General features: G+C 55.5%; 53 protein-coding genes, 3 CRISPR repeat arrays and 1 riboswitch (1 of these 57 running past the window's edge). Of the genes, 9 read left to right on the plus strand and 44 right to left on the minus strand.

Features of this window, described 5'->3' with window-relative positions; all coding sequences use genetic code 11:
- Positions 1–56 precede the first annotated feature (56 nt).
- Positions 57–1,108: a CRISPR direct-repeat array (repeat unit 33 nt).
- 242 nt (positions 1,109–1,350) lie between these two features.
- The 4 genes from hepT to AAFN83_RS13595 form a co-directional block, all read right to left on the minus strand.
- On the minus strand, positions 1,351–1,764 hold the full coding sequence (gene hepT / locus AAFN83_RS13580; protein WP_347770228.1) for a type VII toxin-antitoxin system HepT family RNase toxin: 414 nt from the start codon (positions 1,762–1,764) through the stop codon (positions 1,351–1,353).
- Positions 1,761–2,207 (minus strand): type VII toxin-antitoxin system MntA family adenylyltransferase antitoxin, encoded by a 447-nt coding sequence (gene mntA / locus AAFN83_RS13585; RefSeq protein WP_347770230.1) that lies wholly within the window; start codon positions 2,205–2,207, stop codon positions 1,761–1,763. The genes hepT and mntA overlap by 4 nt, the downstream gene beginning before the upstream one ends.
- A gap of 171 nt (positions 2,208–2,378) precedes the next feature.
- Positions 2,379–3,218: a CRISPR direct-repeat array (repeat unit 33 nt; unit sequence ATTTCAATCCACGCACTCCATACGGAGTGCGAC).
- Positions 3,219–3,516: 298 nt separating this feature from the next.
- Positions 3,517–4,568: direct repeats of the CRISPR family, unit length 33 nt; unit sequence ATTTCAATCCACGCACTCCATACGGAGTGCGAC.
- A gap of 308 nt (positions 4,569–4,876) precedes the next feature.
- Complete coding sequence (locus AAFN83_RS13590; protein ID WP_347770232.1) at positions 4,877–5,329, minus strand: chemotaxis protein CheX; 453 nt, start codon at positions 5,327–5,329, stop codon at positions 4,877–4,879.
- 73 nt (positions 5,330–5,402) lie between these two features.
- A riboswitch (cyclic di-GMP riboswitch) is annotated at positions 5,403–5,486 on the minus strand.
- A 174-nt stretch (positions 5,487–5,660) separates the two neighbouring features.
- Positions 5,661–6,536: an inositol monophosphatase family protein gene (locus tag AAFN83_RS13595; protein ID WP_481810510.1), complete on the minus strand. Its 876-nt coding sequence runs from the start codon at positions 6,534–6,536 to the stop codon at positions 5,661–5,663.
- A gap of 242 nt (positions 6,537–6,778) precedes the next feature.
- Here AAFN83_RS13595 and AAFN83_RS13600 point away from each other — a divergent pair, with 242 nt between their 5' ends.
- Positions 6,779–7,405, plus strand: coding sequence for a hypothetical protein (locus AAFN83_RS13600; RefSeq protein WP_347770236.1), 627 nt, complete (start codon positions 6,779–6,781; stop codon positions 7,403–7,405).
- A gap of 62 nt (positions 7,406–7,467) precedes the next feature.
- Here AAFN83_RS13600 and uvsE read toward each other — a convergent pair whose 3' ends face one another.
- The 4 genes from uvsE to AAFN83_RS13620 all read right to left on the minus strand — a co-directional run bounded on the left by uvsE (position 7,468) and on the right by AAFN83_RS13620 (position 11,073).
- Complete coding sequence (gene uvsE / locus AAFN83_RS13605) at positions 7,468–8,436, minus strand: UV DNA damage repair endonuclease UvsE (RefSeq protein WP_347770238.1); 969 nt, start codon at positions 8,434–8,436, stop codon at positions 7,468–7,470.
- Positions 8,437–8,503: 67 nt separating this feature from the next.
- A complete protein-coding gene (locus AAFN83_RS13610; protein ID WP_347770240.1) occupies positions 8,504–8,827 on the minus strand; it encodes a hypothetical protein in 324 nt (107 codons plus the stop codon).
- Between the two features lie 5 nt (positions 8,828–8,832).
- On the minus strand, positions 8,833–10,002 hold the full coding sequence (locus AAFN83_RS13615; RefSeq protein ID WP_347770242.1) for a D-alanine--D-alanine ligase: 1,170 nt from the start codon (positions 10,000–10,002) through the stop codon (positions 8,833–8,835).
- A 24-nt stretch (positions 10,003–10,026) separates the two neighbouring features.
- Complete coding sequence (locus tag AAFN83_RS13620) at positions 10,027–11,073, minus strand: amidase domain-containing protein (RefSeq protein ID WP_347770244.1); 1,047 nt, start codon at positions 11,071–11,073, stop codon at positions 10,027–10,029.
- A gap of 269 nt (positions 11,074–11,342) precedes the next feature.
- Here AAFN83_RS13620 and acnA point away from each other — a divergent pair, with 269 nt between their 5' ends.
- Entirely contained in the window at positions 11,343–14,057 is a 2,715-nt protein-coding gene (gene acnA / locus AAFN83_RS13625; RefSeq protein ID WP_347770246.1) for an aconitate hydratase AcnA, read from the plus strand.
- Positions 14,058–14,160: 103 nt separating this feature from the next.
- Here acnA and AAFN83_RS13630 read toward each other — a convergent pair whose 3' ends face one another.
- The 7 genes from AAFN83_RS13630 to AAFN83_RS13660 form a co-directional block, all read right to left on the minus strand.
- Entirely contained in the window at positions 14,161–14,358 is a 198-nt protein-coding gene (locus tag AAFN83_RS13630; protein WP_347770248.1) for a heavy-metal-associated domain-containing protein, read from the minus strand.
- A gap of 61 nt (positions 14,359–14,419) precedes the next feature.
- Positions 14,420–16,828 carry a heavy metal translocating P-type ATPase gene (locus tag AAFN83_RS13635; RefSeq protein ID WP_347770250.1) on the minus strand — a complete coding sequence of 803 codons (2,409 nt, stop codon included), beginning with the start codon at positions 16,826–16,828 and terminating at the stop codon, positions 14,420–14,422.
- 143 nt (positions 16,829–16,971) lie between these two features.
- Entirely contained in the window at positions 16,972–21,141 is a 4,170-nt protein-coding gene (locus AAFN83_RS13640; RefSeq protein WP_347770252.1) for an S-layer homology domain-containing protein, read from the minus strand.
- Positions 21,142–21,337: 196 nt separating this feature from the next.
- Entirely contained in the window at positions 21,338–22,060 is a 723-nt protein-coding gene (locus AAFN83_RS13645; RefSeq protein ID WP_347770742.1) for an amino acid ABC transporter ATP-binding protein, read from the minus strand.
- Between the two features lie 11 nt (positions 22,061–22,071).
- The gene (locus tag AAFN83_RS13650) at positions 22,072–22,725 is read right to left on the minus strand and encodes an amino acid ABC transporter permease (protein ID WP_347770255.1); all 654 of its coding nucleotides are present in this window, start codon (positions 22,723–22,725) and stop codon (positions 22,072–22,074) included.
- Positions 22,726–22,822: 97 nt separating this feature from the next.
- A complete protein-coding gene (locus AAFN83_RS13655) occupies positions 22,823–23,590 on the minus strand; it encodes a basic amino acid ABC transporter substrate-binding protein (protein ID WP_347770744.1) in 768 nt (255 codons plus the stop codon).
- 321 nt (positions 23,591–23,911) lie between these two features.
- Entirely contained in the window at positions 23,912–24,664 is a 753-nt protein-coding gene (locus AAFN83_RS13660; protein WP_347770257.1) for an IclR family transcriptional regulator, read from the minus strand.
- Between the two features lie 195 nt (positions 24,665–24,859).
- Between AAFN83_RS13660 and AAFN83_RS13665 the strand changes: the two genes are divergently transcribed.
- A complete protein-coding gene (locus tag AAFN83_RS13665) occupies positions 24,860–26,053 on the plus strand; it encodes a superoxide dismutase (protein ID WP_347770259.1) in 1,194 nt (397 codons plus the stop codon).
- A gap of 93 nt (positions 26,054–26,146) precedes the next feature.
- On the opposite strand, the gene AAFN83_RS13670 is transcribed toward AAFN83_RS13665, so the two are convergent.
- The 12 genes from AAFN83_RS13670 to AAFN83_RS13725 form a co-directional block, all read right to left on the minus strand.
- On the minus strand, positions 26,147–28,423 hold the full coding sequence (locus AAFN83_RS13670; protein WP_347770261.1) for an ABC transporter permease: 2,277 nt from the start codon (positions 28,421–28,423) through the stop codon (positions 26,147–26,149).
- Complete coding sequence (locus AAFN83_RS13675; protein WP_347770263.1) at positions 28,423–29,127, minus strand: ABC transporter ATP-binding protein; 705 nt, start codon at positions 29,125–29,127, stop codon at positions 28,423–28,425. The genes AAFN83_RS13670 and AAFN83_RS13675 overlap by 1 nt, the downstream gene beginning before the upstream one ends.
- Positions 29,128–29,343: 216 nt before the next feature.
- A complete protein-coding gene (gene folE / locus AAFN83_RS13680) occupies positions 29,344–29,934 on the minus strand; it encodes a GTP cyclohydrolase I FolE (protein WP_347770746.1) in 591 nt (196 codons plus the stop codon).
- 40 nt (positions 29,935–29,974) lie between these two features.
- Entirely contained in the window at positions 29,975–30,235 is a 261-nt protein-coding gene (locus AAFN83_RS13685) for a YneF family protein (RefSeq protein ID WP_347770265.1), read from the minus strand.
- 99 nt (positions 30,236–30,334) lie between these two features.
- Complete coding sequence (locus AAFN83_RS13690; RefSeq protein ID WP_347770267.1) at positions 30,335–31,363, minus strand: HD-GYP domain-containing protein; 1,029 nt, start codon at positions 31,361–31,363, stop codon at positions 30,335–30,337.
- Positions 31,364–31,458: 95 nt separating this feature from the next.
- On the minus strand, positions 31,459–32,646 hold the full coding sequence (gene queG, locus AAFN83_RS13695; RefSeq protein ID WP_347770269.1) for a tRNA epoxyqueuosine(34) reductase QueG: 1,188 nt from the start codon (positions 32,644–32,646) through the stop codon (positions 31,459–31,461).
- A 32-nt stretch (positions 32,647–32,678) separates the two neighbouring features.
- Positions 32,679–33,122, minus strand: a complete 444-nt coding sequence (rnhA, locus tag AAFN83_RS13700; protein ID WP_347770271.1) for a ribonuclease HI — start codon at positions 33,120–33,122, stop codon at positions 32,679–32,681.
- Entirely contained in the window at positions 33,119–33,673 is a 555-nt protein-coding gene (locus tag AAFN83_RS13705; protein WP_347770273.1) for a DUF402 domain-containing protein, read from the minus strand. The genes rnhA and AAFN83_RS13705 overlap by 4 nt, the downstream gene beginning before the upstream one ends.
- 98 nt (positions 33,674–33,771) lie before the next feature.
- Entirely contained in the window at positions 33,772–34,200 is a 429-nt protein-coding gene (locus AAFN83_RS13710) for a GNAT family N-acetyltransferase (RefSeq protein ID WP_347770275.1), read from the minus strand.
- 366 nt (positions 34,201–34,566) lie between these two features.
- The gene (locus tag AAFN83_RS13715) at positions 34,567–35,262 is read right to left on the minus strand and encodes a DUF4097 family beta strand repeat-containing protein (protein WP_347770277.1); all 696 of its coding nucleotides are present in this window, start codon (positions 35,260–35,262) and stop codon (positions 34,567–34,569) included.
- Between the two features lie 20 nt (positions 35,263–35,282).
- Positions 35,283–36,215 (minus strand): ABC transporter permease, encoded by a 933-nt coding sequence (locus AAFN83_RS13720; RefSeq protein WP_347770279.1) that lies wholly within the window; start codon positions 36,213–36,215, stop codon positions 35,283–35,285.
- Positions 36,212–37,120, minus strand: coding sequence for an ABC transporter ATP-binding protein (locus tag AAFN83_RS13725; RefSeq protein ID WP_347770281.1), 909 nt, complete (start codon positions 37,118–37,120; stop codon positions 36,212–36,214). Before AAFN83_RS13725 ends, AAFN83_RS13720 begins: the two co-directional genes overlap by 4 nt.
- Before the next feature lie 162 nt (positions 37,121–37,282).
- Between AAFN83_RS13725 and AAFN83_RS13730 the strand changes: the two genes are divergently transcribed.
- Positions 37,283–39,061 carry a response regulator gene (locus AAFN83_RS13730; RefSeq protein WP_347770283.1) on the plus strand — a complete coding sequence of 593 codons (1,779 nt, stop codon included), beginning with the start codon at positions 37,283–37,285 and terminating at the stop codon, positions 39,059–39,061.
- Between the two features lie 105 nt (positions 39,062–39,166).
- Positions 39,167–39,778, plus strand: a complete 612-nt coding sequence (locus tag AAFN83_RS13735) for a superoxide dismutase (RefSeq protein ID WP_347770285.1) — start codon at positions 39,167–39,169, stop codon at positions 39,776–39,778.
- 84 nt (positions 39,779–39,862) lie between these two features.
- On the opposite strand, the gene AAFN83_RS13740 is transcribed toward AAFN83_RS13735, so the two are convergent.
- Both AAFN83_RS13740 and AAFN83_RS13745 read right to left on the minus strand, forming a co-directional pair.
- Entirely contained in the window at positions 39,863–40,576 is a 714-nt protein-coding gene (locus tag AAFN83_RS13740; protein WP_347770287.1) for a hypothetical protein, read from the minus strand.
- 302 nt (positions 40,577–40,878) lie between these two features.
- A complete protein-coding gene (locus AAFN83_RS13745) occupies positions 40,879–41,376 on the minus strand; it encodes a DoxX family protein (protein WP_347770289.1) in 498 nt (165 codons plus the stop codon).
- A 375-nt stretch (positions 41,377–41,751) separates the two neighbouring features.
- Here AAFN83_RS13745 and AAFN83_RS13750 point away from each other — a divergent pair, with 375 nt between their 5' ends.
- Entirely contained in the window at positions 41,752–42,168 is a 417-nt protein-coding gene (locus tag AAFN83_RS13750; RefSeq protein WP_347770291.1) for a MarR family winged helix-turn-helix transcriptional regulator, read from the plus strand.
- A 79-nt stretch (positions 42,169–42,247) separates the two neighbouring features.
- On the opposite strand, the gene AAFN83_RS13755 is transcribed toward AAFN83_RS13750, so the two are convergent.
- Complete coding sequence (locus AAFN83_RS13755) at positions 42,248–42,934, minus strand: hypothetical protein (protein ID WP_347770293.1); 687 nt, start codon at positions 42,932–42,934, stop codon at positions 42,248–42,250.
- Between the two features lie 127 nt (positions 42,935–43,061).
- On the minus strand, positions 43,062–44,222 hold the full coding sequence (gene mutY / locus AAFN83_RS13760; RefSeq protein ID WP_347770295.1) for an A/G-specific adenine glycosylase: 1,161 nt from the start codon (positions 44,220–44,222) through the stop codon (positions 43,062–43,064).
- Positions 44,223–44,419: 197 nt separating this feature from the next.
- Between mutY and AAFN83_RS13765 the strand changes: the two genes are divergently transcribed.
- Entirely contained in the window at positions 44,420–45,151 is a 732-nt protein-coding gene (locus tag AAFN83_RS13765; RefSeq protein ID WP_347770297.1) for a hypothetical protein, read from the plus strand.
- Between the two features lie 97 nt (positions 45,152–45,248).
- Here the strand turns inward: AAFN83_RS13765 and AAFN83_RS13770 are convergent, their stop codons facing one another.
- The 10 genes from AAFN83_RS13770 to AAFN83_RS13815 form a co-directional block, all read right to left on the minus strand.
- Positions 45,249–46,019, minus strand: coding sequence for an IucA/IucC family C-terminal-domain containing protein (locus tag AAFN83_RS13770; RefSeq protein WP_347770299.1), 771 nt, complete (start codon positions 46,017–46,019; stop codon positions 45,249–45,251).
- Entirely contained in the window at positions 45,994–46,812 is an 819-nt protein-coding gene (locus AAFN83_RS13775) for an ABC transporter ATP-binding protein (RefSeq protein ID WP_347770301.1), read from the minus strand. Before AAFN83_RS13775 ends, AAFN83_RS13770 begins: the two co-directional genes overlap by 26 nt.
- Positions 46,813–46,833: 21 nt before the next feature.
- A complete protein-coding gene (locus AAFN83_RS13780) occupies positions 46,834–47,874 on the minus strand; it encodes a FecCD family ABC transporter permease (RefSeq protein WP_347770303.1) in 1,041 nt (346 codons plus the stop codon).
- Positions 47,871–48,884, minus strand: a complete 1,014-nt coding sequence (locus AAFN83_RS13785; RefSeq protein ID WP_347770305.1) for a FecCD family ABC transporter permease — start codon at positions 48,882–48,884, stop codon at positions 47,871–47,873. Before AAFN83_RS13785 ends, AAFN83_RS13780 begins: the two co-directional genes overlap by 4 nt.
- Positions 48,881–49,921: an ABC transporter substrate-binding protein gene (locus AAFN83_RS13790; protein ID WP_347770307.1), complete on the minus strand. Its 1,041-nt coding sequence runs from the start codon at positions 49,919–49,921 to the stop codon at positions 48,881–48,883. Before AAFN83_RS13790 ends, AAFN83_RS13785 begins: the two co-directional genes overlap by 4 nt.
- A gap of 319 nt (positions 49,922–50,240) precedes the next feature.
- A complete protein-coding gene (glpK, locus tag AAFN83_RS13795) occupies positions 50,241–51,719 on the minus strand; it encodes a glycerol kinase GlpK (protein WP_347770748.1) in 1,479 nt (492 codons plus the stop codon).
- 10 nt (positions 51,720–51,729) lie between these two features.
- Positions 51,730–52,185 carry a holo-ACP synthase gene (gene acpS / locus AAFN83_RS13800; protein WP_347770309.1) on the minus strand — a complete coding sequence of 152 codons (456 nt, stop codon included), beginning with the start codon at positions 52,183–52,185 and terminating at the stop codon, positions 51,730–51,732.
- Positions 52,186–52,392: 207 nt separating this feature from the next.
- Positions 52,393–52,830, minus strand: coding sequence for a BrxA/BrxB family bacilliredoxin (locus AAFN83_RS13805; RefSeq protein ID WP_347770311.1), 438 nt, complete (start codon positions 52,828–52,830; stop codon positions 52,393–52,395).
- An 83-nt stretch (positions 52,831–52,913) separates the two neighbouring features.
- The gene (locus tag AAFN83_RS13810; protein WP_347770313.1) at positions 52,914–53,138 is read right to left on the minus strand and encodes a helix-turn-helix domain-containing protein; all 225 of its coding nucleotides are present in this window, start codon (positions 53,136–53,138) and stop codon (positions 52,914–52,916) included.
- A gap of 10 nt (positions 53,139–53,148) precedes the next feature.
- Entirely contained in the window at positions 53,149–53,628 is a 480-nt protein-coding gene (locus AAFN83_RS13815) for a DUF2975 domain-containing protein (RefSeq protein WP_347770315.1), read from the minus strand.
- Between the two features lie 410 nt (positions 53,629–54,038).
- On the opposite strand from AAFN83_RS13815, the gene AAFN83_RS13820 reads away from it, so the two are divergent.
- Together AAFN83_RS13820 and AAFN83_RS13825 are read left to right on the plus strand one after the other, a co-directional pair.
- The gene (locus tag AAFN83_RS13820; protein ID WP_347770317.1) at positions 54,039–55,307 is read left to right on the plus strand and encodes a BaiN/RdsA family NAD(P)/FAD-dependent oxidoreductase; all 1,269 of its coding nucleotides are present in this window, start codon (positions 54,039–54,041) and stop codon (positions 55,305–55,307) included.
- A 61-nt stretch (positions 55,308–55,368) separates the two neighbouring features.
- Complete coding sequence (locus AAFN83_RS13825; RefSeq protein ID WP_347770319.1) at positions 55,369–55,908, plus strand: hypothetical protein; 540 nt, start codon at positions 55,369–55,371, stop codon at positions 55,906–55,908.
- Here the strand turns inward: AAFN83_RS13825 and AAFN83_RS13830 are convergent.
- From AAFN83_RS13830 to AAFN83_RS13840, 3 genes are all read right to left on the minus strand, one after another.
- The gene (locus AAFN83_RS13830; RefSeq protein WP_347770321.1) at positions 55,899–56,357 is read right to left on the minus strand and encodes a hypothetical protein; all 459 of its coding nucleotides are present in this window, start codon (positions 56,355–56,357) and stop codon (positions 55,899–55,901) included. The two genes, AAFN83_RS13825 and AAFN83_RS13830, sit on opposite strands and share 10 nt — an antisense overlap.
- Before the next feature lie 166 nt (positions 56,358–56,523).
- Entirely contained in the window at positions 56,524–56,967 is a 444-nt protein-coding gene (locus AAFN83_RS13835; protein WP_347770323.1) for an HIT family protein, read from the minus strand.
- Positions 56,968–57,063: 96 nt separating this feature from the next.
- Positions 57,064–57,419 carry the 3' portion of an ABC transporter permease gene (locus AAFN83_RS13840; protein WP_347770751.1) on the minus strand. The gene runs 910 nt beyond the window's last position, so 356 of the gene's 1,266 nt are visible here — the last part of the coding sequence; its start codon lies beyond the right edge, outside the window; its stop codon occupies positions 57,064–57,066.

The raw sequence follows: 57,419 nt of genomic DNA on the forward strand, positions 1-57,419 counted from the left end.
GCACTCCGTACGGAGTGCGACGCTGGGGAAATAAGGTGCTCGGCGGGTGGGCTATCATTTCAATCCACGCACTCCGTACGGAGTGCGACCTCGCAACTACGAGAGCAATGACTAGAGCAACGACATTTCAATCCACGCACTCCGTACGGAGTGCGACGACGTGTATGCCCATCTGAGGCGTTCCATCGTACAATTTCAATCCACGCACTCCGTACGGAGTGCGACTCCGGTCACGGCGTTTGAGCCCGAAATCGTCGACACATTTCAATCCACGCACTCCGTACGGAGTGCGACTGATCTTCATATCATACACTGGCTTCTCCATTTTTATTTCAATCCACGCACTCCGTACGGAGTGCGACGCTGGTGCTGGTTTCGGGATTTGTGGCTACGTACATTTCAATCCACGCACTCCGTACGGAGTGCGACCCGGACATTGGCTGTTTACGCATATGTGGCCCGTATTTCAATCCACGCACTCCGTACGGAGTGCGACAACCGGGGTCAAGGAACCTCGAATGGGTGTAATTATTTCAATCCACGCACTCCGTACGGAGTGCGACAATTCTCATTGTGGTTTATGATTTTCTTATAAATATTTCAATCCACGCACTCCGTACGGAGTGCGACGCGATTGCGTCTGATCTGGATGACACGCGCACGAAGCCATTTCAATCCACGCACTCCGTACGGAGTGCGACGCTATATCTCACCGTAGCATGCTCCACCATGAGTATTTCAATCCACGCACTCCGTACGGAGTGCGACTTGCCGATCCGTCTGTCTTGTTCTTCCCAATGATCATTTCAATCCACGCACTCCGTACGGAGTGCGACCTTACGGTGCTGGACAAGTTATCTTTTTCGATGATATTTCAATCCACGCACTCCGTACGGAGTGCGACTCAAAGGGCATTAGCCCGAAAAAATATTACTGATAATTTCAATCCACGCACTCCGTACGGAGTGCGACACTCCTTATTACGGGGGTGACTGGTAACCGTGGCATTTCAATCCACGCACTCCGTACGGAGTGCGACCACAGCATATCCGCCGAGTTCCCGGATGGTGCATTATTTCAATCCACGCACTCCGTACGGAGTGCGACGGCGGAATTGTAGGGAACTCATGCCAAGGAAGCATGAATTCAATACTATTTCGCGTATTCTACTTCTCACTAAACATGAATCCAGACTTGACAAATGTTAAAACAACGATTTTTCTTTCAATTACGACAAAATTTGAGGTGCGAAGGAACCGGGGTTTTCATGGGAGCTTGGCATTCGCACCAGACCAATACAGGTTTAAAAAGTAAGTTTATCTTCTTCAGAATCCAATAATTATCCTGCTCTTATTGAGCTGAATACTCTTTTAAAGCATCGGTAAATTCTTTAAAGTCACCAAGATGCTTATCCAAAATCGCTTTCAAAATCTCCAACTGCACAGCCTGATAATCATGAACTGCTATGTTGCGGAAGCCGACCATTGCCTTCAAGTTACGGGTTAATTCTTCACCAATAATATTTTGCTTTAACAGCAGGTCAAATGCATCACGGCTAGTCTGTGGAATACCGATCTGAAGTTCGGCGACTGTATGCATAGCAAGATCAATGCTGGCTTCGCAGCACCTTTGCAGGTTCAGAATGATCGAGTCCTGTTTGGTGAAGTTGAGCAAATTCCGCCCATCTCCTGCATATTCCTCGTCAATTCGCCGCAAGCATCTGCGGATAACCTCTGTTTTATTGAGCCAGATGTCTCGGTTCACGTCTGTCCCTCCCGCATCCGCTTTTCTATGATCTCGCTCCGCTCCTCATTTAGCATTGCGTATTCTTTTAAGGATCGCATGAAGAGCTGTTGCCTTTTATCAGGCTCTCCATCATGAAGCAGTACGCCACTACCAATAATCTGTGCCTGCAGGACCGGACTCGCCTGCTCAAAATCGATCAAGTCCACCTCACGCCCAACCGCATCGGCAAGTGTGGAGGCAATTCGGAACCGCTCGTAAGCAGTTGGTCTGGTTTGACGCGCAATATAGGCCAAGTCCAGATCGCTATCCTCCCGATTCATTCCTTTAGCAAACGATCCGAACATAACAATTGACCCCGGATCTACGCACTCTCTCAGAATTTTCACAATTGCTTCCTGCTTGATTGAGCCTAATGCTTGATCCAAGGACTCCTTGTTGCTGGATTCGCTGAGCATTCTCATGATGGAGACCTCCTTTTCGTAAAATTAATGGATAATAGATGATCGGGTCGGCATCGAACGGTGTTCCGAATAATGAGCAACTCGGTACAATTCCCTTGGGTTTGTTTTTCAACCGCACACCCCATACGGAGTTCGACGAATGATTTGCTATACCCATTTTATCACAGTTCGATGTCAATTCACGCACTCCATGCGGAGTGCGACGCAATAGCCTGGCCTCCCTCGCGGAATCGACGGGATTTCAATCCACGCACTCCATACGGAGTGCGACCATCGCGCTCAGGCCGGTATTAGACAAGCTCGATATTTCAATCCACGCACTCCATACGGAGTGCGACTCAAATTAACTCTCTTGGCGGATACACCAAAGTGGCATTTCAATCCACGCACTCCATACGGAGTGCGACACACCGTCTTGTATTCTCTCAGGACCTTCTGCCATTTCAATCCACGCACTCCATACGGAGTGCGACCTTCCGTATACGTTTTTGCTGAAGCACCAGGAGTATTTCAATCCACGCACTCCATGCGGAGTGCGACCTGACCCATTCTACAAAAGCAAGCGCTGGGAGCGATTTCAATCCACGCACTCCATGCGGAGTGCGACATGATCTTTGGGATCACGCTCAGCTCATACTCGCCATTTCAATCCACGCACTCCATGCGGAGTGCGACTCATACTCTCGCGCACGGACTCCGTATCCTTAACATTTCAATCCACGCACTCCATGCGGAGTGCGACCACTGGTGCAGAGTGGACGTTCACCAACTTCAAGGGATTTCAATCCACGCACTCCATGCGGAGTGCGACTTCGGAGCGGTGCTATTACCTTCACATCAGTATATTTCAATCCACGCACTCCATGCGGAGTGCGACCTTCTTCGGCCAGCTCGCAGGGATCGGGAGAACATTTCAATCCACGCACTCCATGCGGAGTGCGACCATAAGCCAGGTCAAGCCATTGGATCACGGGGCTATTTCAATCCACGCACTCCATGCGGAGTGCGACAGCAAAAGGAGTGACGACCGCTTCCCGTGTTTCGATTTCAATCCACGCACTCATACGGAGTGCGACCTTGCTACGAAGCGTTTCACCTTGATTCCCAGAGCATTTCAATCCACGCACTCATACGGAGTGCGACCACGGCTCGTTATGACGGCCAACCGGTCTTTGGCATTTCAATCCACGCACTCATACGGAGTGCGACACCCTGAAGGATGGCTTGAAATCTCTATTCAAGTTATTTCAATCCACGCACTCATACGGAGTGCGACTTTATTCTGTAATAACGGTATGATTTAGTATTCATTTCAATCCACGCACTCCATACGGAGTGCGACGCGTGCTCTGGTCAACGCTCCATCCACCGCACTCCATTTCAATCCACGCACTCCATACGGAGTGCGACATGACCAACGGATTAAGTCGCTATACCTCGTGTCTATTTCAATCCACGCACTCCATACGGAGTGCGACCTAAACTTCTTGTGCTTCTCTCGAACGTCCGAGCTATTTCAATCCACGCACTCCATACGGAGTGCGACAAACGCCAGAGGAGGCGTTAATGGCAGCTTTCTCATTTCAATCCACGCACTCCATACGGAGTGCGACCTTTTGTTAGGCGCAGAATATGCGGACGATTACGTATTTCAATCCACGCACTCCATACGGAGTGCGACCAGATAAGATATAGGGATTCACGAGCAGCGCCTCTTATTTCAATCCACGCACTCCATACGGAGTGCGACGATTCTTCCGCTCATCACAAAGGAGGTAACGGTATATTTCAATCCACGCACTCCATACGGAGTGCGACTCGCAAATTCGAATCCATCAGATTCAGCCAGTTCGAGATTTCAATCCACGCACTCCATACGGAGTGCGACTACATTGGTAGTCGCGACATTAGATCGTTTGGACATTTCAATCCACGCACTCCATACGGAGTGCGACGATGAGCGCAGAACATAGGACTTGCTGAATTCATCATTTCAATCCACGCACTCCATACGGAGTGCGACCATTCCATTGCTTCCAGCCAGCGTCATAGCGGATATTTCAATCCACGCACTCCATACGGAGTGCGACTCCGACTCCTGCAGTTCAGCAATCTGGTTACTCAATTTCAATCCACGCACTCCATACGGAGTGCGACAAGCGCATGCCCCACATCTGCTACTGTTCCAGGCGTATTTCAATCCACGCACTCCATACGGAGTGCGACAAGCTTGTATGCTTCTTGACTTCGGTCCAACGTTTATTTCAATCCACGCACTCCATACGGAGTGCGACTCCCGGTGACTACTGTCCCGGCCGCTGTTGGGCTATTTCAATCCACGCACTCCATACGGAGTGCGACGGCAAAACCCAGCCCATCTCATGCTAGATCAGCATGAATTCAGCGGAATTCCGCTTACTGCTATTCACTCCAGGCATGAATCGAAACTTGACAAATGCCTTTATAACGATAATTCTTCCAGTTTCGACAAGATCTGAGGTGCGAAGGAACCGGGGTTTTCATGGGAGCTTGGCATTCGCACCCGATCACCTTTTGCTCTAATGAACAGTTTTTCCCTTATTCCCTAGCATTGACCACCCAGCACCCTTTGTCAAGCCTCTCCAAGCCAACAAAAAAAGCCCTGCTCTCAGGGCTCTCCGCTCGTTCCATTATTTCGTCATCACATAAATATCGAATGCTCCATAAGACTGAAGGCTAAGAGGAATCGACAGAGCCTTCATGCCGGAACCGGCCTGTGCCCCTTCCATAAAGGAAGGCGGGGTGATGTCCACGGCAATGCCTTCATTGTAGAGCAACGTGCTTGCGTTACCGCTAATCATATTGGCCAACTCGGAGATAGCGCTGCGGCTGATCTCATCAAACTCGGTTAACGAATACCCGCCCATCATGGCTGAAGCAATCTTCAATGCCACCGGCTCGGGAAACCCGAAGACAACTTCTCCGGTCATACCGCCGACGATCCCAATCTTCAACCAAACGTAGCTTTCCTCGATCTCGATCTGCTTGATTTTCAATTCGCCCAAGGTCGGCTTCACTTGAATCAAAGACTCGATGACGGTGCAAGAGGATGTCAGGAACGGGTTAATGTACGCTGCTTGCATATTTTCGCCTCACTCACTCGACTGGAATCATGCGAAAACCAAGCGATAAGCGGTGATGCTCCAACCACTCATGTTCGGCAACCCGGCTGCCCTGGGATGGTCCTTTAGGCCCGCGGCTTTGCGTCCCCGCCTTTCGACAGGTTTGCCTTTTCGCATCGTGATGTTAGGACCGCAGTCCTGCTGTTAGACTAAGTATAAAGGCAGCCTAGTCAATTATCAATAGGAAACTGGCCCTTCCGGAGGATTTCGAAACAAGAATTTGTTGGAAAATCATCCCGCTGCATAAGAAAAAGCAAGCGGAAAATCTTCCGCCTGCTCTCATTTGATGAGATTATTCCTCGTATTCTGCCGCGCCTGCTTCCTTTAGAACCTGGAGCAACTCGTCGTGAATGCGCCCGTTCGTAGCCGCTACATTCCGCACGCCCAGGTGGTACGGAGTTCCCACGGTATCCGTAATCTGACCGCCGGCCTCTTGCACCAGAAGAGAGCCTGCCGCAAGATCCCACGCATTCAGGTTGATCTCCCAGAACCCGCTCATACGGCCCGCCGCTACATAGGCAAGGTGCAGAGCCGCCGATCCGCCGTTGCGAATGTTGCGAACCTTCGGAAGAACCGCCTGCAAGCCTTTCATATTCAAGGGAAGGGCCTTCACCGGATCAATCGGGAAACCGGTGGCTAGCAAGCTTTCGGATAGCGTCGCTTCCGTCGAGGTGTGCATCGGTTTGCCGCGCAGGTACGCCCCTTTGCCCTTTTCCGCGACGAACAGCTCATCCCGGGACGGATCGTAGACAACCCCGACAATGACTTCGCCCTTGAAGGCCAGCGCAATCGAGACCGAGAAGAACGGGAAGCCGTGAACGAAGTTCGTCGTGCCGTCGATCGGATCGACGATCCACAAGTAATCCGCTCCTTTTACACTCTCCAGAGCTTCCGCCGATGCAAGCGGGCCCGGCTCTACTCCTTCTTCCCCCAGGAAAGAATGCTCGGGAAAATGGGTCATGATGAGATTCTTGATAAGCTTCTCCGACCCTTTATCGATTTCCGTCACCAGATCGCCTGGGGACGCCTTTTGGTTCAGTGAGGTATAGGCCCCCAGCTTGCTCTTGATCCATTCGCCAGCCTTGGCGGCCGTGTTGATCGCAACCGCCGTAAAACTCTTTCCGCTTGCGGAATAATGGACATTGATTGGCTCAGCCAAAGTTATCACTCATTTCGGTTGATCTCTTCTTTAACAAGAATCGTTCTACTCCTAAGTATAGTAGAGAAGCCGAGGAAAAACCACCGGAGCTTCCCCCAAAAATCATCGTAGGTTGTGACAAATGCGACATGGAGAGCGGCAAAAAAAGCGAAATTAAACTATTTTTACGGATACCGCAACATTGTAAGCACTAGATAGTCTATAGAATGGGAGGGGTTCCTATCATATCCAATTATTATAAGGAGGTCCTTATGCTCTGGAACAAAGCAATCTTTACGGCATTGTTGGCTGTCTCATTCGTTCTTCCCCCAACCGGATCGGCAGACCTTGTGAAAGAGAGTCCTGATTATCCGAAAACTGCACTCCAAGCTGTTACAACGACTTTTGACTCCGTTCAAAACGCCGATATTAATGGTTTTGTTGAAAACATCGTAGATGAGGTTTTCACGGACCCTGTCATTCAGAAGCAAGAGTATATTCGCCAATTTTCCGAAACTCCTTTAAATGATTACAAGCTGCTCTCCTTAAAACAGGTTAGTGAAGAGGTTTACATCGCAGAAATGGAGTTGCATTATGAATCAGTTGGGGATATACCCGCCATTCCTTATCAGGTAGTAAAGAAGGGAGACCGATGGAAGGTTTTAATTGAGCCTATTGAAATTAACTTAATTCAAGGTAGTCCAGACTACGGGGAAATATCGAAAATGGATTTGGTAGAGAATGCCGGACTTTCCCGAACAAGTACCATTTCCCCTCAAGCCTCAGTAGATACTTATTCTTTTCAGTTGGCCGCAGGAAAAAGTGTCTATGGGCAGGACTCATTTTATGTTACAAACCCATCTACTGTCACACTCTCAGGTTACCAAGATGCGATCTAGCCCCCTCCCTCTAATACTGATGAATTAAATGGTCCCATTAGGGGCCATTCTTTTTTAAGCCGCTAGCCGTTTACCTCCACAGAAGCCCCATCCGTCGTTCGAAAGCCGTCCATCCCTTCGAGGTCCTTCATCAGCCGAAACAGGGCGGAATCCTTTTGCTTGGCCTCGATCATGATATCCAGCGCTGGAGTCTGGGATGCGATGCTGCGCAGGAAGGAGACAAGCGGCGCAGGCTCAACAAAATCGGCGTGGGCCCGAATGTCCTTCTCGTTTTTTGGGCTCGATACATGGATTTTAGGCGGAAGCCCCGTTCCGTTCCATGTCGCTTGGATACGCGGCCACAGCTCGGCCGCAGCCTCCCCGTCTCCAGGGTTGACCTGATGGTGATGAAGGTCCAGCACCATGGGAACCCCGATCTCTTCGGCAAAACGGAGCGTTTCGAGCGCCGTGTAGGTTTTGTCGTCGTTCTCCAGCGTGAGCCGATTTCGGATCGAATCCGGCAGCTCTACAAAGCGGCTGCGGAAGCGCTCCAGCGCGGTCTCCTTGTTGCCATAGGTTCCGCCAATGTGGATGTTGCATTTGGATTCGGCGCCTAAGCCCATGGCCTCCAGCATCCGCACCTGATGGGCCAGATCCAGGAGAGACACGCGCAGCACTTCTTCGCGCGGGGTCGTTAACACCGTGAAATGATCGGGATGAAAGCTCGTTCGCATCCCGTTGCGAAGGGCGTATTCCCCCAGCTCGCGAAAGCTCTCCGAGAGCCGAGGGAACGGGTCCCACCCTTCCGTGATCGGATGCGTGGCGAGCGGGACGAGCTTCGACGAGAAGCGGAAGACGTGGATGTCATACGCGCGATTATGGCGGAGCAGCCTCAGGGTGTTATGCAGGTTCTCCATCGCAAGGCGCTCCAGCTTGCGCAGGGCTGCCTCGCGGTCCGCCAGCTTCTCGAATTGAGTGGCGGTCATCGTCTTGGAGGGGGAAGCATTGGCCACGTTGACGGACATCGCCACATAACCGAAACGGACGTGCATCGGGATCAACTCCTGGCAGCAAGATAACCTCTTGCTGCCAGTGTTCCCCAATGGCACGTCCGCCATGTTAGTTCGATTCGTGGTCTCGGAAAAACATCTCGTACGCGAGCGCGGTCTCCACGGCCGATTCCTCCGGGGTCAATGGCCGAACAAGGTCCATTTCGACGAGGGTGATCTCCCGGTCCTGAAAGTCGATCTCCGCGATCGAGGCTTTGATCTGCACAATCGCCACCGCCCGATTCTCGGGATCGAAGGCGATGACCTTCATACCAGTGGGATAGATGCGAAAGCCGCTCTTCCTCATCTTCGTCTTGCCGTATTCGAATAAGTCCTCCAGCTCGCGGGCTGATTTAAACTTGCAGATCGAGTTGAACTCCGTCGAAAACCCCATTCGTCTTACCTCCCGGCTTCGAAAGTAAATTGCAGCTTTTGCTTCTCGGTGTGGCGCTCAATGGCCAACGCCAGAAGATCGTCCAGAAGCTCGGTGTAGGGTTTGCCGGTTTCCTTCCAGAGAAGCGGATACATGCTGAACGGAGTAAACCCGGGCATCGTATTGATCTCGTTGATCAGCACCTGCTGATCCTTGCGGGTGAGGAAGAAATCGACGCGGGAGAGGCCGCTGCCGTCAACCGCGCAGAACGCGCGAACCGCCAGCTCGCGAATGCTGTCCGCCAGCTCTTCGTCCAGATCCGCCGGAATGACCATCGTTGACTTGCCGTCCAGGTACTTGGCCTGGTAGTCGTAGAAAGCGGCTCCGCCGGCTACGATCTCACCGGGAACGGACGCCTTCGGATCGTCGTTGCCCAGCACCGCGACCTCAATCTCCCGGGCATCGACGAACTCCTCGACAATGACCTTGCGGTCATATTTGAACGCCGTCTTGATCGCTTCCACCAGCTCATCCCGATTGGACGCCTTCGAGATGCCGACGCTCGAACCCAGGTTAGCCGGTTTGACGAAGCAGGGATAACCAAGGGCGATTTCGATTTCCATGAGGAAGAACACTTGATCCTTTTCCCATTGGGCTCGGGTAAAGTGCCGGTACTGGCATTGAGGCAGTCCCTCCCCGGCGAACAGCTTCTTCATGAACACTTTGTCCATCCCGGCTGCCGACGCGAAGACTCCGGCTCCCACGTAAGGAATGTCCGCCATTTCAAGAAGGCCCTGAATCGTCCCGTCTTCCCCGAACGTCCCGTGCAGAAGCGGGAAGATCACGTCCAGGCCGCGGCCTCCGTCCTCATCGCGGAAGATCGGAGCGAGGGGCATTGCATCGGCCTGCGGAGGCGTAACAAGAGCTGCGCTCGCGGTCGTTCCGGTATCATCGCCTGCCTTGATGCTGTCTGCAATCCCAGGCCTCTGCTCGAATTTGAGCTCAGCTACGGAAGCAGCGGGTCCTGTGAGGGCAGCTCCCCTCTTCCAGGAGCCGCTCTTATCAATATAAAACGGATGGATCTCATATTTATTGTGGTCAAATGCCTTGATTACGGCAAGGGCCGTCTGCAGGGATACGTCGTGCTCCCCCGAGCGGCCGCCGTAGACCAGCCCAACCCGAACTTTCTTCGTCATGGAAACCTCCTGCACCATATGGAATCAGAACAAATCCGTAATATGAAAAAAAAGATACCGGGCATTCTCAGTCCAGGCATAGGAATCCCGATAATCCCAATAGCGGTGCTTGCTGCTCACCGTATGGGCATTCACCAGAGGCATCCCCGCCTCATCCCGGGCTGTAACCACCGTGCTGTGTCCGTAGCGACCGTCGCCCTTCCAGGAGTAGCTGATGACGTCGCCCGGCTCAAGCTCCTGCGGGGTATCCACTCGCACGGCGCGAAGGCCGCTCGAACGGGAGGCGGACAGGTAGCGGCGCAGGCTGTCCGCGACAGCCCAGCTATAGCTCCAATTCTCCTGATTCCCCTTCATTCCGCCATACCACCAGCCGGAATCTCTTCTATTAGTATAGTTCATCGGCGCTCCGCCTGCAAAGATGCACTGGGAGACATAATTCGAGCAGTCGACCTCAAACTCCAAAAAGGCTGGATTCCCTTTTTCCCAATAGCGGTCGGCATACTCCCTTGCCTTTTCCCGATCATAAGCGGCTGCCTTACGTGAAAGAGAGAACTCGGAGTTCGGCCAATGGACAAGCCCAGTTCCTCGATTATCTTTTTCGATGACGACTTCTGGCTGTGCCGGAATACCCCCGAGCCTAATGAGACTGCCCCAAGCAGGACCCCTCTCTCCTCCCGTACTCACGGGCGGGTGGGCGTCTCCTTGATCCGGCTCGATGGCAGCAATGCGCCACCCCCCGCGATAGGGAACCAGATAGAGACGTTCGTTCTCGATTCGTTCCTCCACATGCTTTACACCTTGGAGGGAATAAGTAAACCGATGGTGCAGACGAAGGGTCGTCTTGAGTCCGCTTCCAAGCGGTTCCGCGCGAAAATCCCGCAGGCGAATCTCCCGAGTAAGGGGAAGGAGCCTGCGTTCCTCATGCTGTTCCTTTAGACGGACAATCCGTTCCTTTTGCAGTTTGCGGTACCGTTCGTCATCCAGCCCGATTCCGAGCGCCGCCCCGTCATAGTTCGCCTCCATCCGGTTCCGATCATCCGCGTAGCTCCAGAGGAGCGCTTTCCAGTCCACCGTGCATCCCCCCATCCGTTACTACTATATGAAAAATAAGCTCGCCCCATGTTGGATCATCCGGGCTGATCCTGGTGACATTTCCCAACGAAATCCGGGCACGAAAAAGGATGATTTTACCCCGTTGGCGGGCGAAAAAAGAGTTTACGGAGCACGGAAGAATCGGTATACTGAAGGAGACGAATTAATGAAATCGAGTTTCACTCTGTAAAACAATCAATGAAAATGGACCCGGGTATCCGGAATGAATGATGACAGGAGGATGAGGAATGGCGAGAAAAGACCACTTCAATGTGAAGAGCACGCTGGATTCCAGCGGGCAGCAGTACGTTTACTACAGCCTGCAAAAGCTGGAGGATCGGGGATTCGGTGAGATTGCCCGCCTCCCCTATTCGATCAAGGTGCTTCTGGAGGCCGCTGTTCGGCAGTTCGACGGGCGTGCGATTACGAATGAGCATGTGAAGCAAATTGCGGGTTGGGTAGACAACCGCGATGCGACGAAGGAAATTCCGTTTATCCCGGCACGGATCGTGCTGCAGGACTTTACCGGCGTTCCGGTGGTAGCGGATCTGGCAGCCATGCGGTCGACCATGAAGCGAATGGGCGGCGACCCGAAGAAGATCAACCCGCTCGTACCGGTCGATCTCGTCATTGACCACTCCGTGATGGTGGATCGCTCCGGTTCTGCGGAGGCGCTCGCCTATAACGAAGCGCTTGAATTCGAGCGCAACGAGGAACGCTACCGCTTCCTGCGCTGGGCGCAGACTGCCTTCGATAACTTCCGTGCGGTTCCGCCGGACACAGGCATCGTGCACCAGGTGAACTTGGAGTACCTCGCTTCCGTAGCCGCTACCCGCAAGGTGGACGGCGAAGTTGAGGTATTCCCGGATTCCCTCGTGGGCACCGACTCCCACACGACCATGATCAACGGACTCGGCGTTGTCGGCTGGGGCGTCGGCGGGATCGAAGCGGAGGCAGGCATGCTCGGGCAGCCGCTCTACTTTGTGACGCCGGAAGTCATCGGCTTCAAGCTGACCGGCAGTCTGGCCGAAGGCGCAACCGCAACGGACCTGGCACTGACCGTGACGGAAATCCTCCGCAAGAAGGGTGTCGTCGGCAAGTTCGTGGAGTACTTCGGCCCGGGTCTCGACAACCTCAGCCTCTCCGACCGCGCGACGGTGGCGAACATGTCGCCCGAATACGGCGCAACGATCGGCTTCTTCCCGGTCGACCACGAGACGCTGAAATACCTGCGGAGCACCGGCCGCAGCGAGGAGCAGGTCGAGCTGGTTGAGGCTTACTACAAGGCGCAAGGCCTTTTCCGCGAATCGGACAGCGCCGATCCGGTTTACAGCGACACGCTGGAGCTTGACCTCTCCACCATCGTTCCGAGCCTTGCCGGTCCGAAGCGGCCGCAGGATCGGGTCGAGCTGACCAACATGAAGAGTGCCTTCGATTCCATTGTCCGCACGCCGGTAGACAAGGGCGGCTACGGCCTCAGCGAAGAGAAGCTCACACAGGAAGTCGAGCTCGTGCATCCAAGCGGCCGCACCACAACGCTCAAGACCGGCGCTGTCGTCATCGCCGCGATCACGAGCTGTACGAACACCTCCAACCCGAGCGTCATGCTGGGCGCCGGCCTCGTCGCGAAGAAGGCTGTGGAACGCGGCTTGACGGTTCCGGATTACGTCAAGACTAGCTTGACGCCCGGCTCGCTCGTCGTGACCGAGTACCTGCAGAAGGCCGGGCTCCTGGAGCCGCTGGAAGCGCTCGGCTTCCATGTCGCCGGTTACGGCTGTGCGACCTGCATCGGCAACAGCGGGCCGCTCTCCGATGAAGTCGCCGCCGCCATCGCGCAGCATGACTTGACGGTCGCCTCTGTCCTGTCCGGCAACCGCAACTTTGAAGGCCGGATTCATGCGCAGGTGAAGGCGAATTACCTCGCCTCCCCGCCGCTCGTCGTCGCCTATGCACTGGCTGGAACCGTCCAGCTGGATCTGACTCAGGAACCGATCGGCCATGATAAGGAAGGCCAGCCCGTATACCTGAAGGACATCTGGCCGAGCTCGCAGGAGATCGCCGAGGCCATTCGCGAGGCCGTCAGCCCCGCCATGTTCCATGAGAAGTACAAGAACGTGTTCACGGCCAACGAACGGTGGAACAAGCTGGACGTCCCGCAAGGCGAGCTGTACGAGTGGGATCCTTCCTCGACGTACATTCAAGAGCCTCCCTTCTTCGCCGATCTGTCGCCGGAAGCCGGTGACATCGCCAGCTTCTCCGGCATGAAGGCCCTCGCCATGCTGGGCGATTCCGTGACAACGGACCACATCTCCCCGGCCGGCAACATCAAGGCAGACAGCCCGGCTGGCTTGTATCTGCAAGAGCACGGCGTGGACCGCAAGGACTTCAACTCCTACGGCTCCCGCCGCGGCAACCATGAGGTCATGATGCGCGGAACCTTCGCGAACATCCGGATTCGCAACGCGATTGCACCGGGTACCGAAGGCGGCGTGACGAAGTATCTGCCGACCGGCGAAGTGTTGCCAATCTACGATGCCTCCATGAAGTACCAGGAGCAAGGCACGCCGCTGATCGTGCTGGCCGGCAAGGAATACGGCACGGGCAGCTCGCGCGACTGGGCCGCGAAGGGGACGCTCCTGCTCGGCGCCAAGGCCGTCATTGCCGAAAGCTACGAGCGGATTCACCGCTCGAACCTGGTCGGCATGGGCATCCTGCCGCTGCAGTTCCCCGAAGGCTTCGGCTGGAAGACGCTCGGCCTGACAGGCACGGAGACCTTCGAGATCGAAGGTCTCGACAACGCCGTTCAACCGGGTCAGAAGCTGCGCATCGCGGTTACGCGGGAAGACGGCTCGGACTTCTCCTTCGAAGCGGTCGTACGCCTCGACAGCATGGTCGAGGTTGACTACTACCGCAATGGAGGCATCCTGCAGACCGTCCTCCGCCAGCTCACGCAAGAAGGCTAAACCAAAAAGAGCGATCGAACCCGGCACACCGTGCCGAAATCGATCGCTCTTTCTTTTTTGGGTTATGCGCTGGGAAGGAGCCATCCCGCCTATCCCCATCCCATCAACTCACATGATAGCCGATACTCGCGATGGAGTCTTTTACCGCATCCAAGGAAACCTTGGTCTCATCGAACTCCACCGTGATGGATTTCTCCTTCAAATTCACTTCACCTGCGGCTCCTGCCTTCTTGACCGACTCCTCCACTTTCTTGGCGCAGCCGCCGCAGTTCATTCCCTCTACCGTTAACTTGGTTATCATGTCGGGTTCCTCTCCTTCGGTGTTATCTTGCTCTGCCTTGCTGATATCTCTGATGCTAGGGTTACAGCTTAACCCTTTGGAGGCGCAACGAGTTCAGGACGACGGAGACGGAGCTGAACGCCATCGCGGCTCCTGCCAACCAAGGCGCCAGGAAGCCCAGGGCTGCAATCGGAATCCCGAGCGAATTGTAGGCGAGCGCCCAGAAGAAGTTTTGCCGGATGTTACCCATGGTCTTGCGGCTCATGTAGATCGCATCGGGGATACTGTTCAAATCCCCTCGCATCAAGGTGACATCAGCCGCTTCCATCGCGACATCCGTCCCGGTGCCGATCGCCATCCCGATGTCCGCCGTAGCCAGAGCAGGCGCATCGTTGATCCCGTCGCCCACCATAGCGACCTTGCGGCCTCCAGCCTGAAGCTTCTTCACTTCCTCCGCCTTGCCTTCCGGCAACACCTCCGCGAGCACATGATCGATGCCGACTTCCTTCGCGATGGCACGCGCCGTTCGCTCGTTGTCTCCCGTGATCATGACCACCTCGATGCCCATCTGCTTCAGTCGGGCGACGGCGGCTTTCGACGTATCCTTGATCGTATCCGCAACCGCCACGATACCGGCGTACGCACCATCAATGGCCACGAGCATCGCCGTCTTGCCGCCTGTCTCCAGCTCTTCCAGCAGCGGAATGGCTTTCGTGTGAGCAATACTGCGGGAGGTCAACAGCTTGCGTGTGCCGACCAACAGCTCATGCCCTTCCACCACCGCATAGATCCCGTGACCGGGAATCGCTTCAAATTGCTCGGTTTGCGGAATAATAAGCCCTCTTGCAAGAGCCCCGTTCACGATGGCTTCCGCGAGCGGATGCTCCGATTTCTTCTCCGCTGCCGCCACGAGGCGCAGCAGCTCTTCCTCTTCCCCGCCACTCGCTGCGACATCCGTCAGCTCCGGCTTGCCCTTGGTCACGGTTCCGGTCTTATCCAAAACGATGGCGCTGATCCGATGAGTCGATTCCAGATGCTCGCCGCCTTTAAACAGGATGCCTGCCTCAGCGGCGCGGCCCGAACCAGCCATGATCGAGGTCGGTGTCGCCAACCCTAAGGCACAGGGGCAGGCGATGACGAGGACGGCGATCAGCTTCTCCAGGGCTTCGGCAAAGTTACCCGGCTCCGCGAAGAAGTACCAGATGAGGAAAGTCACGACCGCGATCCCGACGACAATCGGAACGAACACAGCGGAGATTCGGTCCGCTACCCGCTGAATGGGCGCTTTGGAGCCTTGCGCTTCCTCCACCACTTTAATGATTTGCGCCAAGGCGGTGTCTTTGCCGACCTTCGTCGCCCTGATTTTCAGCGAACCGTTTTTGTTGATGGTAGCCCCGATGACCGTTGCCCCCGGGGTTTTCTCGATGGGAATGCTCTCCCCGGTAATCATGGACTCGTCGATCGAAGACGTTCCTTCGACGACCACTCCGTCGACCGGAATCTTTTCTCCGGGCTTCACGATGAGGTGGTCCCCTGCGACCACTTGCTCGACTGGGATGGCCAGCTCTTGCCCGTCACGGATGACAAGCGCGATCTTGGCCTGCAGTCCCATCAGGGTTTTAATCGCTTCGGAGGTCCGCCCCTTCGCAAGCATCTCGAAGAATTTCCCCAGAATCACCAGGGTGATGAGAACGGCACTCGTTTCAAAATAAAGCTCCGCCGCTCCATGGTGACCTCCGTTCACTTGCCATTCGATTGTCTTGTATACACTGTAAAAATAAGCGGCAGAGGTGCCGAGCGCGATTAGAACGTCCATATTAGCGCTTTTGTTTCGGAGTGCTTTATACGCCCCTGTATAGAACTCTTTTCCGATCCAGAATTGAACCGGAGCCGCCAGTACCAGTTGAACCCAAGGATTGAGCAGGAAATCCGGAATCCACAAGGAGGACGTCCACTTGAAGTGCGCGACCATCGCCCACAAGAGCGGCAAAGACAGTACCGCGGACACGATCAGTTTTACCTTTTGCTTGCGAATCGCTTGAACGCGGTGGTCCTCCTGCTTGGATTCGGTCTTGGGTGCGGCTTGATAGCCCAGGCTTACGACCTTCCGAATCATTTCGTCAACGGTAACCTCGGAGGGGGTAAACTCCACATGAGCCGTCTCCATCGCCAGGTTCACGTTCGCCTTCGACACCCCGGGTAGCCGAGACAACCCTTTTTCGATGCGGGTCGCGCAAGCGGCGCAGGTCATGCCGCCAATTTCAAAATCGGCTGCCGACTTCACCGTTCCGTAGCCAAGGTCCGAGATTTTCTGTTCAAAAGCCTCTACGCTGGCTTTCTCCGAATCGAAGGAAACCGTCGCCTTTTCCAAAGCCAAATTGACATTGGCCGATTCCACGCCGTCCATTCGGGACAGCCCTTTCTCTATCCGAGTGGCGCAAGCTGCACACGTCATCCCTGATATCTGCAACGATACCTGTTTGCTTGCCATGCTCTATCCACCTCTTTTTCTTATCCATTGCTCACTTTGAATATACCCTACGGGGGTATGCTATGTCAAATGATAAAGAAGAACCCCCTTCTCCACAAATGCTGTGAAGGAGGAGGTTCTTCATGAGAGGAACGAAGTTGAGCCTAAATCAATTTGGACTTTTGCAAAAGGCGCTTCACAATAGTGGCAACCTCCGCTCGTGTGATGGATGCCTCCGGGGCCAGCTGCCGCTTGCTGCGGCCTTGCACAAGCCCGCTGGCAACGGTACTCGTCACGCCTTCGCGAGCCCACTGGGCAATGGAGGCTTGGTCGAGATATGCGTTCAACGTCGCGCCCGTACCTGTTCCTTCCCCTGCCAAGCCTGTGATGCGCATCGCCTTGGCGATCATCACCATCGCCTCTTGGCGACTGATCCGGGTCGTCGGCCGGAAGGCTCCGTCCTCATACCCGGTGACCAAGCCGTACCGATAAGCCGTATCCACTGCTGCTCGGTACCACGCTTCCGCCGGTACGTCCGTGAACGGCGAATCTGCGGACGCTTGAGTGCGCAACCCGAGGCCTTTTACCAGAATAGCAGCGAATTCCGCTCTCGTGATAGCCCGGTTCGGCTCATATCGGCCGCCGCCGACTCCTTCCACGATCATCCGCGAGCCCATGTCGTTCACATCCCACTCGCTCCAGTGGCCTTTTGTGTCCGCAAACGTCAGCGGATGATAGGCGACCGCATACGTGCTGTTGGTCAGGCTGTTGATGACGGCATAATATACGCCGTTCTCCTGAACAACACGAGTCGGAACGTGGCGGCTCGTTCCATCCGGCTCCACCACCACTCCGGTCGTAATGGCGTAGGGATTGACTCCGCTCGGAAGAACGATTCTTCTCTCCACATAGGTCGTGAAGGTGTTGACCTCGATGGATCGATTGTCAGGGGACTCTACGATTACGGAAAAGTCATAAGCTGCGCCCACCGTAGTGAAACCACGGCTGCTTGCTGCTTCTGCAACTTCTTGCTGTCGATCCGCTCCAGATTCTGCGATCCGGATCGTAAGCTTCGCTTGCTCCGCACTCACTCCCAGTTGACGGGCGAAGTCATCAAGCGGGATTTGGGAGGAGGGAACGCGGTAGGAAGCCTGGTCGTTTCTCAGCTCCAGGGTCGCCTCCTGATCCTTCATGAGCTTAATCATTTCACCGGTTAATTGTCCGACGAGGACATCCGCTTCCTTGCTGTAGCGAATGCTGACCGTCGCTCCCCTTCCTTCAGCCGCCAGCTTGGCTTCCAGCTTCTGCTGATCCACCTCGATGGTGACGACCCTTTGGTTGTTCTCGGTTGTCGTCGCGGCCCTCCCTGCACTTTCCGCCTTGCCGTTGACGAACACCTCCACTCCATCGTCAGCTGCAGGCGTAGCCGTTAGCTCCGGCGTAGCTGTCGGAGTCGGCGTGGCCGTTGGTGTCGGCGTAGCCGTTGGTGTCGGCGTAGCCGTCGGGGTCGGCGTGGCCGTTGGCGTCGGCGTAGCCGTCGGGGTCGGCGTGGCCGTTGGCGTCGGCGTAGCCGTCGGGGTCGGCGTGGCCGTTGGCGTCGGCGTGGCCGTTGGCGTCGGCGTAGCCGTCGGGGTCGGCGTGGCCGTTGGCGTCGGCGTGGCCGTTGGCGTCGGCGTGGCCGTTGGCGTCGGCGTGGCCGTTGGCGTCGGCGTGGCCGTCGGGGTCGGCGTCGGTGCAGCGGCACGTGTAACTTCTACGGTGTACGTCTCCGTCGTCGTGCCGTCTTGTGCCGTTACAACGATTGTCACCGTGTTCTTCCCTTCCAGCAACGACATGGGAAGCGATGCATTCCCCGCCGTCACGACATTTCCGTTCACCGTCACGGTCGCATGAGGCTCATTCGCCGTCGGCATTACCGTGAGCGAAGTGATGTCATTCGTCACCTCTGTGCTGTAGCTCGTTGTTCCCGATGCGAACACGGGGGTCAGGGTGCCTTCACTCAGTACGAGGCTGCTGAGGGTGGCATCAGTCGACGGCGCAGGCGTGCTGTCCGACACTGCTATTTCCAGCGTTGGATTCACTCCCCCGCTCATACTCAGGGTAAAGACATGCGTTCCCTCCGCCAATCCGACCAGATATTCCTTTTTCAAGGTGAACAGGCCTGTCAGGTTGTCGAATGAATACGCGCTACCGCTGACAACAGCTCCGTCGAGCTCCAAGCCGTTCAGTACGTTCCCATTCAGCGCTACCATCACGACCACATCAGTATAGTGGCCCGTACTAACGTCTGCTGGATTTTTGTCAAAATCGGCTTGATCCGGAGTAACCGTGCTGTCACTCGTGGGATTGCCATTCTTCGCAAGCACCAATAAAGACGGTCCCGTAACGACGGCCTTTCCGTTCACTAGGGAAAGCTCGCTTGGATCGCCCGTGCTTCCTCCCGTGTCGGCTAAGGTCCAGGTCTGACCGTCATCTACTGATTCCATGAGGAGTGATTTCCCCTCCTCATCCGAAGCGATTGTATACAAGATCGATTCTTGAGCGACCAGTGTATGCCATCCATAAGACAAGTACATCCCATTTAAATAGGAGGGGGCACTCCAATGAATAAGGTCAGAAGAGCTTCGGGTGAACATCGCATAATTCGAATCATACCCATTCACCACATACTTGGAGCCCGTATACACAACATTGGCGAGACGATCCGTTTGGGTCGGATAGTTGCTTCCCAGATCGCTCCAGGTGATCCCGTCTGGAGATATCCAAACCCCAATCGCATTCACGTTATAGTTCGCATCATAGCCGTGACCGATTGTCACGAAATGACCGTCCGTATAGACGATCGAATTCAGTTCTTGAACCGAACTCAAGGGCAACGCAGGGATTGTCCATTGAACGCCGTCTGAGGATACAGCAAGGAAGGGCTTCCGATTGGCACCATTCGTTTCGATCCCGATGGCAACGAACTGTCCCCCTCCATACGTCACGTCATTGAGCTTCACGGATGAAGGGAACGGACTGTGAGCGGTCCAATCACTCCCGTTTGTCGACACCGCCAGTGAAGATTTCGATTGGAAGGGCTCAGCGATCGCGACGAATGTCCCCTGACCGTAAGCAACTGAAATCAATCGGCTGACATAGGAGGACAAGGTCGCTTTGCTCCAGTTCGCCAGGTCGGTCGAAGTCCAAATCACCCCGTCATTGCCCTGCTCGCCAACAGCAACATATCGGGTTCCGTCGTGAACAACCGCGCGGAACGTTCCTCCCCATTTGAAGGCCCAGTCCGTTTTGTTATCCGCCACCTGCAAGCCTTCGTTCCCTACTCGAAAATACTTTCCGTTCAGAACAGCTGACTTTTGCGCAACAAAGGAACTCTTGAAGGGCTGCAGGGTCCAGGACACGCCGTCAGTCGACGTAAAGACAGCCCCGTATCCGTAGGCTCCCTGATGACCGAACAGATAGAACGTGCCTTCGTCGTAAAAGCCGTGAAACACCTGTGTTCCATACTCGCTTGCGCTCTGTTTAAACGGGCTGCCGGCGAGGGTAAAGGTGGTCAGGTCTGTGGAAGTCCACACGTAGGAACTCGAATCGGAAATATAATAACGATCCTTCATCCAAGTCACCATATTGATAAAGCTGCCCGGAAATCCATCTGGTGTGAGCGGTTGACTTACCTTCCACTGGGTTCCGTCGGTCGTGGAATAAATCCGCATATCCGTTGCCCCAAAGGCGAGGCGAGTTTCCTCATTTCCAACCGTAATCTTATTCAAAATCTTGTCTGCCGGCAGGCCCGTCGGAATGTGGGGAGTCCAGCTCACTCCATCCGGTGAAGTCAGGTATTTTCCCTGCGTTAAGGCATAGAATTTCGTTTCTTCATGAAACGTCAAATAGCGAACCGTCTGAATGGTCGTGGAAACCCCCGAGGAGCGCTGGGTCCATTGCAGACCGTCGGTCGAGGTAAGAATGACCCCATCGGAGCCGACTGCAACAAAGAGTCCATTTCCAAAGCTTACCCCTTGAAAGTGGAACTGCCCTGGATCAACAACCCCGCTGTAATTCACATCCTGCGGGGTTTTGACCCACTCCCAGTGATCCGCGTCTGTCGATCGAACCAAATTCCCGTAATACCCTAAGGCTACATATACGCCGTTTCCGTAGGCAGCATCATTCATTGGCTGCGTCGGGAGAGGTTCATAGCTTACGGTCGTAAATCCATTTGAAATCGGACTTGCTTGAACACGTTCCGCTATCCATCCCCCTGTCGGCCAGATTTGCAGCAAGATTGCAAAGAGAGCCACGTGCAAGATTCGGTACTTTCGAATGAAACGGAGCATTTCTCGTCCTCCTTGGAATGACTATTCATGGTGATTAGTGCCCTTGTTCACAATTTCGACAATATATGCGATAATTCCTCTAAAAATATAGTTAATAAATAAAAATAATAATTCCTTGCATGAAACAAAAAATAGACCACCTTGAGCTCATTGCTCCAGGTAGTCCATTCCTCTATTGCTTCCTCTACCTCTAGCCTTACAAAACCTTCGATAAAAATGCTCGGGTGCGCTCCTGCTTCGGGTTCCCGAATACTTCGGCCGGGGAGCCTTCCTCCACGACAAAGCCTTGCTCCATAAACAGCACACGGTCGCCCACCTCACGGGCGAACCCCATCTCATGCGTCACCACAACCATGGTCATGCCTTCCCGCGCCAGCTGCTGCATCACCCCCAGCACCTCGCCCACCATCTCGGGATCGAGCGCCGAGGTCGGTTCATCAAACAGCATGATCTTCGGCTCCATGGCCAGCGCCCGCGCAATGGCTACCCGCTGGGCTTGCCCACCCGAAAGCGAAGGAGGGTAGGCTTCCGCCTTTTCTGCCAGGCCGACCTTCTCCAGCAGCTCCATGCCCTTCGCCCGCGCCTGTGCTTCCGACCATTTGCGCACGAGCATGGGAGCCAGGATGATGTTCTCGATTACCCTCTTGTGCGGGAACAGGTTGAACTGCTGAAACACCATCCCGACTTCGGACCGAATCGCGGCAATGCTAGTCCGCTTGTCCATCAGAGATTCTCCGTCGATGATGATCTCCCCGCCGTTTGGCTCCTCCAGCAGATTGAGACAGCGCAGGAAGGTCGATTTGCCCGAGCCGGACGGGCCGATGACGACGACAACCTCGCTCGGAAGTACGTCTACGTTGATATCTTGCAGCACGACATTCGCTCCGAAGGTTTTCTTCAAGCTGCGAACCTGAATGATCGGCTCCATCGTTACACCTTCCTTTCGATGTAGAGGAGGAGCTTGTTAAGGGAGTACGTAAGGATGAAATACACGAGGGAAGCCGTCAGGTAAGGCTCCCAGATGCGCATATATTGCGACCTCATGGCATTGGACCAATACATGATTTCCGGAGCGGCAATGATCGCGATGAGAGACGAATCCTTCACCAGCGTAATGAATTCGTTGCCGAAGGCGGGAATCATCCTCTTCACCGCTTGCGGCAGGATGATGTGACGCATGGTCTGCCTTCCGGTCAAGCCAAGCGAAAGAGCCGCCTCCGTCTGGCCCTTGTCGATCGACTGAATGCCGGCACGATAGATCTCAGCGGAATAGGCAGCCGAGTTGAGCGAGAGGGCGGTAATCGCGGCGATGATGGAATTGGTGGTGCCGAGCAAGAAGTAAATTAGGCCGAAATGCACCATCAAGATCTGGACATAAAGCGGAGTACCGCGAAAAAAGTTCACATAGCAGACAGCCGGCCAGCGAAGGTACCAATGGCGAGACATCTTGCCGAAGCCGATGCCGAGACCCAGAATGGAGCCAAGCAGGATCGAGGCGGCGGACAGCCCTACCGTGAGCAGCGCTCCCTTGAGCACCAGGGGGACGTAATCCAGGATGATATCAAAACGGAAATCCTCAAACATGCGGTGGACTCTTCCTTCCTCTGCAAAAGCCCCGCTGGCGGCGGGGCTTAAGACGGATTCATGGGGCATGACTCCGGCGATACCGGAGGTTCCCTACCTATTTAGCACCGGTAAGAACCGCTGTATTCGGCTCTTCTCCAAACCATTTCTTATAAATCTCCGCATACTTGCCGTTCTCGATAATCGCTTGAATGGCCGGGTCCAGCTTGGCCTTTAGCTCGCTGTTTTTCGGATAGAGAATACCGTAGAATTCCGCTCCGAAGTTCTCCTTGTCCTCCACCAACACAAACTTTTTAGTCGGGTTGTTCTTCGCATATTCCTTGACGATGGCGATATCCGCAACGGCGGCGTCAACCCCGCCCTTGTCGAGCTCAAGGAAGGCGAGCGTGTTGGATTCGTATTTTTTCAGGTCCGTGTTGCCGGTTCCCATAATCTCCGTCATCAGGGTGTCCGCCGTGGTAGAGCTTTGCACGGCCACTTTCTTGCCTTTTAGATCAAGGGCACTCTTGATATCGCTGCCTTCCTTGACGAGAATCATGTTGGTCGATTCGAAATAGGGCAACGAAAAGTCATAGGATTGCTTGCGCTCATCGGTGATCGAGACCGACGATACACCGGCGTCATAGTCACCCTTCTTCACATACTCCTGCATCGGGTCCCAGCCCGTGTTTGTCAGCTTGTACTTGAGTCCCGCCTGCTTCATCACCGCATCGAGGAAATCGACGTCGAAACCGACGATCTTGTCCTTGTCCATGCTCTCCATCGGAGCATAGTTCGCATCGGTGGCAATTTTGTAGACATCCCCTGAAGCACCCTTCCCGCATGCCGAAACCGACAGGGCCAGCATTCCGACAAAAGCTAACATCAAACCCTTTTTCACCACGTCCGACTCCCCCTCATCCTGATCAAAAGCGAAATATTATTGTGATTTTACCAGCAAAGCGGAGAAAGGACAATTGAAAACTTCATGATTTGTCAGATAAAATGACGTTATTTCACTAATAAGATAAAGAGTTCACCCCTTTTTCTTTCCTTTCCTGGAAAAAAGAAAACGAACAAGGGAGAATTCGTGACATTTGTCACCGATTCTAATCCTTGTCCGTTTCAAATTGCAGGAGCTATTCTCCCGTTTCACCATCCCCAGCGTCTGTTGGAGCGTGTAGGCAAACTCGCTCTAGAGCTCGCTTTAGGGCTTTAGCATGCTTCCCATTCGTCCTGCCGCATCCAGAATCTCCGGAACATCCTCCAGCATCTTGTCCGGAGTGAGCCGGCTGACGGGTCCCGAAACCGCAAGGGCCGCTACCAGCCGATGGGCCCGATTGAAGATCGGGACGGCAATTGCCGCGGCTCCCGCCTCCCGCTCCTCCAGGCTCGTTGCGAAGCCGTTCTGCTTGGCCTCCTTCAGTTGCTGTTCGAAGGCCTCTCGCTGTTCCTCGTCCGCCCATACTTCTTGGGCGAACAAATGCTGCGCAAGCTCCGGCTCCCCGAAGGCAACGAGAACCTTGCCGGAAGCCCCCAGGTGAAGCGGCAGCCTCAGCCCGATCGGAGCCACCCGGCGAATGGCCTGGTTGCTCTGTACCGCCTGCACGCGAATCCTCTCGAGGTCGTCGCGCACGTACAAGCTGATCGTCTCACCCAGGCGGTCGCGCAGCCTCTCCATCTCCGGCAGCACAATCGCTCCCGGCTCGTCGTCCTGAGACAAATTGGCCGACAGCTCCCACATGCGGTACCCCAGGCGGTACCGCTCCGAGGCGGGGTCGCGCCGAACAAAGCCCTTCCCTTCCAGAGAAGCCAGGAGGCGGTGCACGGTACTCTTATGTAAGCCCACGCGAGCGGACAGCTCCGTCAGGCTGAGATCACTGTCATGGGTGAAGCATAGCAGCACATCCAGTGCACGTTCAACGGCTCGAACCGTCAATTTGGAATCATCCGTCGTCATCGCGTTCTCTCCTTCGTTTCAGAGAATGAAACGTTGTACCATTTTAGTATAAACCAGCCTCTCCCTCTCCGCCAGAGCGTGTTTCATTCAAACCAAACCGATTGCCGGAAGAACCGAAGGGGTCCCATCATAAGCCAGTCTAGATTCGAATAAGCATATAGGAAGAATTTCAAATTGAAAGGAGCTGTGTCTCCCATGTCGGGTTCCTCCACCAATGCCTTGACCTCGTCTCACCTTCTGAAAAGCCTCCGCGACTGGAAAGCTCGAGAGCGCGAGCATCTGCAAGCGGCCCGTTCGCTTGCACCGCCTACTACACCGGATATCGCCGTCTGGCTCGACCGATGGGCGGAGGTGCTGGCTCAGAGCGAGTGGACCGCCGATCAATGGCTTCGCCGGGAAACCACTCCGCCCGATGATTTCCATGCCCCTGACGATCCATTCCTATCGGCTGCCGGGGATGAGAAGGATTGGGCGCCCGGCCTTCTCTCCCATGCCCTCGCCCAATCCTCTGAGCTTCTGTCCCAGCTGGAACAAGTATCGGGGATAAGCCGTGACCGCGCTCTGCACTCCGACTGGTCGAATCAGCCGCCCCCCTTGCAGATCATTGCTCAGTTGGTCCGGGATTCGACGGCTTATGCGGATCGGCTTGCCCCCTATGCCCAAAAAGCCGATGAAGCATCGTTTCGCGTAAAGGAAAGTTCCGGAGCCTGGACAACGGCTGCCGAAGGCGTATGGGCAAGGCCGACGGTTCCCGATCAACCCCCGGTTCCGATCGGCGGACATACGTTGCCCCCTCTCCCTTACCCCTACAATGCACTGGAGCCCTACATCGACGCCAAGACCATGCAGCTTCATCATGACATTCACCATAAAGCGTATGTAGACGGATTAAACAAGGCTGAGCTGGAGATGAAGAAAGCGCGGGAAACCGGCGATTTCTCCCTGATCAAGCATTGGGAAAGGGAAGCCGCCTTCAACGGAGCCGGCCACTACCTGCACACGCTTTTCTGGAATATCATGAGCCCGCAGGGGGGAGGCAAGCCGACCGGTGCCCTCGCCGCTCAGATTGATCGGGACTTCGGGAGCTTCGAGGCATTCAAAAAGCATTTCAGCCAAGCTGCCGAGAAGGTGGAGGGCGGCGGTTGGGCCATTCTGGTGTGGAGCCCGCGAAGCCACCGACTGGAGATTCTTCAGGCAGAGAAGCATCAGGATCTTTCCCAATGGGATGTCATCCCCCTCCTCGCCCTCGACGTGTGGGAGCATGCCTATTACTTAAAATACAAGAACGAGAGACCCAACTATGTGGAAGCCTGGTGGAACGTCGTCAATTGGCCGCATGTCAACGAGCGGTTCGTCACAGCGCGGCAGGTCAAGTGGCACCCATACTGATCCATCTCCTAAAGAGAGGGAGCCTCGTCATCAAGAATGACGAAAGGCTCCCTCTGCTGTTATCCCCCGAGGGAGTTCACAGGCCTGCGCAGGTCAATCGACCCCTTTCAAAGAACCTACCATATCCACGTTGCGGATTTTTCCAGAAAACATCCGATTGACGGTAACGGAAACGATCAAAGTTAGGAAGACACTGAACAGATAGGATCTCGCTTGAATGACGATCATCATGTCAAAGGAGTCGCCCGCCGTTTTGATCATCATGGCCAATAGACCGATTCCCGTTGGAATGCCAAGAAGAATCCCAAGCAAGGACAGCCAAATGTTCTGGGTCAACAACAGGCCGCGAATCCGATTCGATGAAAACCCGATCACTTTGAGCGTGGCCAGCTCCCTTTCCTTCTCCGTGAAGAACAACAGCCCCAAATGATAGAGAACAACGAGGGCGAGCAGCACCGCAAAGAAGATCAGCAGATAGACCATGATGTACATCGAATCGGTCATCTTGTCCCAGCCTGCAATCAAATCAGACTTTGCCCATAGGGAGGCGATGCCTGGAAAGGTCCCGCCTGCTTGTTCGGCCGTTAGCAAGGAGGTAGGACGAAAATCATATCCTTGCTGCTCATAATAGGTGCGTGACATCGTAATCCCTTGCGCGACAGGCGTTCGGTAGATCGCTGAGATCGTGGAGGATGTCCACTCCTCCTGGCCATACAGATGCCACTCGACCTCATCTCCACTCTGCACATTCAATTTATTGGCCAACTTATAGCTAATCGATATTCCGTCTGCGGGGAACTTCATTTCATGGCGGGAAGCATCTGTCCCGCCGATCAGGGTCACCTGATCGGTAATCGAAGCAAGCCCGGAGCTTTTGACTCCTTTCACCCTCAGCTCGACCGGGCTCTCCATGATCGCCTCACCATTAACGGCCTCCTGTGCGGCCGCAATCTGCTCCGATGTCGCCTTCTCTTCAACGGTTAATCTTGTGGCGAAGCGATTGATCTCTTCGTATTGCCAGGTCTTCACGTCATTCACACTGTCTCGCATGCCGAAGGCGCAGACGAGCAGCGCCGTACAGCTAAGAACCCCGACCACTGCCATCAGCGAACGGATGCGGCTGCGGCTCATGTCACGAACATTCCATCGAGTGTTGAAACCGGCGTTCCGCCGCAACAAGACCTTTTCCAGCCACCCTCGCCTCACAGCACGCGGTGCCTTCGGCCGAAGCGCCTCCGCCGTCGTACCTTGAAGGAGTTCCCGGCATGCGAGATAGGTGGTCAGGGTGGCAGCCAATACGGTCATAACTGCCATTCCGTAGAAGAGTGGGGATTGGGCCGCTCCCCACCGAGGGAGCGTATAATAGGCTGACATGGAGGGGTAGAACAAGCGCGGTAGGGTCAAGGGCCCGAGCAGTGTCCCAAGCAGGGCGCCGACAAGAGACAGCCAGAATCCGTAGGAAACATAATGCTGGAGAATCCTCCGCCTGGAAAATCCGATTGCCTTAAGCGTTCCGATCTGAATGCGTTGGAGGTTGACCATGCGGGTCATCGTGGTGAGAATCGTAAGGAGCGCAATGGCGAGGAAGGCAAGAGGAAAGACCGAACCCATCGCCCGGTGCTGCTGAACCTCATTCTGGAATTGAGTGTAGCTCTCAAAGCGGGATCGCGGCAGAAAAACACTGTACGTTCCGCCAAGCGCATCGGCGATCTCTGCCTCCAGCCGGACGGAATCGGTTCGCTCCGTATCGAGAAGCAGCTCCGTCGCAGGCAGTTCCCCCGATATTGGCAGCGAGGCAGCCGGTAAATACGCGTATCCGAAATTGTTGAAATTCGGTGTAAGGTCCCCGCTGGCCGATGAAGATACGTATTCCGGGCTCATCACGGTCCCCCGGATCATCTTCGTAAATGCCTTTCCTTCGTAAGACAAGGTTAACGAATCACCAGGCTGCAGACCCTTTGCTTCCGCAAAGCGATCACTGATCCAGACCCCGTCCTCTGCCGATGAAAAGGAATCCCCACGAATTCGTTTGGGTTTCGATATCATCGGGTTTTCCGTAACCAGCAGGGTGATGACGGGCTTGTTATCAAACTGCTCTCCAATGGTCTTGAGGGAGAGTCTCGGTTCGACCCGAGTAACGCCGTTGATCTTTCTTACCGCTTCCGCATCCTTCTCCGAGAACCCTTGGCCGTATAGCCAAGCATCTGCGAAATGAGTTTCCTGGTAGAAGTTGTCCGCAGCTTTCTGTAACCCATACCACTCTCCCCCGATTCCGGTATAAATAAATACGCCCAGAAAGGACATGAGGAAGATGGACACAAACTGCATCTTGCCGCGGCGCATATCGCGCAGCATTTTCCGCAGCAGCATCATTCCCTCACCTCGCTGACAGCCAGAGGCTCTTCATGAATCTCGACCGAATGCACCTTTCCATTGCGAATGGAGATTACCTTGTCAGCAGCTTTCGCCAATGAGGAATTGTGCGTGACGATGATAACGGTCTTCCCCTCTTCCCGGCTCAGTTTTTGCAGCAGGGTGAGGATGGCTGTCCCGGTTTCGGAATCGAGCGCCCCTGTTGGTTCATCGCAGAGAAGCATAGCGGGATTCTTGCAGATTGCCCTTGCGATTGCAACGCGCTGCTGCTCGCCCCCCGAAAGCTGGGAAGGAAATTGATTGCGGTGCGGAGCAAGCCCCACCGATGCCAGCACTTCGTCAGCATCAAGCGATTCCCCGGATATTTCTTTGGTCAAGGCAACATTCTCCCACGCCGTCAACGTCGGGATCAGGTTGTAGAATTGAAAGACAAAGCCAACGTTCTTCGCCCGATACTCTGTCAATTGCTGTTCCGAATATCCGGCGATATTCTGATCCTTGATCCGGATTTCACCGCTGGATGCTCGATCCATCCCTCCGAGGAGATTAAGAACCGTTGATTTCCCCGCCCCGCTCGGCCCAAGAATAACGACAAATTCACCTTCCTGGATGACAAAACTTACATCATCAAGTGCGCGAAAGACTCCCTCCCCTACCCCATATTCCTTCACGACATGAACGAACTCAATGATTGGTTTCATGAGGCCCCTCCAATATCTGCATCATATGATCAATTATTCATATGTTGATAGTACCAGTTTCTTGCAAGGAGCGTCAACCACTACTCGTGCTTATTTTCACATTTCCTTAGCTTCTTCAAAAGAAGCCGCACGTAAAAAACACCCCGGCATCAGGATGAATCAGAACGGGCAAACGGCCCTTCTGCTTCCTGTACAAGGGTGTTTCTGGGTGTTGGGTTATTCCTTGATGAGGGACATGAATTCCGTTCGCAGCGCGACATCGCGGCGGAAGATCCCCCGAACGCCCGACGTGACCGTCTTGCTTCCGTACTTCTTCACACCGCGCGAGCACATGCACAGGTGCTCTCCCTCCACGACGACAATGGCTCCCTGCGGCTTCAAGACGCGCATGAGGATGTCGGCGATCTCCGAGGTAATGCGTTCCTGAACCTGCAGTCGGCTTGTTACCGCGTCGACCAAACGAGCAAACTTGCTCAGTCCGGCGATCTTGCCGCTTGGAATGTAGCCGATGTGCACCTTGCCGAAGAACGGCGCCATATGGTGCTCACACTGGCTGTAGTAGATGATGTCCTTGACCACGACAAGCTCCTCGTGGTTCTCATCAAAGCTGACGCCGAGAATCTCTTCGTAATTCTGGCCGTAGCCAGCAAAAATCTCCTCGTACATCCGCGTGACGCGGGCCGGGGTGTCGAGCAAGCCCTCCCGGTCCGGGTCCTCCCCGATCAGCCGGAGGATCTCGCGAACATGCTCCTCGATCTTCTCCCGGTTTTCCGCTACCTTCTCATTGCGAAGCTGCTTCGATGGAATGACGCTCTCCCCCTCGCTTGCCGGGTCTTCCCCGATCGGTTTATTTAAACTTGCCGCCGCGGCCAGGCGGTTTCATGCCCGGGTTTTTGCCGCCGCCTTGCTTCATCATTTGCTGAGCCTTGGCAAGCTGCTGGCGGTTCATGTTATAGCCCATTTGCTTGGCCATCTTTTGCAGCAAATCCGGATCGCTCTGCATCTTCTCCATTTGCTTCCTCAAGTAATAAACCCCGACGATAAAGCCTACGATGAGGCCGACGATCAGGGTGAGGACAGGAATCAGCCAGTCCCATACACTGTTCATACGTTCCACTCCACCTCGTTCCAAGAATCAAAACCTTCTCCATGATACCATGTCCCCAAATGGGGAACAAACCGCTTTTTGCGGTTCGGCATTTCCTCTTTATTGAAGGACGGATTCGACGAACAGGGTCGTGTGCTTGGCCAAATCCACTTCCTTGGTGTCCACTTCGCCGTCGAACTCCTGCCTTACGATGCGAACGATCGGGCGTCCCGGCAGTCCCCGATGCTGCCCGACTACGACACCGACCTCCTTGGACGAAAGCCGTACTGAAATTCCAGTCGGATAGATGGAAATGATGCGCATAAATTGAACGAGCGCCTCGTGGTCCAACTCCGTCCCCGCCATCGCCAGCATCCGCTCACACGCCTCATGGGGCAGCATGCGCACCGCCGTATCCTGATACAAAAGATTGTCATAGGTGTTCGCCACCTTGACGATTTTGGCATAGGGATGAATCTGGTCGTCCGTCAGCCCGCGAGGGATTCCCAAGCCGTCTGGCCGCTCGTGATGCTGGAAGGCGGCATGGGCAATCAGCAGGCTGAATTCCCGCTTCGACTTCAGCAGGTCGAAGCCGCGCCATGTATGATGCACCTTCGGATCGGACGACTCGTCGTCCGTGATGGATTCCACCTTGCCGATATCGTGAAGAAGCGCTCCGATGGTCAGTTCCTTTAATTGCACCTGGTTGTAGCCCATGTTCACGCCCATGAGCGCGCTGATGGTCGCCACATTCAAGGCATGGACAAACTGGGCATTGTCATGGGTCCGGATATCGGAGAGCTGCAAGAGCACCTCGGTATTTTGGGAGATGTCCTCCAACAGCTTGTCGATGCTGACGCCGACGGCACGGGTCGAGAAGTCCTTGCCCGACCGAATCGCCTCCATCGCGTCTCCCAGCCGGTGCATGACAAGCCGCTTGTTCTCTTCGGACACTGGATCCTCATAGACGGCATCTTCAAAGAGGGGTTCCTGGATGTACAGCATGGAAACCCCGATTCGGCGCAGCGTATTGATCATATAAACTGTCAGTTGGACCCCTTCGGCAAGAAGCACCGCTCCGCTGCCGGCGAAGATGGTTTTGCCCAAATACTGTCCGGGTTCTACGGAATCAAGACTGACGTATTTCATGTGTGTGCGTCACCCGGCTTTCTGATAAAAGGTACGATCCTTCTGAGGCATGAGAACCCCTACTCTACTACTATCGACGGCCGAGGCCGTTTGTTTTACTCACTTTTCAGCCGGGCAAGCGATTCAGCCGCCCTCTTCCGAACTAATTCCTCGGAATCATGAAGCACGGCGCGGTCCAGTGCTTCCAGAGCTTCCGGCCCCCCCATTCGTTCGAGGGCCCACACAGCGGTAGCCCGAATGTCGGGGCGCGGGTCTTCGGCCAGCACCTGTGCCACAAGCGGCAAAGCCTTTCGGTCGCGGAACTTGCCGAGCCCGAGCAGGGCGTTCCGCTGGATCGGCTTCTTGCCGCGCCAAGCGGCAGCCCCGCTGCCAAACTTCTCCTTGAACTCGCGATTGCCGATGGTGAGCAGCGGTTCAAGCAGCGGCTTTACCAGCTCGGGGTCCGGGGCGAGCTCCTCGTGATGCGTCCAGTTCATGCCCTTGTTCTTCGGGCAGACGATCTGACAGGTATCACAGCCATAGAGCCGATTGCCCATCTTGTCTTTGAACTCGTCCGGGATCTCGTCCTTCGATTGGGTAAGAAAGGACAGACACCGGTTTGCATCCAAGACCCCCGGCTTCACGAACGCCGAGGTCGGACATGCGTCGAGGCAGAGCGTGCAGTCGCCGCAGCCGTCCTCCAGAGGCTCGTCCGGTGCAAAGGGAAGATTCGTGATCATCTCTCCCAGGTAGACATAAGAGCCGAACTCTGGTGTGATGATCGAGCAGTTCTTGCCTGCGAACCCGATTCCGGCCCGTTCGGCAACCGCCCGATCCGATAGCGCGCCGGTATCGACCATGCTTTCCATCCGGGCTTCCGGTATGCGCTCGCGGATATATGCCTCCAGCTTGCCGAGGCGATCGCGAAGCACGGTATGATAATCCAGCCCCCAAGCGGATCTCGCCATGATGCCTCGGGAGGCTCCAGGCTCGGAGCGAGGCGGATCCGGGAGTCGCGTCGGGTAAGCGACGGCGATGGCGATGATCGAGAGAGGGGCATCGAACAGCAGCTCCGGGTGCGTGCGCTTGTCGATGTCCTTCTCCTCAAAACCGCAATCGTAGCCGTTCTCGCGACGCTGAATCAAGCGATCCTTGAGCGTAAGAAAAGGATCGGCGAGTGCAAAGCCGATCTTGTCTATGCCGAGGCTGGAGGCGGCGGCGCGTATTTCTTCTCGTAAGCGAAGCCAATCCCCGGCAGGCGCGTCTAAGTTGAGCGTAACGGCGATTGGTCTCGCCTCCTTCATTATCAGTTACTTCCAATCAGATCGATCACATTCTATCGAGCGGCCGCACTCTTGGCAGCCGCACGGGCCAGCTCGTCGCAGCGATTGTTCCAGCGGTCATCGCTGTGGCCCTTCACCTTGGCAAACTCGATTTGATGGATATCCTTCAACGCGAGCAGCCGTTTCCATAGGTCCTGATTTTCCACCGGCTGCTTCTTGCTGTTGAGCCAGCCGTTCTTCATCCAGCCGCGGTACCAGCCTTGCTGGAAGCAGTTGACCAAATAGGCAGAGTCGCTGTGTACCTTCACCTTGCAAGGCTCCTTCAGCTTGGAGAGGGCTTCGATGACGGAGAGCAGCTCCATTCGATTGTTGGTCGTGTGCGGCTCGCCGCCGGACAGCTCCAATTGATGCTCTCCATAAAACAGGACCGCCCCCCAGCCTCCCGGCCCGGGATTACCGGAGCAGGCCCCGTCGGTATAGACGATGATTTCCTTCATGCTTCGTCTCCCCACCGTTTCTTCCACCAGTCGTAATACACGAGCACCTGCTCGCTATCAAAGGGAGCCAGGCGGCTGTCCGCCCGCTCGGTGAGCTGGCGGAGCCCTTCGCGAACCTTTCGCTCCACGATGTGCGAGTAATGATAGCTCTGGCGATGCCGTTCGTATTCATCCTGATCCACCACGATGCGTTCGCCGCTCGGGGTGACGATCAGGTCAAGGTCATAGTCGATATACGTAATGACGTTGCCGTACATATAGGGCGGAGAAGCGACGTTGCAGTAGTAGCGCACTCCTCCGTTCTCAATCAGGGCCACAATGTTGTACCATACCCCCGGGATGAAAAAGGTCACTCCTGGGCTCCGACTGAACCACTCGCTGCCGGCAGCCTCGACGATTTTGGTACGGCAGTTGACCGTCACCACCATCTGTTCCTGGGCATGGCTCGGGTGCAGCAGCTCATCCGGCACACGCCGATTCTCGAGCCACATGCGATGGAGGTGACCGTTATGTTTAAAGCTTTTGATGACAACCACGTCGGATTCGTTCATGGAACCGGCCTCTTTCTCTCTCTTTGCTCCAGTATACAAGAAAAGCACACCGGCACGCCAACATGCGGGCCGATATGCTTTCAAAAGGTAACAGGCGGTCAGTTCGCGCTTGCGATGCTCAGCGCCATCCTTCCCTTCGGCAAAAAGCGGTCAAAGGTTCTTACCGCGTCGAAGACGGACAGCTCCTGTGCTCCTCCGTGCTCGTCCACCGCGATCAGAATATCGCTTACATTTCGATGATGGAAGCGTTTCTCCAGCGTGCAGATAAGCTCCTTGCCAATTCCTTTGCGACGGTGGAGCGGATCGACGGCCAAACGATAGTAGTAGCCTCGGTTGTCGTCGATTGTGCCAATGATGACTCCCAGGAGGTCCTGGCCTTCCTCCGCCACCAGAACGAGCTCGCTGTCATAGGACAGTTGCCGAGCGAGCGCCTGGCTCGTCTCTTCATAACAGGCTTCGGTCAGGGCTTCAGCCAGCAGCCGGTTTACGTATAAATAATCCGACAGCCGAAAAGAACGAATGATCATGCAGGTCTCTCCCCAGAAGAAATGAGATACGGTACCTCCTATATATTACGACAAAATGACGCAAATTACTTCTGTTTCAGGAGGAAATTTTAAAAATTCATTAACTTTTCACCGTATTGCTCGTGAAAGCGCTTAATATTAACCGCTTTCATCATTTTTCTCGGTTTTTGCCCCTGCGGATCGGTTCGGAATCCCTGCATCGCTTATCCACATGCAGGTAATCCGGGTCTGACGGCATATGCGCACACGCTCAAAGGGGGGCCTCCACCATTATTATGCATGTCCCGGAATGCAGCAACCCCCATTTTTTGAGTGCTTTGTTCTGAGCGTGTTTTGTGTGTTTTGAGTGTGGTAAGACACCCGCTTTTATTTCCTTTGCGTAAGCTTGCCCTTCACCTCGCCGATGGTAACCTTCCCGTTACCCGACTGGGACAGTGTCACATCCTTTTCCACATTGTCAAGCTCCAAGCTTCCGTCTCCGAGCTCGATCTTAGCAGAGCCGCGAACCTGATTCACCACAAGGTGACCATTGACATTGGCAATCTCCACGTCCGAACCGATGTCGCGAACCGTAACATCTCCATCCCGGTTGTCCACTTCGAGAGCTCCTGCCAGGTTGACCACCTCAATACGACCATTGATATTGGCGATCTTGGCACTGGAGGACAGATCCGAGATGCGGATCTCTCCATCCCGATGCGACTCTATGTCCACCATAAACCGCTCGGGTATCGCAATCTCCAGATCGACCGTTCCCGATCCGCTGGCAAGGAACTGACCCCGAAACCGCGCATCCAAATAAGCGGTCTCCTCCCTTGCTTCCAGCTCAAGTGTCAGCTTCTCCATTTTGATCCCCTTGGCCTTAATCTCGGCAGACACTTCGATGGTATCCAGGTCGGGATTGCCTACTAGATGGATGTCTCCATTTCGATGGGCAATCACCAATTTCGTCAGTCCCTCTGCCGGCAGGTTCAGCTTCTTTGAGGCTGTTTCTTCCTTGGCTCCACAAGCCGTGACGAGCAGCAGCAGAGCTAGAAGACAAAGGCCCCTTCCTCTCTTCATCCGATCCTCTCTCCTCTCACTTAAACTACATCTCGCTTCACAAACATAGGGTAGGAAACCAAATGCATGACTGCCAAATGGAGCGCGATCAAAACCAGCGCAAATCCCGCTGTGACTCCCTCTACCGAAGGGTTTCCATAGAAAAAGGGAGTGAAGTCCGTTTGCGAGAACACGAAATATTTCGTCCAGGCCCATCCTTCCATCGCTATGGAGAGGACAAAGCCCGCCACCGAGAGGAGGAGCGAAATGACGATGGAGAAGGTAACGCTGCGAAAAGCGGCGGATATCATGAAGGCGAGCGTAACCGCGATGAGCAGGAAAGGAAGATTTAAGAAGTAAGCCGCCACTAAAGACAACAAGGTAGGGGCCTCGTGAACCATCTGATCCTTGACGTAGAGGGTATAGCCGAACAGGTCATCGAAGCCGAAGAGAAATCCGCCCAAGAGAACGGACACCACAACCGCCGCTGCCGAGAGCAGCAACCCGAATTGAAGGATCGCGAAGTACTTGGACAGGTAGATTTTGGTGCGGCTCGCGGAGCGGGTTAACAGCAGCTTGATCGTACCCGAGACGAACTCAGCAGCCATGATCTCCCCCGCAAGAATGATGGCGATGAGGGAGGAGGCAAACAGAATGTTGCGCACCTGATCCACGGCAAAGCTGCCCCCATGAGAACCCGGCGGGATGTTGTGGTCCAGGTGGTACTCATTCAACAGCCTGTGCTTCTCGGCCTGGATAACTTCCACCTTCAAGGCATCCGGTTCCGCTGCTTCCTTGCTGAGCTGCACATTTTCCTGTTCCAGTTGGATTCTCCAGTCATTCGAAGCATGGCTGTCCGTCGATTTCAGGTTCACGATTTGCAGCAGGACATACAGGAGAGCGATGGCCACCATCACCCACGTGCGCTTTCGTTTGTAGATCTTCATATTTTCGTTGCGAATGAGTGCAATCATTGAGCCTCTCCTCCTGTCATCTCCATAAACTTGTCTTCCAGTGTTGGTTTCCTTACGTTCACCCCGTACACTTGAATGCCCGCCTCCATCAGCCTTCGGCTTATCTCGGGAATGCTCGCCTTGGACAGCCGCAATTGAACAGTAGGCGGGTCCGCCTTGATCTCATGGCCGGTCATGATCGTTTGAAGAAGCTGTACCGCCAGATCCGGCTGGTCCACCTCGAATTCAACAAGGGCCTCATCGCCATCGCGCATCTCTCCAACCTTTTGGACACCGACCAGCTTTCCTCTTTGCAAAATGGCGACCCGATCGCACATCTGCTCCATCTCGGACATGAGATGACTGGAGATCATGATGCCGACCCCCTCCTCGTGGGCCAACTGCTTCAGATGGCTTCTCAGCTGCCGGATGCCGGCTGGATCAAGCCCATTGGTCGGTTCATCTAGCACCAGCAGGGAAGGCTTATGAACCAGAGCGACGGCAAGACCCAATCGCTGCCGCATGCCAAGCGAGTAAGCGGCCACCTTTTCGTGAATGCGGTCCTCCAATCCAACCAAGGCGATAATCTCCCGTATCCTCCCCTCAGGGATCCCCGGTGTCATGCGGGAGAAGTGAATCAGGTTGTCATAGCCTGATAAATACTTGTAGAGATCTGGATTCTCCACTATGACACCGACATGCTTCATCGCTTGCTCAAACTGTTCTTGCGGATCAATCCCCTCAATCTGCACCTGACCTCCCGATCGTGCCATGAGGCCGACGATCATGCGGATCGTGGTTGTCTTCCCCGCCCCGTTCGGACCGAGAAGGCCGAGAATCTCTCCTTTGTCCATCGAAAGGGTAACCCCGTCCACAATTGTCTTGGGTCCTATCCTCTTTGTGAGCTCGCGGATTTGCAGCAGCACGGCAAGCACTCCTTTTCATAGCAAATGGGATGAGATATAATTCCCGTATTCTTGAAGGATCCATCTCAGCCAGCTTCACCCTACCAAATCCCTTGTCATGAAGCCGAGTGACAAACCGTCACAACCTGCTGTGACAAGAAGAATGAGATCGGAGTTGTCCCTATGCCCTTCATAAAGCGGTGGTCCTGGCAGGATTGGACGCTGCTCGCCCTTCGGATCGTGTGGGTAGTCGCCGTCATCCTGTTCATGTATGAGGACAATCCCGCCTTTCCTTTTTGGGCGGTGTTCGTCCCCCTTGTCCTTGCGAACGTAATCCCCTTTCTATTCATAAAAGGCCGCTATGAAAGCTATCTGCTCACTGAACTTCTACTGGCCGGAGGATTGTCACTCTACCTTGCCTATGAGTTAGACCTGACGAGATTGTTTCTGCCTGCCCTCTTTACAATTGCCTTTTATGCTAAAGGACGAGCACATGGGTACGCGATGCCTCTTGCCGTCGCATTCTTTGTGATAAGCGCGGGAGGTTCGATCCCGTTATCGCTGTCGTCGGGAGTGATCAGCCAGAGCCTCTTTGATGCGGTCGTTCTATACGGAATGAGCTTTCTCTTGCAAAAGGGCGCAGAGGCCATCAACGCCATTAAGCAAAAGCTCGCCTTGATCAAGGAGCAATACACGATCCTGGAGCAATATTCCTCGCAGATTGAGCGAATGACGCTGCTGGAGGAACGCTATCGCATGGCCCGCGAGCTCCATGACACGATTGGCCATTCCTTTACTTCCCTCATCTTGGGGATGGAAACTTTAAAAGCCTCTGTTTCCTCCGATGAGGGCAAGAGTAAACTGCAAGGAATGCTGGCCCTTGCTCGAACCGGACTGGATGATATTCGCCGTCAGGTTCATCAGATGGATCCCCTGGAGGAGGCTTTGCCTCTTGATCGTTCGCTTCTTCATCTCATCGATGAATTCATGACAAGCACGGGAATAAGGGTCGTGTTCCGAACGATGGGCGAGCCTTATCCGGTGATGAAGCAGGCCAAGCTTACGCTTCTTCGCTGCCTCCAGGAGGCCTTGACCAATGCCAGCCGACACGGGAGGGCCAGCGTGATTCAAGTTTCCCTCCATTATGATCCGGCACAGCTTATGCTGCAGGTAGAGGACAACGGCAAGGGGACGGATACCCTGCAGGTTGGCTTTGGTCTGAGCGGCATGAAGGAGCGTCTCGCCGCCTTGCAGGGCAGGCTTCAGCTCCATTCCCAAGCGGATGCCGGCACGATGGTCACCTGCACGATCCCCAATCCCTCGCAGGAGGGCGAACAGAGGATCAAGGTCCTTCTGGCGGATGATCAGCCGATCGTTCGGGAGAGTCTGAGGCTGCTGCTCGGTGAGGAACAGGATTTCGAGGTGCTCGTTGCGGAGAACGGCAAGCAAGCGGTTGCCCGCTGCGAGGAGCATAACCCTGATATCGTTCTGATGGACATCATGATGCCGGAGATGGATGGGATCGCCGCGACAAAAGCGATCAAGGAGAAGTGGCCGGACCGAAAGGTCATGCTTCTTACTTCGATCGAGGACTTATCGCTTGCTTCCGAGGCACTTCAACTCGGAGCTGAAGGATATATCTTGAAAACCATCCATCCGAAGGAGCTCGCCGCCACCATTCGACTTCTGTACAGCGGTGGAACCATTCTCTCGCCGGATGTGGCCCATCCGTTATTTCAACAGCTGAGCAAGGGCAAGGTCCCGAATTCGTATGAGTTAACCGAACGGGAAATCGAGATCCTTCGAAGCCTGACCAAAGGGCTCCGCAACAAAGAGATCGCGCAGCAGCTGCATCTGTCGGAAGGAACAATCCGTAATTATATCTCGACCCTCTACCTGAAGCTGCAGGTGAACAATCGTGAAGAGGCGGTGGAGAAGGCAAAAAACGAGCGTCTGGCTTGACCTTTTCGAGCTTGTCAATGATTTTTGCAACACTACGCAAAATTGTTTATAATAAGGGTATGGTTCGCTTGATTCCTAAATTTACATAGTTGGAGGGATTCTATTATGGCACATCAATTGCCACCGCTGCCTTACTCGAACGACGCACTGGAACCGCACTTCGATGCACTGACCATGGAAATCCACCATGACCGTCACCATGCAACGTATGTGAACAACCTCAACGCCGCTCTGGAGAGCGCGCCTGAGCTGCAATCCAAATCCATCGAAGAGCTGGTTGCCGATCTGGACGCTGTTCCGGAAAGCATCCGCACCGCTGTTCGCAACAACGGGGGCGGCCACGCCAACCACACGCTGTTCTGGCAAGTGTTGAGCCCGAACGGCGGCGGCGAGCCGACCGGTGAAATTGCCAAGGCGATCGATGCGGAACTCGGCGGCTTCGCCAAGTTCAAGGAAAACTTTGCCAAAGCCGCTACCACCCGCTTCGGAAGCGGTTGGGCATGGCTGGTCGTCGACAAAGCCGGCAAGCTGTCCGTGACGAGCACCCCGAACCAAGACACGCCGCTTAGCGAAGGCAAAACACCGATCCTTGGCCTCGACGTTTGGGAGCACGCCTACTACCTGAAGTTCCAAAACAAGCGTCCGGACTACATCGGCGCCTTCTGGAACCTCATCAACTGGGACGAAGTGAACAAGCGCTACGCAGCTGCCAAGTAAGGCAGAACGAGAAAAAAGAAGCCTCCGGCCACATTGTGGTCAGGAGGCTTCTTTGGATTGGCGTGCCCGCTATGTTGATTCCGATTAGAGCAGGAGACCGGTCAGTCCGTTCAACAAAAGCTTGGAGGCGATCAGCATCACCAATACGTAAGCGACCGAGAACCCGCCGAGCACCGGAAGATAATCCCGGTCGTCCACCCCGAACAGCTTCAGCGAAGCCGTTATGGTGAAGAGCAGGGTCGACAAAAGGCAGATGCTGACGATCAGGTACGAGCCAGGCAGCCAGACCAGACCGACAAGAGCAGCAACGGCAAAACCAGCACCGGATAGAAGCTGCATTCCGCCAAGCTTTACAATCGCGTCCAGAAAGCTGAGCTTCTTCGTTCCCTTCCAGTTGCCCAGAATCCACAGAAGAACGAGAAAAGTGGCAAGTGAGAGAATGCCGAGTACCAGAAGATTCGATGCAACCGGAACCTCTTTCGCCGGATTGCCGAACAAGCCTCCGAAGCTGTCCTTGAAGGCCCAGATCAGCTTCAGCTTTAGGACAAGCCCCCACAAGAAAAACCCAATGATGGAACCCCCGATGCCGATCCAGCCATAAAGCGCTTCTTTCGTTGAATCCAGAGACAAGCCCGCCCTCGGGTTAAGCAATAGGTTGAGCAGCGTATGCTTGTCCAGCGCGATTCCTGTCGCTTGCCCCCCTCCAGTCGCTGCAGGTTGAACCTTGACCGGTAAAACCTGACATTCATGCGTTTCCCCGTCTTGAACAGGAAGCCCACAATCCGAGCAAAATGCCATTTCATCGATTGCCCCTTTCACGAAAATTCCAGCGCAAGATTTCACCAAATATTCACACGCTTAAGAGGGAAATTTCTACATTTTTCATGCAAATCCTCCTATTCCTCTATTATTTATTTTCCCCGCATTCAGCAAGTCTCGAAAAGAACAAACACCCGCTGCAAGAACAACGAGAGGTTGTCCTTGCAGCGGGTGTGCATCAGGATAGCAGTATGGTTCGGCCTTATGGAGTCCATATTGAGATCGGCTTCGTTTCGGCTGTACGTGAACCAAGCGGGTGATCTGAATGAAGCTGCGAAGGGTTACAACGCCGCCGTGGAGCTCTTCTTCCCAATGAGGCTTCTCAGGTAGCTCAACACCCAGCGATCCAGACCGACCTTGCCGGCATTGGCAGCGGCGACGATAATCAGAACTTCCATGAGCAGCAATTGAACGTTCGTGCTTACCGTGCCGGAGAGCAGATACGAGGCGTTCATCACCAGCCCCATCAGCGCGGCGAAAGTCGTGAATGTGCCGAGAATCAAGCCAAGGCCGACCAAAAATTCACCATAAGGAACCAGGACATTAAAGAAGCTTACGTTCGGCAGCGCGGCATGCTCAAGGAAACTGGCCCACCACGACTGGACAGTCGGGTTCTCGCCGACGCTCTTGGCGATGGCCCCGTTCAAAAACCCGGATGCATCGAATCCTCCCGTGAGCTTATGCCAGCCGGCTTCTATCCATTGATAGCCAACATATACCCGAATGATCGTAAGCAGCACCATAGCCACCTTGTTTGTACGGAACCAGTTGTTGAACATCTTCTCCACTCCTCTTGTAGTTTCTCTAGGTTGTTTACTGCCGAATACACAATGTGATAAAAAGCACATGATTATCAAGGCAAAGAATGAAGAGGTTATGGGTCATTTGGACCCTTCTTCTCTATTCATCGTTACGAACCATAGGCAATGCTTCATTTTCTTCTTCACTGCTTGCATCGGATGATAATCTTCGACATCCTTATCATACGTGATTTTTTTCACCATGATATGTGACGGATATCACACTTATGAAAATTAATTTTATATCAAACTAATTTTCATCCTTCTCCACGTTCCATTTCAACATGATCGCGATCGCTCTGGGGACGATTGATGGGTCTTGACACTTCCTTTCCAAAAACCTACCATGGGGGCATGGATGAGAAAAAGATTTTGGCAACCATCAGTCGCATTCACCGGCGCGGAAACAAATACATCGAGCGGGAGCTTCAGAAGCATAACCTCCCTGGCATTGCTCCCTCGCATGGGGATATTTTATTTCAATTGTTCACTCGAGAAGATCTCACGATGAATCAACTTTCCGGTTATATTGACCGAGACAAATCAACCGTCACGGCATTGGTCGATAAGCTGGCCCGGCTCGGGTATGTGAAGCGTTCGCAGGATCAAGTGGACGGGAGAATCTATCATCTGCATCTAACCGAGAAAGGGAGAGAGCTTGAACCGGTATTTCTAGCGATATCCGAATCGCTGCAAGCGGTGATCTATGAAGAGTTTTCTCCCGAGGAAAGGCAGCTGTTGCTGAAATTGTTGGATAAAATCAAGCTTTAACTGCATGAAAAATCAAAGACAGAGTCGGTACAAGAAATAGCTCTTGTACCGACTCTGTCTTGTTTAAGGGCTCCGGAAATTACGGTTGTCCCTTCTGCGCAGCGGGATGCCGCTTGTGATCGATCAGCTGCTCCAGTACAGGCGTGAGCTGTTCTTTGAGCTTGGCCAGCAACTGCTGGCGGGACATCCCCCTCGCTCCGGCGATCTCGGCAAGCGATTTCCCGGAGGCGAGCTCCCGCTCCAGTCCTTCCTTGGTCATGCCAAGGGAAGCGGCCAGCTCGGGCAAGCGGGGGGTGAGCAGACCGCGCGGGCCTCCCTTCTTTCCTGCGTGAAGGAAGCCCTTGCGCTCGATCAGCTCCGGAAGCTTGCTCGAGACCCGCTCTTTCATCGCAGCCGCCGCTTCCTTGGAGAGCGAGCCTGCTTCCACCTCGCGGTCGAGGCGGGTAAAGCTCTTCGCTTTGAGTGCGGTGAGCAGCTGCTGGCGCGAGATGCCCTTCGCTGCGGCCACGTCGCTCAGGCTCTTGCCTGCCATCAGCTCCTTGTGCAGCTCCTCCTTGCTCATGCCCAGTACGGCCGCCGATTCTTGGAGCAAGCGCTCCGCCCGGTGATGCGGCTCCGGGTGGCCGTAGCGGATCGGGGGAGCCGCTTGATCGGCGGCTTGCTCCGGCCGAGCGAAAGCGGCCGCCGGCGCCGCACAGGCAAGCGGGGCTGCGGCAATCGCCAGTGTTAAGAATACCGCGAGGGTATTTCCGTTTCGATGCTTCATGCTGTCCTCATTCCTTTCCCGAATGGGCAGAAGGCGGCGGGTAAGGCCTTTGCTGCCTCCCGCGCCTCCCTCTGCCTTGCGCGTCGAGCGCGCTTCAAGGATAGGGTGCCCAAGCGGAAGGAAATGATTACCGAACGAAAGCGGAGGGGCCGAATGCCTGAAGCAGCTTCACGAAGAGATTCGGGAAGGGGTAGAGTGCCTCCTCGCCTGCCGCCATCCAGGCGTAGCCGGGCGGAAGAGCCGCGCCGGCGCCGGGTGCCAGGCGGCTGCGGAACACGCGCATGTCCCAGCGAAGATGGCTGAACGTATGCTCCGCATCGGTCAGCCAAGCTTCCGGGACGAGGCGCAGGCCGTCTGCGGCCGCCAGCTCCGCCGCGAGGGCGGCGGCATCGGCCGCCGGGTAGCCGGGTGCTCCGGCCGGGACGGGCAAGGACGCGGTCGGCGCCCCCTCCTTGCTGCCCGCAGGCAGCAGCGCATGCGGCAGCTCCCAGAGCCCGGCGAGCAAGCCGCTCTCCGGGCGGCGGCGGATCAGGACGCGGCCCGCGTCGTCAAAGGCAAGCGCCGCCACCCGGGCTTCCGGGCGCGGAGGCTTCGCCTTCGACTTGACCGGAAGCTCGTCCACGCGCCCTTCGAGCCGCGCGCCGCACCGCTCCATCACCGGGCACGTCAGGCAGTGCGGCGACTTCGGGGTGCACACCGTCGCGCCGAGCTCCATGAGCCCTTGGTTGAAGTCACCCGCTCCCCCCTCCGGGATGAGGGAGCGAGCCAGCTTCTCAATCTTCACGCGCGCGGAAGGCTTCGCGATGTCGTCCTCCAGCAGAAAAAACCGCGACAGCACGCGCATGACATTGCCGTCCACCGCCGGCTCCGGCCGTTCGTAGGCGATGCTCAGGATCGCTCCGGCTGTATAGGGCCCGATGCCCTTCAGGCCGCGAACAGCCTCCGGATCATTCGGCATCACGCCGTCATAATCCTGGACGAGCTCGCGGGCGGCCGCTTGCAGATTGCGGGCGCGGGAGTAATAGCCAAGTCCCTCCCACGCCTTGAGAACTTCTTCCTCCGGTGCGTTTGCGAGCGCCTCCACAGTGGGGAACTTGTCCATAAACCGATTGAAATAGGGAATGACCGTCTCCACCCGCGTCTGTTGGAGCATGATCTCTGAGATCCAGATGCGATAAGGGTCCCGATTCATTCGCCAAGGCAGGCTGCGGTTTCCCCGGCGATACCAGGCAAGCAAGTTTTCTGTATAGTAGGCATTCAAGGATTCCTGTGAGTGTAAGGCGGTCATGATGACTCCTCTCTAGTGCTTTGGAACACGCGCGCGCGGACCGTTTCGATGCCTTTTCGCGCGGTCGATGAAGATTTGATATACTAGATAGACGCGACTCTCGAAAAAAGAGCATGTTCACACGCTACCGCTATCATTATACGGAAATCGGCAGCACAAGGAAAACGAATGCCGGTCCAAGCTCGGAGGAAATGGCTGTGTCATCTGGAAAAAACCGACGATCAAGCGAGCAAGCCGGCCTCAAGGCGGCTCGCTATTCCCCTTATATTCCGCTTCTCACCCTATGGGGCCTGCAATGGATAGCAACAGCTCTCCTGGGGCAATGGGGCCCCTCCGGATTGCCCGGCTGGAGCCCGCAGCGACCCGATCACCTGACCGCCCTCTCGTTCTGGGTCGCCCTGCTGCTCACCGTTCTGGTTGTACTGCTCCTCTCCATGAATCGCAGGAGCAAGGGGATTCAACAGGACTCTGACCCGCCAACGGATTCAGGGGTCATTCCAACGCGGCCCGTTCCAGAGGTTTCCTCTGAGCTGACGAAGCCTTCTACTCCCAGCATCGTAGCTGCCCCGACGGATAAGCGTGGAGCTAGCCCCGCCGATTCGCACAGAACAAAACCGGTACGCAGCGTAGGGATGGCGCTCCTGGTCCTCGTGTGGCTGCTTCCGCTCGTTCTGCCCTTTTGGTATGGAACGGGTACGCAGCTCTGGCCGGAGCTGCTCCGCGCGACGCTCCTATCCGGCTTGTTGTTCCTGCTGGGCCGCAGCTTGCATCGCAGCTTCTACTCCTTCGCCGGTTGGATGCTGGCGCTCACGCTCGCCGTCACACTCCTGTTCTACGGCTTCGCCCCCTTCGTTCTCAGCTTTCTGGGCGGGTGTGCGCTCATCGCCTGCCGGATTAAACTCCGGCGGCTCGCCTCTCGGAGCAAGTAGAAGGCGTTTGCCGCTCATTCCTCCTCAAAAAAAGACTCCCCTCCAAGCAGACGGTCTCATCGAGACGCTCCGATTGGAGGGGAGTTTCTTTGCTTCTTCATGCCTTTAGCAAGGGGCAGGTCTTGCAGTAGGCTCCAGAAGCCGATACCCGATAGAGGAGGCAGCAGGTTTTTCTCTTTCGCTTCATGATACCGTCCCCGGTTGGGATGATCTTCGGGCTGTCGTACATACGAAGCGGATTCTCATGAAGCCCGAACCATTCAGTGGGTGCTTCCAGAAGAAAGCGGAAATCCTCTTCAATCTGCATCCTCTGCTTGGGGTCTGCCGCCTCTTCCGGCATCTTGGTTTCATACAGCCAGTAGAAGGATGCCGCGAGATTCTCCCAGAGGATCGACACCGGCATGCGAGCCGCACCGGCCATCGCCTGCCAAACGATAGCGATATTCTCCGCAAAGATCCCGCGAATCACCGCTTCACGCCAGGCGTCTCTTCCCTCGCTCCCCGGGACCGTCACCTCTTCATCAACGAGTCGAAGCTCCGGGAGCCACGCGTCCTCCCGATAGACCGACTCGACCGAGCAGCGATCCAGTGCACAGTTCAGCCCCTTGTCATACATCGTCATGGCGTACAAAGCCGCAGACATGGTCAGAAAGCCGTACCGTTTTGCAAATTGAGAAGCGACGGCGGGCAGCTCCTTCTCCTTCCACAGCGGAGTCGCCATCAGGTAGGTTCGGCATGTCTCAGCATCCAGTAGGTCGGAAGCGGCAAGAGACAGCCTGCGATCGGATGAGGGAGTATTGGTAAGCCGGTAGTGCTCACGCAGGCACTCCCTCTCTTCCAGGCTAAACCGAGAGGACTGCGCGCTCATGCCCAATTCTCCTCCCCCTGCCATGCGGGATGCAGGTCGGCGTCCCGAACAGAGGGTCCGCTGCAATCTCGCATTCCATGCCGAAGACATCCTGAACCATCCCTTTGGTCACGATCTCCTCCGGCTTCCCTGCGGCATAGATTCGGCGGTCTCGCAGCGCCACCATGTGGTGGGCATAACGGGCAGCCAGGTTCAGGTCATGCAGCACCATAACGATCGTCTGCTGCTCCCGTTCGTTACGTTCGAACAACAGATCCAGAATTTCGATCTGGTGGGTCAAGTCCAGATAGGTGGTTGGTTCGTCAAGGAGCAACACCTCCGTCTCCTGCGCGAGCGTCATGGCAATCCAGGCCCGCTGCCGCTGGCCACCGGAGAGCGAATCGACCGTGCGGTCTGCCAGCTCGGTGAGCTTGGTATCCCGAAGAGCTCCCTGCACCGCACGCTCATCCTGCTCCGACCAGGCTTGCAGCCAGCTCTGGTGCGGGTAGCGTCCCTGCTTCACGAGCTGAAGCACTGTCAGTCCTTCGGGAGCGATCGGGCCCTGCGGCAGAATGGCGACGCTTCTCGCCACCTCCTTGGTGGGGATTCGCTCGATGGCTTGACCGTTCAGCAGAACCGCCCCGGACGCCGGTTTCAGAAGCCGCGCCAGCGAACGCAGGAGCGTCGATTTGCCGCAGCCATTGCTGCCGACCAAGACGGTGATTTGGCCCTCCGGAATGCGGAGATCGAGCGAGTCGATGATCGGCCCTCCTCCATAGGTTAGGGTGAGGGACGCTGTTTCCAAGACAGGCATCGGATTGCCTCCTTCGCTTCTCTATTGATGTCGGTTGCGGTACAGCAGATATATGAAGAATGGAGCTCCAATGGCCGATACGAAGACACCGGCAGGCAAGTCCTTTGGCAGAAACAGCGTTCTTGCCGCCACATCCGCGAGAAAGACCGTCATGGCGCCGACGAGTGCCGTAACCGGGATCAACGTCCCGAAGGAGCGACCGACCAGCCTACGCGCCATGTGGGGGGCGATCAGCCCCACGAAGCTGATCCCCCCGGCATAAGCGACCGCCGAGCCCGCCAGTGCGGCACTGATGCCGAGGAGCGCGAAGCGGTGCAGCTGCACCTTGACTCCAAGTCCGGTTGCCACGGAATCGCCCAGCTCTTGAGCGCTCGCCGACTTCGAGAAGAGGACGGCCAGCGGGAGGAACCCGATCAGCCAAGGGAGCATCGCCCGCACATCGCTCCATGAAGCGCCATACACACTGCCGGTCAGCCAAAGAAAGGCTTCTGTTGTCGAATAGGTGGTGCCGAACAGCATCAACATCGTCGTCAAGGAACTCATGGCAAGCGAGAACCCAATGCCGATCAGGACGAGGCGGATGGGCGTCACGCCCTTGTTCCAGGACAGCAAATACACCAGCAGGGAAACCACGGCTGCACCCAGAATCGCGGCTAAGGGAAGCCACTTCAGGCTGACCGTTCCCGCCAGGAAGGTCAGGAAGCTGACCGCTGCCGCTGAGGCTCCGCCCGTGATGCCTAGCATGTCGGGAGAGCCGAGCGGGTTGCGAATGATTCCCTGGAGGATGAGGCCCGATATGCCAAGGGCCGCTCCGACAAGCGCTCCCAGCAGCAGGCGGGGCAGCCGGAGGGTGCCAAGCACATAGGCATCCGACTCCATTCCTGCTCCGAACAGATGAAGGAGCACGCGATGCGGCGGAATCCACGTGCTGCCGACAGACAGACTGCCCACAAAGAGGACAAGAAACAGGGCGCAGAGGGCTCCGATTGTTTTCAACGCTTTTTTCTCGATGAGGACAGAGGCCGTTCCTCGCCGATTGCGCCAGCTTACGTAGCGATTCATTCTCGATGGAACCCCCTTCTCGCCAGATAAATAAAGAACGGAGTGCCGAGAAAGGCGGTCACCACACCGATGGGAAGCCCTTGCGGAGCAAGCAAAAAGCGGGAAGCCACGTCAGCCAAGAGGAGCAAGCTCGCTCCCAGCACGAGGCAATACGGGATGATCCAACGATGGTCGGTCCCCACGAGCCCGCGCACGATGTGCGGCACCACGAGGCCGACAAAACCGATCGAGCCGCCGACCGCCACCGACCCACCGGCCAGCACGATGATGACGATCGCCATCGCGGCTTTGACCAAAACCGTTCGCTGCCCAAGCCCCTTGGCGATGTCCTCCCCCGTCACCAGGAGATTGACGGCTTTGCCGAGCAAAAGGGCCGCAAGCCATCCCGCGGCGAGCAGCGGCGCGATCGGCCGAAGCATATCGAGAGAACGGCCGGCCACCGACCCGGCCAGCCAGAAGAGCGCGCTCTCCAAATTCTGCTCATTGATGACCAGGAGCCCCTGGGTCATGGAGACGAATAACGCGCTGATCGCCGCTCCAGCGAGCACGATCTTGAGCGGGGAAAGGCCGTCCTTCCCCAGCGAGCCTAACGCGTATACAAGCGCAGCGGCGATCCCAGCGCCGAGAAAAGCCATCCACATATAGGAGCTGAGAGACGTTGCCGGGAAGAACGCCAGCATGAGGACAACGAAAAAAACCGCTCCTGCATTAATGCCGAATACACTCGGGGAAGCGAGCGGATTCCGGGTCAACGCCTGCATCAGCGTCCCGGCCACCGCCAGGCTGGCTCCGATGGCTGTGGCAAGAAGCGCCCGGGTCAGCCGGGAGGTCATGATGATGACATGGGCAGCGGAATCGGCATCATAATGAGTGAAGGCCCGGATGGCCGTCTTGAATGGAATCGAGGTTTGACCGAACGCGATGCTCGACAAAAAGCTGACGGCGAGGAGAAGCATCCCCGCCGCCAATCCCGCCCATTTGGCGGTAGGTCCTTTGAGCAAATGGATCATAGCTCAAAATGTTCGTAGAGCTGGTCGAGCATTTTGTTCGCTGCAAGGATGCCCCCGCCCATGTTCCAGATCACTTCGTCGACCTTGAACATCTGATTGTTCTTGACCGAATCGAGGGTTTTCCAGAGCGGGTGTGCGGTCCACTCTTCGAAGGTCTTTTGCACACCGGCTTCATTGCCCGGATCGGTCAGGAAATAGAAGCTGACGTCCGCATTCATCGTCGGGATGCTTTCCTTATCGGTAAGCTTGAGCACGATTCCGCCCTTGTCTACTTCCTTCTGGAGAGCGTCCGTGCGCGTAAAGCCCAGCTCATTTAGAATATCTCCTGCATATCCCGTTACATAAATCCGGGCATGATCGGCGCGGAAGTTGAGCACGGAAACCTTAAGCGGCCATTTATCACCCAGCTTGGCGACAATCTTTTGCTTGAAATCAGCCACGCGGCTGTCCCAATTGGCCAGCAGTTGATCGGCTTCCGCTTGCTTGTTCAAGGCTTGGCCCATCATCTTGGTCGTCTCTTTGAACTGGTAGACGTTCGGCAGTACGACCGTTGGGGCAATCTGGCTGAGCTGCTCATAGATTTTCTCATGGCGAACAGCAGAGGCGATGATGAGATCCGGCTTCAGCTTGTTGATCTCCTCCAGGTTTGGCTGAGTCTCCTCTCCGACGACCGTAACCCCCTCTAGGTCGCTGCGAAGGTATTGGTAGAAGGGCTGCTCCAGCCAGGATTCAACTGCCCCCACCGGCTTGATGCCGAGGGCGACGGCAGCATCGGTTGCGCCTTGGAACAGCGTAACAACACGCAGCGGCGTTCCCTTAATGGAGGCTTCCCCAAGCGCATGCTTGACCACACGGGTGTCATCAGCAGCAGCCGTTCCTGGTTCCCCTGTCGGAGAACTGCTCGTCTCCGCGACTGCTTGCGTAGGACTGGGCGAAGTAGAGCCGCTTCCCTGTTTGTTGGAGGAACATCCGGCAATCAGGAGCGCCAGGAGGATGCAGGCGGTGAAGATCGTGAGGCTTTTCGTTGAACGAAGCAAAGTTTCTCTCCCCTTTTCTATGTACTGATATTGAGAATCATTATCAACATAGAGTTAGTTAATCATAGGAAAGAGTCGGTGTCAACGAAAAGATGAAGAGAAATTCATCGATTTGTAACAAAAGCGTAATGTGATTTTCAGGTTCCATTAAGGTTCAGTGGGTAATCTATAACTAGCCCCCCTAATGATATAGATCGGAATTGAACCTGCCGGGTTGACCGCCGGCAGGTTTATTCCTGTCTACGGGGCGCCTCTCCCCTCTTCAACCAGGTGAAAAGGGCATGTGTGAGGGCTCGCATCGACTAGCCGCTGCGAGCCCTCACACCAGCTGACGCTTCACCGCCCGCTCCCATTCTCCATACAGGCGCCTCCGCACTTCCTCCGCCATGCAAGGCACGTAGCACTCCCGCTCCTTCCACAGTCGGCGTATCTCTTCGCGGCCAGACCAGAGGCCGACCTGGAGGCCGGCGAGATAGGCCGCTCCGAGCGCTGTGGTCTCCGCTTCCTCGGGCAGTGTCACCGTTCGGTTGAGAATATCCGCCTGGAACTGCAGAAGGAACCGGTTGCGGGTCATTCCTCCATCTGCCCTCAGCTCGCTAAGCGGAATGCCCGACTCCTCTTCCATCGCTCGAATGACATCCACTGTTTGGTAGGCTACCGCCTCCAGTGCAGCGCGCACGATATGCTCCTTGCGGGTGCCTCGGGAGATTCCCGTGATCATGCCCCGGGCATCCGGGTTCCAGTAGGGGGTTCCCAGCCCGTTGAAGGCCGGCACGAAATAAACCCCATCGGTATCGGGTACGGCCAGCGCCAGCGCTTCGGTCTCCTTCGCCTCTCGAACGAGACCAAGACCGTCTCTCAGCCACTGGACGACGGCTCCCGCCGTGAAGACACTGCCTTCGAGGGCATATTCCGTCTTCCCTTCCGCCTGCCATGCTACCGTGGTGAGAAGCCCGTGTCTGCTGCTCGCCGGACGTTCTCCTGTATTCATCAGGAGGAAGCAGCCCGTTCCATAGGTGTTCTTCAGCATGCCCTCCTCGTGGCAGGCCTGTCCGAACAAGGCCGCCTGCTGGTCGCCTGCCGCTCCTGCAATGGGGATCCCCTCCAGTCCGGGAATTCCGGTCACCCTGCCGAAATCGCCCGAGGAAGGACGAACCTCAGGCAGCATGGCCATGGGCACGCCAAACAGGCGGCACAGTTCTTCATCCCAGGTCAGCTTATGGATGTTAAACAGCATCGTGCGGGAGGCATTGCTGACATCCGTCGCATGCACCCGCCCTCCGGTCAAGTTCCAGATCAGCCAGCTGTCGATCGTTCCGAACAGCACCTCTCCACGCTCGGCCTTTTCCTTAAGCCCGGGAATCTCCCGAAGCAACCACGCGAGCTTCGTTCCAGAAAAATAAGGGTCCACAATAAGTCCCGTCTTCTCTCGAATCCCTTCCTCGTGGCCCGCGCTCTTGAGTTCCGTGCACAGCCCCGAGGTCCGGCGGCATTGCCAGACAATCGCCGGGTGCACCGGCCTTCCGCTCTCCCGCTCCCAGACGACAACGGTCTCCCGCTGATTGGTGATGCCGATCGCCGCAATCGCCCCTTCTGCCTGAGCAGCGGCCTCCTGCATGACGGTCCGCTGAATGCTCCAGATTTCGGCTGCATCCTGCTCCACCCAACCGCTCTGCGGGTAATGCTGAGCGAACTCCCTTTGGGCGGTAGTCAGCGGTCTCCCCGCTTCATCGAACAGAATCGCTCGACAGCTCGTCGTTCCCTGGTCGAGTGCGAGAATATACGTCTTCTCTCTCATGCTCATTCCTTCATTCCTCCGACTGAGGCTTCATCATCAAATGGGGCTCTATTCCCTCTACAACGGCAAAAGCTCCCGCCGTCATCTCGGTATGCGTAATGCTGATATGAATCCGAACAGAAGCGGGATCAAGGCCCAGCCGATGCAGTGCTTCCGCGGATACCCGGCACACCGGGCGGCCCGACCGCTCCGCGGTGACAAGAATGTCTTGAAAGCCGAGGCAAGCACCGATGCCGCTGCCAAGCGCCTTCGAAACGGCCTCCTTGACGGCGAAGCGCCCAGCCACATACTCCGCTGCCCGTTTTCCCCCGTCGAGAGTGTTGTCCAGCTGCCCGACCTTGAGCGACAACGCTGCTCGTTCTTGCTCCGTCAAGATTCGGGCTAGAAAGCGGTCCCGGGATGGACGCTGAAGAACTTCCTCCATCCGCGATATTTCCGTGAGGTCTGTACCAATGCCAATGATCACATCTCTTACCGCCTTATCTGTATCCCTCGAAGCCAACCAGGCTCCAGGGCAAAGTACAAGCTCATTTCCCTATTATAGCAAACTCTCTCCAATTGACCGAGTGCAGCCGCCAACCGCTTCCATCAAAAAAACAACGCCCCCTTCGCCGGTCTGTCAACCGGGATGGGGACGCTGTCTGCCGCTATACCAAGCGGTTGGGGAGCCGCCTCATTGGCAGTATTCTTGGAAAGCCGCTGTCAGATCGTCTGCGATCTGATCGGCGTTCCGGTCTTCGATGCGGTGCCGCGGAATGAAATGCACCAGTTCCCCGCCCTTGAACAAGGCGATGGAAGGCGAGGAAGGCGGAAGCTCTCCCAGGAATTGCTCCCGCGCTGCGGCGGTCGCTTCCTTATCCTGACCGGCGAAGACGGTGAAGAGTTGATCCGGCTTGATTGCGCCTTCGAGAGCCTTGGCAATCCCCGGACGGCATTGTCCGGCAGCGCAGCCGCAGACGGAGTTGATGACGAGCAGCGCTGTTCCGTCAGCGCCTCCCAGCTTCTCGGCAACCTCCTCCGGCGTACGCAGTTCCTCCACTCCGATTCGGGTCAGTTCATCGCGCATCGGTTGAACCGTATCGCGCATGTATTGATCAAAGGACATGATCATGGCCATCCACTCCTTTATCATAGTTGCAGTTTTGTGTCTGTGATCTATTATACACCGCGGCACAAAGATTCAAAAGGCGCTTTTTAATCGTTTTCTGCGGAATCCTCATCCCTTTTGTATTCCAACAAATCTCCAGGCTGACAATCCAGAGCCTTGCAGATCGCCTCCAGGGTGGACAAGCGGATCGCCTTGGCTTTCCCATTTTTAAGGATGGATAAGTTCGCCATTGTAATTCCAATTCGCTCCGAAAGCTCGGTTACGCTCATTTTTCGTTTGGCCAGCATCACGTCAATGTTGATTATCATCATGTCGATCACCTCAAACCGTCAAATCATTTTCGGATTTGATGTCGATTGCTTCTTTCAGGAGCCTTTGGAGAACTGCTGCGAAAACGGCAACCACCAAGGATGCGAAAATGATGACCATGCCAATCAGAATGATCCCGGGCGCATCGTCCTTCTCCGCCAGGAGATAGAGGAGCGGCATGCCGACCACATACAAACTGCCAAACGAGATGGCGCTATACTTCATCTTCTTTAGGGCTTGAACCGACCGGTCTGAGAATGCCTGGTTTCGATCAATGAAGCCAAGCAGGCGGACGGCCTGAACCAGAGCATAGAAAAAGGGCAGCGCGGATGCATACAAGTCGAGGAAAAAGAGTGGCTTGAGGTACGCATGATCTGGATAGAGCTCAATAGCGAAGTTCGCGATCTCCGGCACCAAAAAAATGCAAAAGGCAAGGAACGGAACCCCCATCAGGATGACGGTCATCTTCAAAAAAAGGGTGGATCGTTTCATAAAAAGTCCCTCGCTTCATTCAAGAGTTGCTTTTACTTTATCATGCCATTTATCGTTTTACAATAAATTTGTGTTGACTTTAAATAATTAATTACTGTATCTCCGAAAACAAAAAGGCCGGCTGAGAGCCTTTCGCTCTCCACCGGCCGTTCATCTCAAAAGGTATGCGTTCGGTCTTCTTATTCTTCCGGACGATTCGGCTGATCCGGCCGATTCCCCGTTGCAGCATTTTTGTTGGCCTTTTGCTGCTTCCGGTTTTGATCCTTGTTTTTTGCCATTGTTCCCACTCCTTTCCGTGGTTTGTTCCTAGCTTGTCCTCCCTCTCCCATTCTATTCATGCTCAGGGTGATACCTTCCCCGTCAAAATCGGGTACAATGATACCAACCTTACCGACCAAAGGAAGATGATTGTGACTTATGATGTGATTGTAATCGGAGCCGGCTCGGCCGGACTCATGGCAAGCATTGCCGCAGGGCGCCAGGGTGCCCGGGTTCTTCTACTGGACAAGGGCTCCAAGCTGGGCCGGAAGCTCGGTATCTCCGGTGGCGGGCGCTGCAACGTAACGAATGCAAAGGATTTGGATGAGCTGATCAAGCACATTCCAGGTAACGGACGGTTTCTCTACAGTGCGCTGGCAGAGTTCAGCAACCGTGATATCATGGCCTTTTTCGAGGAGCTGGGTATTGCCTTGAAGGAAGAGGACAACGGGCGCATGTTCCCGGTAACGGACAAGGCGAAGACGGTCGTGGATGCCCTGATAAACGAGGTTCGGCATACAGGGGTGGAGATTCGCATCGACTCTCCGGTAAAAGACGTTCTCTATGAGGAGGATAAGGTGGTTGGCGTCCGCCTCCAAACCGGCGAAGAAATCCGTGCGAACGCGGTTATTGTGGCCGTAGGCGGCAAATCAGTTCCCCAGACCGGATCGACAGGAGACGGCTACGCCTGGGCGGAAAAAGCCGGACACACGATCGTCGAGCTGTTCCCGACCGAAGTCCCGCTTACGTCGAACGAGCCTTTTATTACGAGCAAGGAGTTACAGGGGCTGTCGCTTCGAAACGTCTCTCTTTCCGTATGGAACACCAAAGGCAAGCGGGTCGTGGAACACCAAGGGGACATGATCTTCACCCATTTCGGCTTATCCGGCCCCATCGCTCTGCGCTGCAGTCAGTTCGTGGTGAAGCAGCTTCGTCAGAATGGAGGCCCCTCCGTTCGGCTTACCCTTGACCTGTTCCCGGCCAAAAGCGTAGAGGACGTCATGGCGGAACTCCTGGAATCCGGGAAGAATGAGCCGAAGAAAGCAATGAAGAACGTGTTGAAGGGGCTGATTTCGGACCGGATGCTCCCCCTCTTTTTCGAGCGCGCCGGCGTGAAGGAGGACATCACCTTCGACCACATGCCCAAGAAGGCCTGGCTTACGCTGGCCCAGGAAGCGAAGGCGTTCGGCATCGAGGTGACTGGCACCCTCTCCCTGGAGGAAGCGTTTGTAACCGGCGGCGGCGTGAACCTGAAGGAAATCGACCCGAAGACGATGCAGTCGAAATGCATGGACGGACTGTATTTTTGCGGCGAGGTTTTGGACATTCACGGGTACACCGGCGGCTATAACATCACCGCTGCCTTTACGACCGGACATTGCGCTGGCACCCATGCGGGACAAAACTCACAGAGAACCTAATCACAAGGTTTCCTTCAACCTTCTTCGCTTCCGAGGTGTTATTTCTTGTGAGGTGATCGAAATGCCGGACTACGACAAGCGTGTCTTGACCCTATGGGGCTGCATCGGGGTGTTTCTGGCGTATTCTCTGTTCCTTCAATTCTATCCGCATCCAACGAAGTTGGATCGCACGCTAGATGCGGTGATTTATGTGGATAAAGACCCTTCCTCGGTCACCAAGACCCTCGTTCGTTTGAAGGGAACCTATTTTCGCCCCATCTGGAGCAAGGAGCAGTTCGACGGCCGCATTTTGATCAAGGGGATTCCATTGACGAAAACCTATTCCCCCTTTTCGGTTACGGCTACAGAGAGGCGAAACGGCATCCACTTGAGCACCCTGGCCTATCAATCTTCAAGAAATGAGTTCGAGCATTCTCTGATTTACTACAGTCCGCTCTTCTCCAAGCTCGCGATTACCGCCCCAGCCAGTTGGGTCGGAAACTCGGACCCGCATAAATCCATCGTGATCGTAGCTCCCGCTTCCACCTATGAAGAAGCGCAAGCTGTCTTGGACTCCATGAGGGCCAAATTTGGAGAGGGCTTTTACCCTCCTCAAAGGTGAACCCCCGGCTCCAGGTGATCGAAGTCGTCATTGGATGGATCAAAGGAAGGCGTGTCGGCCGTCTCGGCCTCACTGACGGCTGCCGTCCCTTCCAGGTGCGGGGCTTCCACATCGGGATGAAGATAAGCCTCCGGTAAGTCCTCGGTCACCGTATGAGCGGGAACCCTCAGGTCCTCGAACGTACCGGTGCCTTCGCCGCCGGCGAGCTGGTAGGCGGTATCAAATACCTCCCGCTCCGAAACCGGCAGCCCGGACGGCGAGCGATGATGTGCGTCGGCCATATCGAGCGATCCCCCGTAGGCTTCAGCAATCTCCAAAGCGCTGGTGAGGTCGCCCCGATCAAAGCCGACCCGAAGCACCGGCTTCACATGAAACCCAATCTCGGTGAGCATGTCCATGGCCAGCATGGCTGACTTCGAGTCTGGAAATTGAAACTCCAAGCGATTCATAGCTTCTCCTCCTGATGGCGGCATTTTTCTATAGGTTTCCCCGCGTCCAGTGGTTCATGCGCCCCGTAAGGCGCCTCCCTCTCGTGGCGGATCTGCATAAGAAGCAAACAGCCCCTCGCTCCTATTCGGAGACAAGGGGCTGTTTCGATTGGTTCCGTTCCACCGTTCAAGATAAGTAAGGCAGCTCCAGGTACTTCATCAGCTTCTCAATCATGGCCTGGTACTGTTCATCGTGAAAATAAGTCCGGTTTGGGTTGGCTTCGAACGCCTTCCCCCAGTTCTCCCCATCCTTGTATTTCGGCACGATATGGAAGTGGATATGCGGCATGGTGTCGCCGTACATCGCATAGTTGATCTTATCCGGGAGGAAGGCCTTCTCGATGGCGGCGGCCACTCGAACGATATCCTCCATCAGCTTCGCCCTCGTTTCCTCGGGGAGGTGGAACAGCTCCCTCTGGTGCTCGTTCAGAGCGACTACGCATCGTCCGAAATGAGACTGCTCCTTGTTCAGGTATAAGGTCGAGACGCTGAGCTCGCAAATCTCGATCATCAGATGATCCAGCCGTTCATCCCGGCTGCAAAATACACACTCGCGTTGCATGTCGTCCATTGCCCTCCTTGCTGCATGTGAAGCTCGCGGTTCCGAGGGAAGTGCCCTCCCACTCGAATCCAGCCGGTTGATGCTCACTCCGACCATCCTCCTATCTTAGCGATTTGCAGTCTGCCTGTCCAATTTGAGCGCCGCGAACGTGCTGTACACGCCAGAGATGGAATAAGCGACCCCAACGGCAATCGGCAGGAACAACACCGCTTTGAGCGGCGGTAAGGCAGGGAGCCAGATGGCAGCGGAGATGACGAGAAACCCCGGGAGCATAGCCAAGAATACATAGGCCCGAAGAGCATTGTACCAAGACCCAGGCTCCCAGGAAAAGAGACCAAGGAACGCATTATTCTGAAATTCTCCCCACTGAAGGCGCACGAAATACGACAGAATGAACCCGCTGATGATCCAGATGATCGAGAACAGCAGCTGATCCTGCGAACCGATCCGCGTCACGAGAC

Origin of the sequence: Gorillibacterium sp. CAU 1737, from assembly GCF_039888655.1 — a bacterium.
Lineage (GTDB): Bacteria > Bacillota > Bacilli > Paenibacillales > NBRC-103111 > Gorillibacterium.

What these genes read in the sequence shown, in the direction of transcription:
- mntA (WP_347770230.1), bottom strand. Translation starts at nt 2,207, where the DNA reads ATGAGAATGCTCAGCGAATCCAGCAACAAGGAGTCCTTGGATCAAGCA.
- AAFN83_RS13590 (WP_347770232.1), bottom strand. Translation starts at nt 5,329, where the DNA reads ATGCAAGCAGCGTACATTAACCCGTTCCTGACATCCTCTTGCACCGTC.
- AAFN83_RS13600 (WP_347770236.1), top strand. Translation starts at nt 6,779, where the DNA reads ATGCTCTGGAACAAAGCAATCTTTACGGCATTGTTGGCTGTCTCATTC.
- uvsE (WP_347770238.1), bottom strand. Translation starts at nt 8,436, where the DNA reads ATGCACGTCCGTTTCGGTTATGTGGCGATGTCCGTCAACGTGGCCAAT.
- AAFN83_RS13610 (WP_347770240.1), bottom strand. Translation starts at nt 8,827, where the DNA reads ATGGGGTTTTCGACGGAGTTCAACTCGATCTGCAAGTTTAAATCAGCC.
- AAFN83_RS13615 (WP_347770242.1), bottom strand. Translation starts at nt 10,002, where the DNA reads ATGACGAAGAAAGTTCGGGTTGGGCTGGTCTACGGCGGCCGCTCGGGG.
- acnA (WP_347770246.1), top strand. Translation starts at nt 11,343, where the DNA reads ATGGCGAGAAAAGACCACTTCAATGTGAAGAGCACGCTGGATTCCAGC.
- AAFN83_RS13630 (WP_347770248.1), bottom strand. Translation starts at nt 14,358, where the DNA reads ATGATAACCAAGTTAACGGTAGAGGGAATGAACTGCGGCGGCTGCGCC.
- AAFN83_RS13635 (WP_347770250.1), bottom strand. Translation starts at nt 16,828, where the DNA reads ATGGCAAGCAAACAGGTATCGTTGCAGATATCAGGGATGACGTGTGCA.
- AAFN83_RS13640 (WP_347770252.1), bottom strand. Translation starts at nt 21,141, where the DNA reads ATGCTCCGTTTCATTCGAAAGTACCGAATCTTGCACGTGGCTCTCTTT.
- AAFN83_RS13650 (WP_347770255.1), bottom strand. Translation starts at nt 22,725, where the DNA reads ATGTTTGAGGATTTCCGTTTTGATATCATCCTGGATTACGTCCCCCTG.
- AAFN83_RS13655 (WP_347770744.1), bottom strand. Translation starts at nt 23,590, where the DNA reads ATGTTAGCTTTTGTCGGAATGCTGGCCCTGTCGGTTTCGGCATGCGGG.
- AAFN83_RS13660 (WP_347770257.1), bottom strand. Translation starts at nt 24,664, where the DNA reads ATGACGACGGATGATTCCAAATTGACGGTTCGAGCCGTTGAACGTGCA.
- AAFN83_RS13665 (WP_347770259.1), top strand. Translation starts at nt 24,860, where the DNA reads ATGTCGGGTTCCTCCACCAATGCCTTGACCTCGTCTCACCTTCTGAAA.
- AAFN83_RS13670 (WP_347770261.1), bottom strand. Translation starts at nt 28,423, where the DNA reads ATGCTGCTGCGGAAAATGCTGCGCGATATGCGCCGCGGCAAGATGCAG.
- AAFN83_RS13675 (WP_347770263.1), bottom strand. Translation starts at nt 29,127, where the DNA reads ATGAAACCAATCATTGAGTTCGTTCATGTCGTGAAGGAATATGGGGTA.
- AAFN83_RS13685 (WP_347770265.1), bottom strand. Translation starts at nt 30,235, where the DNA reads ATGAACAGTGTATGGGACTGGCTGATTCCTGTCCTCACCCTGATCGTC.
- AAFN83_RS13690 (WP_347770267.1), bottom strand. Translation starts at nt 31,363, where the DNA reads ATGAAATACGTCAGTCTTGATTCCGTAGAACCCGGACAGTATTTGGGC.
- queG (WP_347770269.1), bottom strand. Translation starts at nt 32,646, where the DNA reads ATGAAGGAGGCGAGACCAATCGCCGTTACGCTCAACTTAGACGCGCCT.
- rnhA (WP_347770271.1), bottom strand. Translation starts at nt 33,122, where the DNA reads ATGAAGGAAATCATCGTCTATACCGACGGGGCCTGCTCCGGTAATCCC.
- AAFN83_RS13705 (WP_347770273.1), bottom strand. Translation starts at nt 33,673, where the DNA reads ATGAACGAATCCGACGTGGTTGTCATCAAAAGCTTTAAACATAACGGT.
- AAFN83_RS13710 (WP_347770275.1), bottom strand. Translation starts at nt 34,200, where the DNA reads ATGATCATTCGTTCTTTTCGGCTGTCGGATTATTTATACGTAAACCGG.
- AAFN83_RS13715 (WP_347770277.1), bottom strand. Translation starts at nt 35,262, where the DNA reads ATGAAGAGAGGAAGGGGCCTTTGTCTTCTAGCTCTGCTGCTGCTCGTC.
- AAFN83_RS13720 (WP_347770279.1), bottom strand. Translation starts at nt 36,215, where the DNA reads ATGATTGCACTCATTCGCAACGAAAATATGAAGATCTACAAACGAAAG.
- AAFN83_RS13730 (WP_347770283.1), top strand. Translation starts at nt 37,283, where the DNA reads ATGCCCTTCATAAAGCGGTGGTCCTGGCAGGATTGGACGCTGCTCGCC.
- AAFN83_RS13735 (WP_347770285.1), top strand. Translation starts at nt 39,167, where the DNA reads ATGGCACATCAATTGCCACCGCTGCCTTACTCGAACGACGCACTGGAA.
- AAFN83_RS13740 (WP_347770287.1), bottom strand. Translation starts at nt 40,576, where the DNA reads ATGGCATTTTGCTCGGATTGTGGGCTTCCTGTTCAAGACGGGGAAACG.
- AAFN83_RS13745 (WP_347770289.1), bottom strand. Translation starts at nt 41,376, where the DNA reads ATGTTCAACAACTGGTTCCGTACAAACAAGGTGGCTATGGTGCTGCTT.
- AAFN83_RS13750 (WP_347770291.1), top strand. Translation starts at nt 41,752, where the DNA reads ATGGATGAGAAAAAGATTTTGGCAACCATCAGTCGCATTCACCGGCGC.
- AAFN83_RS13755 (WP_347770293.1), bottom strand. Translation starts at nt 42,934, where the DNA reads ATGAAGCATCGAAACGGAAATACCCTCGCGGTATTCTTAACACTGGCG.
- mutY (WP_347770295.1), bottom strand. Translation starts at nt 44,222, where the DNA reads ATGACCGCCTTACACTCACAGGAATCCTTGAATGCCTACTATACAGAA.
- AAFN83_RS13770 (WP_347770299.1), bottom strand. Translation starts at nt 46,019, where the DNA reads ATGAGCGCGCAGTCCTCTCGGTTTAGCCTGGAAGAGAGGGAGTGCCTG.
- AAFN83_RS13775 (WP_347770301.1), bottom strand. Translation starts at nt 46,812, where the DNA reads ATGCCTGTCTTGGAAACAGCGTCCCTCACCCTAACCTATGGAGGAGGG.
- AAFN83_RS13780 (WP_347770303.1), bottom strand. Translation starts at nt 47,874, where the DNA reads ATGAATCGCTACGTAAGCTGGCGCAATCGGCGAGGAACGGCCTCTGTC.
- AAFN83_RS13785 (WP_347770305.1), bottom strand. Translation starts at nt 48,884, where the DNA reads ATGATCCATTTGCTCAAAGGACCTACCGCCAAATGGGCGGGATTGGCG.
- glpK (WP_347770748.1), bottom strand. Translation starts at nt 51,719, where the DNA reads ATGAGAGAGAAGACGTATATTCTCGCACTCGACCAGGGAACGACGAGC.
- AAFN83_RS13805 (WP_347770311.1), bottom strand. Translation starts at nt 52,830, where the DNA reads ATGATCATGTCCTTTGATCAATACATGCGCGATACGGTTCAACCGATG.
- AAFN83_RS13810 (WP_347770313.1), bottom strand. Translation starts at nt 53,138, where the DNA reads ATGATGATAATCAACATTGACGTGATGCTGGCCAAACGAAAAATGAGC.
- AAFN83_RS13815 (WP_347770315.1), bottom strand. Translation starts at nt 53,628, where the DNA reads ATGAAACGATCCACCCTTTTTTTGAAGATGACCGTCATCCTGATGGGG.
- AAFN83_RS13825 (WP_347770319.1), top strand. Translation starts at nt 55,369, where the DNA reads ATGCCGGACTACGACAAGCGTGTCTTGACCCTATGGGGCTGCATCGGG.
- AAFN83_RS13830 (WP_347770321.1), bottom strand. Translation starts at nt 56,357, where the DNA reads ATGAATCGCTTGGAGTTTCAATTTCCAGACTCGAAGTCAGCCATGCTG.
- AAFN83_RS13835 (WP_347770323.1), bottom strand. Translation starts at nt 56,967, where the DNA reads ATGGACGACATGCAACGCGAGTGTGTATTTTGCAGCCGGGATGAACGG.